Raw genomic sequence first — 57,479 nt, forward strand, 5'->3', positions numbered from 1 at the left:
CCTGCGCCCGGCTGGCGGCCCCCCCCCCCCGGGGGGGGGGGGGGGGGGGGGGGGGGGGGGGGGGGGGCGCGCCGGGCGGGGGGGGGGGGGGGGGGGGGCCCCCGGGGGCCCCCCCCCCCGCCCCCCACCGCCCCGGCCGGTGAGGGCTCAGCCCGCAGCGGTGAACGAGGCCGCGAGCCGGGGGACGTAGTCGGCGAGCGCGGGGGCCCAGCAGCCGTAGTTGTGCCCCCCGTTGCAGGTGGGCGACAGGCTCGACCCGTTGCCGTAGTCGACCAGGCGGGTGGGGATCCCGAGCCTGTCCAGACGGGTCTGGACGGTGTGGGTGGCGATCGCGGTGAAGTGGTCGATCGGCCCCTGGTCGCCGGTGTAGAGGGTGACCGCCGTCCCGGACAGTTTGGCCAGGTTGGCGGACGCCGCGGGGTTGACCTCGTTCCAGACGTGGTCGGCGTTGAAGACCGGGTACGGCGAGCCGAAGATCGCGTCGCTGTCCACGTACGTCCCGTAACCGGTGCACTGACCCGTGCCGGAGGTGCTCACGGCGCACCACGCGCCCGGGAGGTTGAGCTCCGTGGCCACGACCGTCCCGCGGATCTCCGCCATGCCGAGGTCGATGCCGCCGGACAGGGAGGCGACGTGGCCGAACAGGTCGGGGCGCAACTCGGCGTAGTGCAGCGCGCCGTAGCCGCCCATCGACAGGCCGACCACGGCCCGGTGGGACCTGTCGGCGAGGGTGCGCAGGTTCGCGTCGATGAAGGGGACGACCTGCCGGGTGTGGAAGGTCTGCCAGTTGGCCGCGCCGAGGGCGGTGTTCTGCATCAGCCAGTCGGCGTACCAGCCCTTGAGGCCGCCGTCGGGGACGACGGTGATCATCGAGTCCGAGTGCAGCGCGGGGGCGGCCGCGGCGTCGTCCACGGTGCCCGCCCCGCCGTGCAGGAAGTAGGCCACCGGCCACCGCCGGCCCGGGTCCTCGGCGTAGCCCCGGGGGAGGAGGACGCGGATCCTGTGGGTGCCGGACAGCTGGGCGGTGGCCACGGTGAGCGTGAAGTCGGTGCTCGAATGCACCTCGGGGGCGCCGATCCGGGTCAGGCCGAACCCGTCGGTGAAGGGCGGCGGGGCGGTGTCGTCCGCGTGGGCGGGCGCGGCGGTGAGCAGCGCGGTGACGGCCATCGCGGCGGCTGCGACGGTCGCCTTCACACGGCGGCGCCAGGAGGGCGGGAGCGAGGTCATCAGCGGTCCTCTCGGGTGGGAGCGGGCACGGTGCGGGAGGGATCAGGGGCGGGGAGGGGAGGGGCAGGCGCTACAGCGCGCAGTAGGCGTCGACCGTCGCCTTGCCGGTGTCCTGCTGACCCTTCGTCCCGGCCAGCATGTGGAACTCGTTGTTGGCGCGCGCGACCTGCCTGGCGCCGTCGTCGCTGGTGTACCAGTCGCTGAAGTAGCCCAGCACGGCGCCGTTGTGGCTCCAGGCCCACTGTCCGCACGGCAGCTGCACGTGGAGGATGCCCAGGCCGTAGCCCACCGTGCCGTCGGCCGTCACCGGGACGGTGGTCTTGAGCTCGGCCTGCTGCGCGGGAGCCAGCAGCCGCCCGGTCACCAGGGCCCGGGAGAAGGCGGTCAGGTCGTCGAGGGTCGACACGATCGCCCCGGCGGGCCCGAACGCCTGGACGTTCGACGCGGTGACGTCCCTGATGCCGATGCTGATCACCGGGTACTCGTACCCGTGCAGGTGGTTGCCGGAGAGCGACGGGTCGGCGGTGGGGAAGCCGGTGTCGTGCAGGCCGAGCGGTTCGATGATGCGGTGCTGGACCTCGGTGGCCGTGTCGTTGCCGGTGACGGCCTTGATCACCATGCCCGCCAGGACGTAGTTGGTGTTGGAGTAGCTCCACTTCTGCCCCGGCGCGCCGGTGGGCTTGCGCTGCGCGAGGCCGAGGTCGACCAGGGACTGCGCCGGCCAGGCCTGGTCGGGCCGGGCGTTCAGTGCGTAGGTCAGCGAGAACCCCGCGTCCTTGGCGTAGTCCGGCAGGTCGGAGGTGTGGTTGAGGAGCTGGCGGATGGTGATCCGCGAGCCGTCGTAGCCGTTCGCGTTCACGGCTCCGGGCAGCCACCTGGCGACGCTGTCGTCGAGCGACAGGCGCTGCTCTCCCTCCAGTTGGAGGAGCACGGTGGCGGTGAACGCCTTGGTGTTGCTGCCGATGCGGAACTTCGCCGTCGGGTCGGCGGGCACCCGGGTGGACAGGTTGCCGACGCCCGCGTGCACGTACTGGGTGGTGTCGCCCTGGCGGACCAGGCCGATCACACCGGGGTACCCGTCGGCGACGCCCTGCTGCGCGCCGGCCTGGAGGATGCCGGCGGCGGTCGGGGTGTCGGCGCTCGCCGGGCCGGCGCCGGCCAGGGCGGCGAGTGTCAGCGCCGCACCGGCGGCGATCAGACGTAGGGGCTTCATCGGACTCCTTGGGCTGAGGGTGGTCCACGGCGGCGCGCTGCGCCCGCGATGTGCCGCGGTTGCCGGGGGCGCCGCGGAGGCCTCGGGAACCTCCGCCACGCCGGCGCCGCGCCGACCGGGTCCCTCCGATGTTGCTGGCCGGGCGGCCCCGCCGGACAGGCCACGGCACCGGCCACATATGACCGGCCGGCCCTGCCGCCCGCGGGGGCTGCCGTGGTCAGGGCGCTGCAACAGGTCCGGTCGGCGCGGGGTCGGCGGGCGGTCCAGCAGGCGGGGCCGAGGGCCCCGGCGGGAAGGTGGCCGGGGCGAAGCCGGTGTGCCGATGACGGAACGTGTGGCCGAGGTGGTGCTGCAACCGCACGTGCCGGAACTGGTAGACCGCGCCGGTCTGCCGAAGCACCCCGCGGCCGTACGCGTCCTCCAGGAACGCCGCCGGCCGCCAGGGCAGTCGGCCGGTCAGCGGCAGCAGGACGTGGGACAGCAGGACCCACTGCCCCCACGCGGTGAAGGCGAGGAGGTAGGCGGCCGTCCCGCCGACCCCGCCGACCGCGCCGATGAAGAGGCCGTCCGCCAGCCCCCAGCTCAGCGGCCCCAGCAGGTCCTGGAACAGGTCGACCACCAGGCGTCCGCAGAAGGCGATGGCGAGGGTGAGCGCGGGTGCCAGGACGAGGAACTGCCGCCCGACCGTCGCGCGGTTCGAGGACAGCAGGCCGGCCGGGGTCGCCGCGGAGGACACGTCGACGGGCGCCTCCAACGCGGCCGAGAGGCCGAAGACCAGCCCGGCGGCCGATCCGAAGGTCAGCCCGAAGCACACCATGTTGATCAGGGTGCCCTCGATCACGTCCGCATCGGTGAGCGGGGGCCCGGCGTAGAGCGAGCGCTCCAGCGCGAGGGCGCACGCGTACCCGACCCCCATGACGGACCCTCCGAACAGGCCGTTCCCGAACCGGGTGACGAAGGTGCGGACGGGCCGGCGGCCGAGGCTGCCGCGCGTGCCGGGAAGCCGAAGCCGAAACCGCAGCCGTACGCGGGCCGGCTCGAACGCCCTCCCGCCGCCGAGCGTGAGCAGGATCGCGTAGACGGACCCGAAGGCGAGACCGGCGACCGGGCCCACGAGGCTCCCCTGGAGGAGGATCTCGCCGATCCCCAGCGGGGTGCCGAGCAGCGGGCTGACGAGCAGGCAGGCGAGCCAGTCGGACAGGGCGACGCTCAAGGAGGTCGCCGCCACCACGGCCGTGATGCGGGTGGAGCGCGGCAGCGAATCGCCCAGCTGCCACCAGGCGAGGTCCTGCCTGTCGTGCTCGAACCGCGCCAGGTGGTGGGCGAGATGGCCGAGCCAGTGCTGTGCCCGCTCCGGCTCCCAGCCCGGCGACCGGAGCTGGTGGCCCGGGGTGTCCCGCTCGGGCGCGCGGTGCCGGTAGACCGCGGGGACGAAACCCGACAGCAGGTGCTCCTCCAGGGCCCTCGCCGTGGGGAACCGGGCGGTGTCGAGCAGTTCGGCGGGATCGCGGCCGGGCGTCTCGCTGTAGATGGTGCGCGCCAGGATGACCACGAGCGGGGTGGTGAGCGCGGTGGCGAGGTTCACCGCGGCCGGGGTCTCCCCGGCCCGCAGCTCCTCGAGGACGGCCTCCCACCCGCCACCTGTGGACTCGCCGCCGGTGCCGCCGGTGCCGCCGGTGATCGTGCGGGCGGTCCGTGGCAGGTAGTCGACCAGGTCGTCCGGGGTGAGATCGGTGAGCTCGATGCCGGCGGCCCACAGCAGCGGGGCGTGCGCCTCCCGTACCGCCTCGGCGAACTCGCCGCGCCGACTGGTGAGCACGAGCGGCAGCGAGCTGGCGTTGAGCACGTCGAGGGCCTCCCGCCGCAGACCCTCCGCGATCTCGTCGAACCCGTCGAGCACCGGGAGGATCAGATCGGCGTCGACCAGCGCGGCGGCCAGCGTCGAACCACGGGGGCCCCGGCGGGCCAGATGCGGGTGGTCGCGCAGCAGCCGTCCGATCAGCCAGTCCCGCAGCGCGGTGGTCGTCGGGTCCCAGGATCCGAGGCCGAGGACGACCGGCACCCGGCCGGCGACCGCCGGGGCCGCCTCCAGGTGGTCCAGGAGGAACCTGATCGCGAGGATCGACTTGCCGGAGCCGGCCTGCCCGAGGATCACCAGCCGCCCGGAGCCGATCCGCCGGTAGACCTCCGCGACGCTCCGCAGGTCACCGCTGAGGTCCAGCGGGCGGGGCACGGCACCCGGCCCGAGCCGCTGGATGTTCTCCGAACGGTCCGTGAGGCCCGCGGGCGCGGGCCGCCAGCGGACCGGCAGCGGAAACGGATCGTGGACGCGGCGCTGCGCCTCCTCGCGCCGCCAGCGACGCCTGACCTCCGCCGCCAACTCCTGTGCGGCGTCGGCCAGCACGGCGGGCACCGCGGGGACGGTGGGGACGGTGGGGACGGCGGGTGCGGCGAGTTCGGCAGGTAGGGCGGGTACGGGTGGCGCGGCGGCCGTTGCGAGGTGCCCGTCGGCGGTGGCGGGGCGCTCGTCGGCCGTCCCCTCCCGCGAGGTCGCGAGGGCGAGCGCCAGGCCCCGGCGCTCCTCCTGGCTGATGCCGAGGGCGTCGGCCAGCAGGTTCACCGTGCCCAGCCGGTGGTCGGTGGATCTTCCGCTCTCCAGTCGGCGAATCGTGCGAACGCTCACTCCGGACCGTTCGGCCACCTGCTCCTGCGTCAGGCCCGCCTGACCGCGCAGCCGGCGCAACAGCATGCCGAGCTGTTCTGCCACCGAGGTACCTCTCTACTCGCCGGTAGGGTTCGGCGGCGAGCCTACCTGTGACGCCCGGTCAGGTATGGCCGGTGGCTTGGCCTGTCGGCTGAGCATGACCAACGCCACAATCACTGCTCTTACGGACCCGTCGCACGGCAGGACACGAGGAGACGACGTGGCATTCCGCTACTGGTGTGGTGAGTGCGGGTTCAGGACGCCGTGGCTCGGCAGGTCCGAGGGGGAGCGGCAGCAGATCGACCACTACACGAAGTGGCACCCCGGCACCCCGCCCGGCGGCGACGTCGAGGTCGGGCGCAGCCGGGACGCCGGCCTCGGCTGCGGCTGCCTGCCGCTGGCCGTGATCGCGCTGCTGCTGCTGGTCGTCGCGGTGGCGTTCCACCGCTGAGCCGGAGACGCCGACGCCCCCGACGGTTGCCGGGGGCGCCTCGCCTGGGTGGCGCGACGTGAGCCGTCGGGTCGGCGCGACGTCGACCCGTCGGGTCAGCTCGCAGTCGCCGTCGCCGTCGCCGTCGCCGTCGTCCCCGTCGCCGCCGGCACGGTCACCGGCGACGAGCCGCCGGGTACCAGCAGCTGTGGCGCCCCGCCACCGTCCGCCGGGACGGTCCAGATGTCGCTGCCCTTCCCGTCCCGGCCGGGCAGCGCGTAGCCGACCGTCTCCCCGTCGAGCCAGGCCGCCTGGTCGTCCACGCTGCGCGCCTCGGCCAGCGGGTGCTCGCGCAGGCCGGCCAGCTCCAGGACGTAGAGCCGCCAGGGCGCGGCCGGGTCGGCCGAGACCTTCTTCTTGAAGGCGATCCGGGTGCCGTCCGGCGAGAGCGAGGGGCACTCGACGTTCTCCCGCAGTGTCCGGGCCGACCACGCCCGGAGGTCGCCCTCGACCAGGTGGGTCTGGCCACCGGTCGAGACGGTGGCGTAGAAGCGGTTGTCGTCGGCGGCGAAGTTGACGCCCCAGTAGTTGACGTCGGCGGCGTGGTATCGGGTGTCGCCGACGGTCAGCGGGATCGACTCGATCGACTTGACCAGGTAGCCGGTACGCAGGTCCAGGATCGACGTCCGGGTGGAGAAGCCGCTGGCCGCGTACGAGTCGCCCACCGCGAACGTCGTCCAGGAGAGCAGCTGCCCGGAGGCCGACACCCGGGCCCGGTTCGGGATGCCGGGTACCGTCACCGTCTGGAGCTCGGTGAACCGCCGGTCGTAGACCACCGCCTGGGTACGGGCCGGGATGCCGGGAAGGGCCCGCAGGCACAGCGCCCGCTCGCCGGCCGCGTAGAACCGGTCGCAGGACGGCCCGTCCGGTGCCCCCTGGCTGCGGGCGACCCGCCCGGTGGCGGTGTCCCGGTAGTAGAGTCCGGGCGCGTTCAGGGTGAACGAGCTCTCCGCTGCGACGAGTTGGTGCTGGCCGCCGCGCTGCCTGGCGTGCAGCACGTACCCGAGCGAACCGCCCAGCAGGACCAGGACGGCGATGACCAGCACCGTCGAACGCACCTTCATGAGACCTCCCGTCCCGGCAGGATCCGCCATGCGGCGGCGAGTGCGGCGGCCAGCGCGAGTGCGGCCGCCGCCAGGGCCGGGCGCGGACCCCAGCACGTCCAGGCCGCACCGAACCCGGCCGCTCCGACCAGCCGGGCCAGTGCCTGGCCGGTCTGCAGCACGGCGAGCCCGCCGGCCCGGCCGTCCGGCGGCAGCACCGGTCCGGCGAGCGCCATCAGCACGCCGTCCGTGGCGGCGTAGAAGACTCCCAGCAGCACCAGGGTGAGCACGGCGCTCGGCCACCCCGTCGGAGCCGCCAGGGTGAGGTAGGCCGCGAGCAGCGCACCGTGCCCGCAGAGGAACGGGATGCGCCGTCCGGTCCGGTCCGCGATCCGGCCCACCGGTACGGCCAGCAGCAGGTAGCACGCGGCCGCGCCGAGCGGCAGCAGCGGGAAGAGTGCGGGCGACAGGTCCAGGCCGCGTTGGAGCAGCAGGTAGAGGAAGGAGTCGCCGATCGTCGCGGCGCCCAGCAGCGCGGCGGCCGTGACCACCCGCCGGAACACCGGGTCGGCGAGGGCCTTGGTCTTCCTCCGCGGCGGCACCGTCTTGGCCGACACGGGCGTCTTGGCCGGCACCGTCTTGGCCGACACGGGCGCCCCGCCTTGCACCGGCGCCCCGGCCGGGACGAACAGCACCAGGACCAGCACGCCGAGCAGCCCGGTGGCGAAGCTGACCACGAACACCGCGTCGTAGGCGTCCGCCGTCGCCCACAGCACCGCGAACGCGACCAGCGGTCCGATCAGCGCCCCCGTGGTGTCCATCGCCCGGTGCACGCCGAACGCCCGGCCGAGTGCCTCCGGCGGTGCGCTGAGCGTGATCAGGGCATCCCGCGGCGCCGTCCGCACCCCCTTGCCGAGCCGGTCGGCGGCCAGCGCGGCGGCGATCCCGCCGGCCGCCCCGCCGGCCAGCAGCAGCCCGAGCCGGGAGAGCGCCGAGAGCAGGTAGCCGACCCCGGCGACCGTCCGGTGCCGGCCGCCGCCCCGGTCGGCGAGCCGGCCGCCGAGCAGCCGGACCAGCGCCGTGGCGCCGTTGAACAGGCCGTCGAGGAAACCGAACTGGAGTGGTGAGAGGCCGAGCCCCAGCACCAGGTAGAGCGGCAGCACGGCGGTGACCATCTCCGAGGAGACGTCGGTGACCAGGCTGACCGCGCCGAGCGCGATGACCGTGCCGGGGACGCGGCGCCCCCCCCCCGGGGGGGGGGGGGGGGGGGGCCGCCCCCCGGCCGGGGGGGGGGGGGGGGCGCCCGCCGGGGGGGGGGCGGGGGGGGGGGGGGGGGTGAGCGGCCCGCCCGGGGCCCCCCACCGCGGGGGCGCGGGGGGGGCCCGGGGGCCCCGGGCCGGGCGGGTGGCCGGGGCGGGGGCCGCCCCCCCCGGGCCGGGGGGGGGGGGGCGCCGCGTCCGGACGGCGGCCGGTGGTGGCCAGGTACATCATCAGTGGCAGCTGTACTTCGGGCTGGTGTCCTTGACCTGGCCGTCCGTTCCGACGTAGGTCCAGCCGTACCCGGAGTCGGTGAAGTCCAGCTTCAGCACGCCGTAGTCACCGCTGATCCGCTTCTGGCTGTTCGGCTGGACCTGCTCGATCGGGTAGGGCTCGGCGCCACCCATCCCGCCGACGATCTCGACGATCCCGTCCGCGGTGGCCTTCCCGTCCGAGTCCTGCGGGGCGAACCGCTCGTAGTGGTGGTCGTGCCCGTTCAGCACCAGGTCGGCCTTGGCGCCGTAGAGGATCTTCCACACCGGCCGGGAGACCGGGTCGTTGCCGTGCCCGCCCGAGGAGTACAGCGGGTGGTGCCAGTAGGCGGCGACGCACTTCTTCGCGTTGGCCGCCAGATCGGCCTTCAGCCAGTCGATCTGGGCACTCTGGTCGAAGGCGTTGGAGTCCAGCGCGACGAAGTGCCAGTTGCCCTCGTCGAAGCTGTACCAGCTCTTGCCCTGCGGGTAGGCGATGCTGCCGAAGTACGACTTGTACCCGGCGAGCGACCCGGCCGGGTCGTAGGTCTCGTGGTTGCCCGGCACCGGATGGGTCTTCGCCTTGAACGCACCCCAGGTCTTGTCGTAGTAGTTCCGGAAGTCCGCCAGCCGGGCGTCGTCGTACTGGTTGTCACCCATCGTCAGGTAGAACTTCGGGTTGATCTGCTGGGCCAGCGCGGCGGTCTTCGGGTGCGCGCAGCCGCTGTCGGAGGCGGTGCACTGGGCGGCGATGTCACCCGCCGCCACCACGGTGAACGCCCCGCCCGGCGGCGGGCCGCCGTCCAGGACCCCGTACACCTCCATCTCGAACAGCGAATACCCGTAGGACGTCCCGCGGGCCGTCCCGTACATCCGGACGTAGCGGCCCTTGCCGGCCAGCCCCGCCCAGTCGTCCGTCCCGCCGTTCCCGGCCTTCTCCTCCGCCACCGCCGTCCAGGTCACCCCGTCCGCGGACACCTCCAGCCGGTACGCCTTCGCGTACGCGGCCTCCCAACTGAGCTTCACCCGCGAGATGGTGGCGTTCGTCCCGAGGTCCACCCGCAGCCACTGCGGATCCTTCCCCTCGGCACTCGCCCACCGCGTGGTGGTGCTTCCGTCGAACGCCTTCCCCGCCGCGTACGACGACCCCTCCGTGGACGAGGCCGTCGCGGCCTTCCCCTGCGAGATCAGCGGATCGACCGCCGCCCCCGCCTGCCCGGGCCACCCGAGCAACAGGCCGCCGAGCAACGCGAGCACAGCGGCGAACACTCCGACACGAACAGGCCTTGCTGAGACTCCCAGACGCATCCCTGGACTCCCTGACCTTGAGAATGGCGAGAGCTGGACACCGGCGCACGCCAAACGTGAACCCACCGGACAAGCGGTGACCGCACCACCGCGGCGGCCGGGTCAGAGCTCTCACTGAGCGCGTCACGCCCCATCAGAACCGGGCGCCGCGCCGAGCCGCCAGCGGACAGAGTAGTAGAAAGTAAAGTTTCCTATCAATAGATGAGCGCCATCGAACTCCCTTCCGCCCACCGGCCCGTGGATCCAGTCCGTCACTTCTCATCACGACGCCAGTGGAAGCCCCCGGGGGAGCTCCACCGGGTCGGCGGCGCAGTCTCGGCCGTCGTCATGGAAATCGACGGAGAGCGACTCTGTGAGGCATCCCGCGGTGGGCCCACTCGCCGGAGGTCAGGTCGCGGTACTGGCGGATTCGCCCGTCGGCGGGGGAGTGGGTCGGCAACGCTCAGGCCGCCCGACTTCAGCCCACGCCCGCCGCTACAGCAGGCGCTTGATGTCGCCGCGGGCCCGGTAGAAGCCGCCGTCGCCGGACTCCCGGACCTCCGCGACCAGGTAGCGGGCGCCCGCCACCCGGATGTCCTTCGGGAACTGCACCCGGCGCTCGGGGTCGAAGCCGGGCGCCACGACCCGCACCCGCAGCCGGCTGCCGTCCTGCACGCACTCGACCTCGATCCCGGTCGCGCCCGCCGACCCGGCGGCCACCGTCTCCACCTCGGCGCCCGCCACCGCCGCCGTCCAGCCCTTCCCGTCCACCTCGGCGGCCTGCGGCAGCTGCCCCTGCTCCGCCGCCAGGACCGCCTGCTCGCTCGCGTCGAGGCAGGCCAGCGACCCGTCCGTGGTCACGATGTAGAGTCGGCCGTCGCGGTACTGCATGCTGTACGCCGAGCCGCAGCCCGTGCCGAGCTTCCACAGCCGGGTGCCGTCCGCCGCGAAGCAGTACACCGACGAGTGGTTGTCGCCGGCGAAGACGTACCGGCCGTCGGGCGAGGACGCGCAGGAGAACACCGACGCGTCACAGCGGTAACTGGCGGCCTCGGAGCCGTCCGACTTGCGCAGGCGGTGCACCCAGCCGCGCGAGGTGCCGGCGAACACCTCGTCACGCTCCTGCCAGCCGAAGAGCACCGAGCCGGTGGTCGGCACCTGCCAGACCGGCTCGCCGCCGCGCGCGTTGTAGCGGGCGACGCCCTTCGAGTGGCCGTGGTAGACGGCGTCGGTGTCGCAGCGGACCATCCAGCCGTCTGTCCCGGTGGCGCTGCGCCGCCACTGGAACTCGTCCTCGTGGTCGACCGTGGTGATGCCGCCGCGCGCGTCGGCCACCCCGAGCACGCCGTCGTGGATGTCCAGCCAGTAGATGTCGACGTCCTCGGCGATCTCGTACGCCACCCGGGGCACCTTCCCGCCCAGGTCGTAGACCTTGCCGTCGTCGCAGCCCGCGTAGATCCACCAGTCGTCGGCGACGATGCACTTCACACCGTCGGGCAGCCCGTAGCGGCCGGTGACCTGGCCGTCGTGGGTGAGCGTGTAGACGTCCCCGCGCTCGTTGCCCACCCAGGCGTGCTCCTCGCCGACGAAGATCCCGAACGCCGCCGCGCCGGAGCGGAACCGCCACAGCACCGGGGCCTGGCGGGCGGTCGAGCCGCTGCTGACGATCGCCCGGCGGGTCACCGCGCGCGGCTGCCGGACCCCGGCCACCGCCGGGGCGTAGCCCTTGCGGACCTTCTCGCCCAGCTTCTTCGCCGCGGCCGAGGCCGCCTTCTCCGGCGTCGGGTACGAGGTCGTGCGCGCCTGGCCCGGCTCCCCGATCCGGCCGTAACGGATGGTCACGGCCAGGCCGGAGACCTTCACCTCGTAGAACTTGTGGGCGCTGCCCGCATCCTCGGAGAGCTCCAGGTACGTGACCTGCTCTTCGACGGCAATCGGCATGGCGGGGCCCCTTTCGGGCGGCGGGTGCGGGCGTGCCGGGCGGTGCCCGGCGACATGACCCAAACTAGGCCCTGCCACTGACACCGCGTGTGTCAGCGGCAGGGCTCACCGCCCAGCCCTCCGGCGCCCCTTACGCTCCGCTGCCCGCTGCCCGCTGCCCGCTGCCCGCTGCCCGCTTACGCGCAGGCGCTCCCCCTACGCGCCGGTGCCCGGGCCGTCGCCCCGGGTGCCGGGGTCGACGCCGTGCTCCTCGACGAAGTGCTTGAAGCGGCGCAGGTCACCTCTCACCATTCGTTCGAGCACACCCAGCTTGTCGGCGGCCTTCTCGGCGAAGCCGGTGGGCTGGAAGTCCATGGTCATACTGACGCGCGTGTGGGTCGCATCGATCGGCTCCAGGGAGACCATGCCGGTGTGCTTCACGTCCTCGGTGGTGGTGCGCCAGGAGACGCGTTCGTCGGGGATCCGTTCGGTGAACTCGGTCTCGAACTCACGGGACAGGCCGGCGATCTTCGTCTTCCAGTGGGCGTGCAGGTCGTCCAGCTGCCTGACCTCCTCCACGCCCTCCATGAACTCCGGGAAGCGCTCGAAGCTCGTCCACTGGTCATAGACGACGCGGACCGGAACGTCCACGTCGATCGACTCCTGCACCTTGCTCATCGCTACACCCACCTCCACGCCGTCCGGACACGATGCCGACGTCTGCCGACCTCTGCCGGTGGACGACCTCCCGAGGCGGAGACTCCGCCGACGGCACCACCATGAATGTCCGTCCTCCGGTGGACGACGGCAACCCGCCGCGCCGTCGGCCGGAGGGTGGCGGGTGGCGCTCAGCCGATCGGCTGAGCGCCGGCCCCTGCCCCGTTCCTCGGCCGATGGTGTGCGCTGCTCCTCGGCCGTACCAGGGAGGCCTGCGAAGGGCGTCCGTCCCGGTCGGGAGGGGGCGGCTGGAAATTCGGTTGCGTTGATCTTGGGAGTGGCTAGACTTCCATCGTTCTCGCCGCGGTGCAGCCGTGGCCGTGCCGCTGCGTTCCGTGCTGTGGCGTGAGGACCGACGTGGAGAAGCAGAGGAGGTGTGTACCGGTGGTTGCCGCCGTCTCGCGGCGCGCTCTCGTGTGCGCGCCATACGCCTCTTCCTCTCGTCTTTCGCCCACCGGCTGACGACGCCTTGTAACCGGCGCACGGTGGGCTGTTCCCCAGGAGCCACCACAGTGCGTGAGCGCTTTTCCGACAGCGATTCCTTTTCCCGCGTCCGTCCCAAGGGCGCCCCTCGTCGCGGCCGCCGGTCCGAGCGGTTCGACGACCACGAGCCCGAGCTCGTGTACCGCGATGCCTTCGGGTCCGGGTTCGCCGGCTTCGACGGCTATGACAGCGCGGACTACACCGACAACACTGACGAGGCCGGCAACGCCGGCAGCTTCGACTACGACACCCACGACGAGCGGCACGCCGCAGATGAGTCGGTTCCGGTCGCCGACGGCCCGGCCGAGGGCGACCGCTGGTCGACCTGGGACCAGTCCACGCCCACCGAGAAGGGGCCCGAGCCGCGCCCTGCCTGGGTGGTGACCGAGCTCGCGGCCGTCGACACCGAACTCGGCCTGGTGAAGACCGGCAAGGAGGCCGACGTCTTCCTGCTGGAACGCGGAGTGCCCGGTACCGGTCGGCGCACGCTGATGGCGGCCAAGCGCTACCGCGACGCCCAGCACCGGATGTTCCACCGCGACTCCGGCTACCTGGAGGGCCGCCGCCACAAGGAGTCGCGGGTCGCCAGGGCGATGGCCAAGCGCACCGCGTTCGGCAAGGAGGCCATCGCCGGACAGTGGGCCGCAGCCGAGTTCACGGCCCTGTGCCGACTCTGGTCGGCCGGCGTCGCCGTCCCGTACCCGGTGCAGATCACGGGCACCGAGATCCTGATGGAGTTCGTCGGCGACGAGAACGGCACCGCCGCACCGCGGCTCGCGCAGCTGCGCGCCGAGGAGGCGGACGTCGAGGATCTGTGGGACCAACTCGGCCGCAGTCTGTCGGTGCTGGCCGGTGACGGTTATGCCCACGGGGACCTGTCCGCGTACAACATCCTGGTCCACGACGGGCGGTTGGTGATCATCGATGTGCCGCAGATCGTGGACATCGTCGCCAATCCGCGCGGGAGTTCGTTCCTGGAACGGGATGTGCGCAACGTCGGAGCCTGGTTCGTGTCCCGGGGCCTGCCGGAGCAGCGCGTCGGCGAGCTGGTCGAGGCTCTGCGGTTCGATGCACGGCTCGGGTGAGCCGGGCCGTCGGGCAGGCGGTGGCGCAGGGCGTCGGGCAGGCCGTCGCGCAGGGCGTCGGACAGCGGGGAGCGGGGGAACGTACGATCAGCCAATGTCTGACATGACGGAAACCAAGCCAGGCTGGCTCGCCCCCGAGGAACTTGAGACCACGAGGGCCCGGATACCGATCCTGTACGTCGAGGCCGTCCCGGTGCGCGTCGACGCCGCGGGCGAGGTCACCCAGATCGGGCTCCTGCTGCGGATCGGGCCGGACGGGACGGTCAGCCGCACGCTGGTCTCCGGCCGGGTGCTGTACCACGAGCGGATCCGCGACGCGCTGCTGAGGCACCTGGAGAAGGACCTCGGCCCGGTGGCGCTGCCGCGGATCCCGGCCTCGCTGCAGCCGTTCACCGTCGCCGAGTACTTCCCGACCCTGGGCATCACCGAGTTCCACGACCCTCGGCAGCACGCGGTGTCCCTGGCCTACATCATCCCGGTGGCCGGCGACTGCAGGCCGCGCCAGGATGCGCTCGACCTCGTCTGGTTCAGCCCGGAGGAGGCCGCGTCGCCGCTGGTGCAGCAGGACATGCCCGGCGGGCAGGGGGCCCTGCTCAAGCGGGCGCTCGCCCATGTCGGCTGCCTGGCCTGAACCCCGGTCGTACGCCGTCGGCGTGACCGGACCTGGTCATCCAGGTCCGGTCACGGCGACGGCCCGGGCCGCGTCGGGGATCAGCGCAGTCCGGCGAAGAGGTCGTTCTCGGGCACGGCCGCGCCGGTGGTGTCCTGGACCCGCAGGAAGGTCTCCACGCCCATCAGCTCGGTGAACCTCTCCTTGCCCATCTTCAGGAAGAAGATGTTCTCGCCCTGGCTGGCGTGCGCGGCCAGCGCGTCGAACTTCTGACCGCCGAACTCGGTGGTGTCCACCCAGGTGGTGATCTCCTCGTCGGGGAGCCCTATCTCGGCCATCGCGGCGGCCTCCTCCGGGCTCGGCTCCTGCCAGTCCGCGCCGGACTCGCGCAGGACCTCGCCGAACCGCTTCATCATCGAGCGCGGCGCGGTGGTCCAGTACACCTTCGGCGTGATCCCGGCCATCTCCAGGGCCGCCATCGTGATGCGGTTCGCCTGGATGTGGTCGGGGTGGCCGTAGAAGCCGTTCTCGTCGTACGTCACGACCACATCGGGCTGGTAGCGCCGGAACAGCTCGGCGAGGCGGGTGGCGCCCTCCTCGACGGGCGTCCGCCAGAAGGATCCGGGCGCGTCGTTGGTCGCCCAGCCCATCATTCCGGAGTCGGCGTACTCCAACATCTCCAGGTGGCCGACGTTCAGCACCTCGCAGCTCGCCTCCAGCTCCTGACGCCGCATCGCCGCGACGGCCGCCGGATCGTGCCCGGGCTCGCCGGGCTTGACACCCCCCGGTCCGTCACCGCAACCGCCGTCGGTACACGTGACGAGGACCGTGCGAACGCCCTCCGCCGCGTAGCGCGCGAGGACACCCCCCGTTCCGGTGGCCTCGTCGTCGGGGTGGGCGTGTACCGCCATCATCGTCAAGGGTCGGTCAACCATGAAAACCATCCTCCACTCTGAAACGTGCTCAGTCCGAGTCTGCGGCATGCGGGCACGTGGTCGCCGCCGATATCGGGGTGGCCGGGTGTCCAAAGAGACCTGGGGAGGTCCGGGGAGGCTTTCGGGGCGCCGGAGCTGACGAGGTGTCGACGTCGTGGGCCGGGTGTGAAACGGTCGAAAACATTCTGAAGCGGACGCCCGGAGGCGGTTCCGGCGCCACCCGACGGCGACCGGTCAGCCGTCGATCCGGTGGGTGGCCCAGAACGGAGTCAGGTCCTCCGCGGTGGCGCTCTGTGCGGCGGCCTTGAAGGCGGGGGTGCTGCTCACGCGGTACCAGTGTTCGCGGGTGTAGCCGCGGAGCAGCCGGGCCATCGCCTCGGCGCCGATCAGCCGCCGCAGGTCGTGCAGCGCGCATGCGCCGTAGTCGTAGACGACGTCCTCGTACCGTGCCGGGTTCCCGTCCCAGTACGCCATGCCGTTGGTGATCCGTTCCCGGGGCGACGACCATGCGACGGTGCTCCAGCAGCCCGCCCCGTCCCGGCCGAGGGCGAGGTCGGTGGCGTACTCGGCGAACGACTCGTCCAGCCAGGGCTGGTGGTACTGGTCGTCGCCGACGATGCCGTACCACCACTGGTGAGCGACCTCGTGGACGAGCGCGGTGGTCTTCACCCGGTCCAGGACGAAGCCCGGGTACTCCATGCCGCTGAACCAGAGGTCGTTGTCCAGGACGACGTCCAGCTCCGGGTACGGGTACGCGCCGAGCGCGCGGCTGTGCGCGTCCAGCGCGGACTCGGCGGTGGCCAGTATCGACCGCGCGTCCGCCGCCGCGACGCCGGCCGTCGAGTGGACGTTGACCTTGACCCCGTCGGCGGAGACTCCGGAGACGGGGTCGAACGGCCCTGCGGCCCAGGCGAAGTCGCGTACGTGTCGGGCGGTCGCCGTGGTGACGGTCCGTCCGGCGGAGCCCGGGGCGTCGGAGGAGCTTCCGGTGGCGGGTACCCCCAGGGCGGACGGATGGTCGAGCACGACGGTGAAGTCGGCGGCCAGGCTGTAGAAGGACTCCCCGGTGTCGGTGAACGGGTCGAGGTGCCAGCCGACGGCGTCCCGCACCGCGAGCACCGGCAGGGCGTTGCCGAAGTGGCTGTACGCCCCGTGCCGCCCGAACCGGTCGGCGCCGTCCGCGCGTTCGGGGGCCCGGATGATGAGGTCGAAGCCGATGGTGTGGCGTCCGCCGGGGCCGAGCGGGGCCGGAAGGGCGATCCGCAGCGCGGTGCACCCGACCGAGAGGCCGTCCTCGGTGGCGCCGACCAGGTGCGTCACGGTGACGGACGGCGCCGAGCAGCCTCCGTGGGCGTTGCCCCACAGCCGCAGGTAGACCTCGTGGAGCGGCTCCGCCGAGACGTTCCCGAAGCTCACGCGTTCGTGCCCGGACCAGTCGGCGCCCGCGTTACTTCCCGCGTTGCCTCCCGCGTGGTCTCCCGAGGACCCGCTGGTCAGCTCGACCGTGTAGGCGGCCGCGTCCGGCGTCCGGGCCGGCTCGGCGCGCCGATCGTGCCCTGCCGGAGCGGCGCCCGTGGCGGTGGCGACCAGCGCGAAGCAGGTGAGGAGGGCTGCCAGGAGTCGGGCGGACCTGCTCATTCGTGGTCCTCGGGGGTGGGTGGAGGGGCTGTGGGCAGGCGGCCGGGCCCCGGTGCGGCCGGAGCCCGGGCGCTCACGGCTCACCGGCGGTCGGGCCGCTCACCGACGGCCGGCGCCCTCCCGCTGCCGCAGCACCGCCAGGTCCACCGCCCGGTCGACGGCCGGCAGACAGGCGGCGATGTCGGTGTGGACCACGCACTCCACCGACGCCACCGTGTGCAGGCCCTGGACCAGGAAGGTGTACTCCCTGCCGCGTTCCAGCAGCAGGACGATCGGCTTGTCGAAGGCGCTGGCCCAGCCGATCTCGATGTGGGTCCCCGGGGAGGCCGGATAACCAGGCAGGGCGACGAAGACGTCGGCCTTGCGGATCTCGTCCTGGTCGAGCCGGGTGCACTGTTCCGGCCGCATCAGCTCCGCTCCCCACGCCTCGCGGCGGTGGGCGTTGTGCACGGAGAGGCCCTGCGCCTCGAAGTGCTTGATCAGGACGTCGAACGGGGCCCGGGCGTCATCCGGCATCTCCCCGGTCTCCGGGTCCAGGAGCTGGATGAACGGGCCGGCGAGGAACACCGAGCGAATGCCCAGGTCAGGGCGCGAGTCGCGGGAGTCGTAGGAGTCGCGCGAGTCACGGGAGTCATGGAAGTCGCGGGAGTCATGGGGCAGCGTGATGGCCATGGGGATACCTCCGGAGCAGCGCCGGTGAGCGGTGTCGGGTGAGCGGCGTCGGGCGATCGGCGTCGGGCGATCGGTGTCGGGCGATCGGTGTCGGGTGAGCCGACCGGCGGGCGGTCATGGGCTGAGGGCGGCGTGCCGGGTCAGTCCTTGAGGAAGCACTGGATGAAGGCGTCGCCGGTGGTGCCGCCGTGGGTGTACTCGGTGGTGTCGTACGCGACGAACCGGTGACGCTCGACCCGGATCTGGCGGAAGTGCTGGAGGTACTGCCAGCGCAGCTCCGGCTTGGTGCTGAAGAACGGGATGAACACGCCGCCGGGCCGCAGCACCCGGACGACCTCCGGCATGGTCCTGGCCCACAGCTCGGCGTCCGTCCAGACCTCCATGTCGAGGGCCGGGTCGAAGAACATCCCGTCGATGCTCTCGGACGGCAGCTCGAAGACCCGTTTGAAGAAGTCGCCGCGCTCGACGGTCAGGTTGTCGGGCACCTGCGGGTGCCGGTCCCGGAAGAGGTCCTCGACCTCGTCGAAGAGCTCCAGCACGGTGTGGCTGCGGGTCGCCGGGTTGTTGGCGATGCGCAGCGCGGACAGGCCGAGCCCGAGCCCCACCTCGTAGAAGTCCTGGCCGTACTCGCAGAGCATGTCGGCGCTGGCCCACATCAGGTCCCGCTCCCAGGCCTGCATGGCCTGCTCGCCGCCGATGCTGAGGGTCACCTCGCCGTTCTGCTCGATCAGTTCGATCGCCGGCTTGTCCTTGGTCTTGTCCGTGGCCTTGTCCCTGGCCTTGGGCGTGGTGCGCGGCTCCGCGACGCTCTGGCTTTCCATGGTTCTCCCTACGGATGCGGGTGCGGGTGCGGGTGCGGGTGCGGTCGGTGCGGTGGGTGCGGTGGGTGTGGTCGGTAGGTGTGGTCGGGGGTCAGGCGGGGTGCCCGGGTCAGCTGCGTCGGGGGACCACCCCGAAGTGGCGCCGGGCCGTCGAGACGGCGAGATCCTGGACCGCGAAGACCGTGAAGTAGTAGGCCTGCGGCGCCGTGTCGGGGGCGAACCGCACCCGGAAGGCGACGTCCTCGGCCTGGCCGCCGGTGAACCGGACCCGGGTGGTGGCCGGCTCCACGGTGGTGTCCTCGCGCAGGTAGCTCGGGACGAAGAGGCCCAGCCGGACGGGGCCGGGCCTGGCGGGGGTGACCGTGGCCCGGACCTCCAGCACCCCGCCCTGCTCGACCTCGTCCGGCGCGTGGGCGAGCAGGGCGGGGGCGTCGGGGATCCGGAAGGTGACATCGCCGCACCGCATGCAGACGGCGCAGGTGGTGTCCAGGACGTGCGGGAGCAGGCCCCGCCGGGTGAACTCCTGTGCGGGGCGCCCGCAGTGGCAGGTGACCTCGCGGACCTGCCGGTCCAGGCTGCTGCGGTCGCCGAAGTGCGCCGGGTAGTTCATGAGCTCGGTCTCGGGGTTGGCCGCGACCTGCTCGGTGATCACGTGGTCGAGGGACTGCAGGTCCGCCGTGAGCGAGGCGTCGATCTGCTCGGGCGACTGGTCGGCGAGATGGGTGGGCCTGGCCACCCAGAGGTCGACCTTCCGGGCCAGTTTGGTCAGCCGGGGCCGCAGCGGGTGGTTGTGCGGGAGCAGGCCCGAGGCGAGGTAGGCGGTGAGCCGGCCGCCCACGGTGAGCAGCAGCGGGTCGGGGCGGTGGTCCGTCGGGGCCGGCGGGGCGGGCGTGTCCTCCGGTGTCCCCGGCAGTCCGAAGCGCATGAACGCCGGGTAGGGGTGCGAGCCCGCCAGACTGGCGTTGAGGGTGTCGACGGAGTCGGCGCCGGTGAGTGCGCCGTGCATCCAGGCGACGTTCTCCGGCCGGTCGGAGTCGTGCACCGACACGGCCGAGACCACCGTGCGGGCCGGACCGTCGAGCGCGTTCAGCAGCAGCTGGTACTTCGGGTCGTACAGGGCGAGGTCCGCGAGCGGGCCGCTGTTGCACGCGCTGAGCACCAGCTCCACGGCCTCCACCCGGTTGAGGGGGACGAGCTTGTCCTCCGGCTTGTAGCAGGGCAGTCCGTACGCGCACCGCGGGCCGAGCAGCCCGGGGCTGGCCGGGACCGAGCCGTTGAGGCCGCAGATGGTGAACTCGCCGAGGTTGACGCTGTCGTCCTTGCCGTGGCCCTGGAAGGCCACCCGCCGCCAGCGGGTGCCCAGGATCTCCGCCTGGATGTCCGAACGCTCGAAGTCGCGGTCGTCGAAGACCTGGACGCCGGGCAGCCGGGGCGGCCGGTCGGTGTCGGTGAAGAGGCCCAGTGCGTCGATGTCGAGGGCGGGCTCCGCGTACTGCTTGGCGACGTTCCAGACGACCGAGGCGCCGTCCCGGCCGCTCAGCAGGGTGAGTCCGTGGCGCGGGCCGCGGTAGGTCGCCATCAGCAGGGCTCGGACGGGGTCGAGGGTGAGCCGGTCGTAGCAGCCGACGACCAGCAGCGAACCGCTGTGCCGGGCCTGGAACGCCGCAACGTCCGTCAGCTCCTCCTCGCCCACCCAGGTACGGGCGAGCGGGCGGGCCAGCTCGGCGAGTCCTTCGGGCAGGTCTGCCTCGCCGAGGAGGATTCCGACGTCCAGCGGGCTGGGCCGTCGCAGGCCGCCGTACAGCCGGCCGGCGAGCTCGACGCTCCTCTCCAGGTCGGCGCGGTCCTCGGTCGGGACCGGTACGGCCAGCGGCTCCGGGGAGTCCAGGAACTCCCGGACGGCCTGCGGTAACGCCTGTCGGGTGACCGGCCGGAACAGCGGGGCCGGTCCGGACGGCCGCTCGGGCCGCTGGTCGGTGAGGGCGGCATTCATCGTGGACCACCTTGTGTCGTCCGCACCGGGAGGGCGCGCGGGAAGGGCGAGTGGGGGAGAAGGAGGGGAAGGGCGAGCGGGCGCTGGGGGCCTCGGGTTTCGGGTGCGGCCGTCACACGGCACACTCCACCGACGGCGCCGACTGCCGGGTCAGCAGACCCCGGCAGCCGAAGGCCAGCGCGGCGGCGGCCAGGGCGGCTCCGGTCGCCACCGCGAACACCGTCCGCGGCCCGAACGGGTCCATCAGCAGCCCGCCGACCTGTTGGCCGAGGGCGTCGCCCAGGACGGTGGCCAGCGAAGCCCAGGTGAACGCCTCCGCCATGGACCGCCCGTCGGCGATACCGCTCACCAGGGTCATCTCACTGGCGGAGACCAGGGCGATGGGCGCGCTGCCCACCGCGAGTGCCAGTGCCAGGCCCAGTTGGGAGCCGGCGAGCAGTGTCAGGCCCGTCCCGATGGCGTAGGCCAGCAGCAGACGGGGGAAGCGCACATGGGGGGCCACCTGGGACTGGGACCGCCCCAGCCACAGGGCGCCCAGCGCACTGCCGACCCCCCAGCAGGCGTACACCACGCCCGCGCCGCCCGGAGCCCCGTGCCGGGCGACGAAGGCCGGGATCGCCAGGGTCAGCAGACCGATGGGCACCGCGGAGACGGCCATGATGCCGGTCAGCGCCAGCAGGGCCGGCTCCCGAAGCGGGCCCAGCAGGTGGCGCCGGCCCTGCGGAGCGGCCACCGCGGTGCCTTCGATGCCTCCGGTGCCTTCGGTGCTGTCGGCGGCCGTTGCGGCGATTCCCTCGGTGGTGCCGGTCGGCAGCCGGGTGTGTGCGAGTCCGAGCGTGCCCAGGCCGCCCACCACCGCGACCGCCGTCAGCGCCAGACCGGCCGAGCCGACCAGCATCAGCGCCGCCAGCATCAGTGGTGCACCGATCACCAGGACCTCGGTGAGCAGCGCCTCCCACAGGTAGGCCGTCTCGCGCTCCTCCTCCTGGAGCGGCAGCCGTGCCCAGAGCGAGCGCATACAGGCGTTGGCGGGCGGCAGTACCACCCCGGCGACGACCGCCGCCGCGGGTTGCGCCCACCCGCCCGGGTGGGTCGCCCACACCAGGACGGCGAGTGCCACCGGGTAGGCGACGGCGGTGGCGGTCAGCACCGCCGAGCGCCCGTTGCGGTCGAGGCGGCGGGCGATCAGCGGGCTGCCGAGGGCCATCCCCAGTGTGTACAGCGCGGCGACCAGGCCGGCCTGGGCATAACTGCCGCCCTGCTCACGGACCGTCAGCACGATGGCCAGCGACATCAGGTAGACCGGCAGCCTGGAGACGACGCTCCACCAGGCCGCCCCGGCCACCCGGGGGCGTGTGAGCAGGTCGAGGAAGCGACGGGGCAGGCCGCTGGTCACGTGGTCGGTCTCCGTTCCGTGGCCGCCCGGAGGCGGCGGAGTCGGGTGCCGCGCCGTCGCTCGCATGGGCGGCGCGGGCGGCGCGGGTGGCGCGGGTGGGGGTCAGGTGGGGACGACATCGGCCTCCTGCGCCGACACCACCTCGGCGGGCGTCGCCTCGCCCGGCACCACCTCGCCCGGCACCACCTCGATCGTGAACCGGTCGAGCACCGCGCGCATACGGGCCTCCACCTCGGCGAGCGACCCTCCCACCACATGGGCGTACCCCGAGGCGTTGTGCGAGGCCCGACGGGCCGTCACCAAATCACCGGTACCGACCTTGAGGACGGCGTCGACGACCCCGGGCATCCCCAGGATCTCCTCCCTGGACGTGATCCGCCGGACCTCCCCTGACCCGGGCAGCGGCAGCAGCAGGTCGCCCGCACAGCGGCGCTCGCGGTAGTCGAGCTCCGGGCGCCGACCGAGGTAGACCGCCAGGGTGGCGCCGAACACGTCGAAGCCGTACGCGTGGCCGTGGTTGGCGGGAATCTCGCAGCCCGCGAGCCGCACGCCGATCTCACCCGCGTACACCTCCCCGCCGATCAGGAAGAACTCCATGTGCGCGTAACCGTGGTCCACGCCCATCCCGGTGACGATGCGCTGGACCAGGGCCCGCAGGTCGACCGGCGGGCCCTCGCCGGTGCCGACGCTGATGTTGGCGTTCATCGCGCCGTCGACGATGTCCAGCGGGCGGCAGGGCATCGCGCTCGGCCAGGCGTCCAGGACCTCTCCGTCGAGGATGAGCGCACACACCTCCCACTCGGTACCTCCGAGGTGCTCCTCGACCATCCAGTCCCGCGCGCCGAGGTCGATCCCGCCGGGACCGATCCCGGCGAGGTCGTCCGGCCCGGTGAGCCGGTGGGTGTCCACGCAGGCGAAGGAGTCCACCGGTTTGAGCACCACCGGCCAGCCGTGCCGGTCGGCGAACCGCCCGATCCCGTCGGCCGACCGCACCCGCGCGAACTCCGCCGTCCGCAGGCCCAGGTCCCGGAAGCACGCCTTCATGGCGGCCTTGTCCCGGACCAGGGTCACCTGCCGCTCGGTCAGATGCGGCAGGCCGGCGAGCGCCGCGAACCGCTGGGCCGCGGCCTGCCGGGGCTCCGAGGGATTGCAGAACCGGGTCGGCGGCACCGGCAGCCCGGCCGCCCACTCCCGGTACCGCCTCGCCTCCTCCTCCGCCGCCACGCCCTCGCGCACCCAGAAGGCGGGCAGGTGCGCGGTCTCCAGGAGGTAGTCCTCCGGCAGGTCCAGACGTGTCTCGGCGAACCGCAGCAGGACCAGCCGGTCGGCCAACTCCCGGACAGCGTAGCGGGTGAAGGACGACGGCCGGTCGTCCACCATCAACAGCACCTCGGCGTCGGTCACACCGCCTCCAGCACCTGGCGGACGGTCTTGGCCGCGAGGGCCTGCTCCTCCTCGGGCAGCTCCGGGGAGAGCGGCACGCACAGGGTGCGGTCCAGCAGGTCCCTGGTCCGGGCGAAGCCGTCGCGGCTGAGCGCGAGCGGGCCCTCGGGGGCGTGGTTCCACGGAAAGCCGTCGCGGTAGAGCGAACGACGGCCGGTGAGCACCGGATGGTCCGGCAGCAGGTACTTCCCGAGCGTCCAGTTGGCGATGCCGGCCGCGGTGAGCGCGGCCACCGCGGAGTCCCGCAACTCCTTGCTCTCGCAGCGGAACCTCAGGCTGACCTTGACATCACCGACGGCCCGGGGCCGGACCTCCAGATCGGGCCGGTCGGGCAGCTCGGCCATGGCGATGGCGTACATCCGCTCCAGACCGGCGAGCAGTTCGTCGAGGTGCCGGAACTGCTGGCACTGGACGGCCGCGACCTGCTCGCTGGTCACGAAGTTCTCCCCGAAGTGGGCGTCCTGGTTCCACGTCGGGTAGTGGCCCGGCACCCGCGCCGAGCCGTGGTCGTGGTAGCGGCGCATGGTCGCCCAGGCCTCGTCACCGTTGGTGACCACCAGCCCGCCCTCGCCCGAGGTGAGGACCTTGTTGTGGTGGAAGCTGAACGTCCCGGCGTAGCCGGCCGTCCCCACGTACCGGCCGTCGGGGAAGCGCGCGCCGAGGGACTGCGCGCAGTCCTCGACGAGATACGGCACACCCGTCGGCAGCGGCGCCACCGTGCCCTCCATGTGGGCCGTGATCACCCGCTGCGCGTCGGGCGGCACCAGCGTCGGATCCATGGAGAGCGAGTCGTCGGCGTCGACCAGCACCGGGACCAGGCCGCAGGACAGCACCGCGCCGGCCACCGCGACGAACGTCACCGCCGGGATGTGGACCAGGTCGCCGATGGCGGGGCGGGTGGAGATCAGCGCCAGCCGCAGCGCCTCAGTGCAGTTGTGCACGGCCAGGGCGTGCCCGGCACCCAGCCGTTCGGCCACCGTCCGCTCCAGAAGGGAGGCCATGCTCTCGGTCTCGGTCTGGTACCGGAACAGGACCTGGTGCTCGATCACCTTCCGCAGCTCCGACATGTCGGACCAGTCGAGGTAGTTCGCTCCGTAGGGCAGGAAGCGCTGCCCGAGCCGCTTGTCGAGTGAGCTCATGGTGTGTCGGACTCCGTGATCGGCTGCGCCTCACCGCCGACGACCATCTCCTGGCCTCGGTAGTTGCGGAGCAGCAGGCCGTCGGGGGTGGGGGTGAAGGAGGGCTGGGCGATCGGGATCTTGCCGATCTTCGTGGTCAGCACGTACTGGGGGACGCCGAACCCGGTGATGTGGCCCTGCAGGCCGGCCATGATCTCCCAGCCCTTCTCCACGGACGTCATGAAGTGCGAGACCCCGGTGACGTTGTCGCAGTGGTAGAGGTAGTACGGCCGGACCCGGATCCGCAGCAGCTCGGTCATCAGGGTGCGCATGGTGGCGACGTCGTCGTTGATCCCGCGCAGCAGCACCGTCTGGTTCCCGACCGGGATCCCGTGCCGCAGCAGGCGGTCGACGGCCGCCGCGGCATCCGGGGTGATCTCCTTCGGGTGGTTGAAATGGGTGTTCAACCAGACCGGGTGGTAGCGGGCGAGCATCGAGCAGAGGTCTTCGGTGATCCGCTGCGGCAGCAGCACGGGGAACCTGCTGCCGATCCGGATGATCTCCACGCTGGGGATCGCCCGGAGCCCGGCGATAATCTCCTCCAGCTTGCCGTCCTGGTAGGAGAGCGGGTCACCGCCGGTCAGCAGGACGTCCCGGATCTCGGGGTGTTCGGCGATGTAGCGCAGGTCCTCGTCGTAGGAGCCGCCCTCGTCGTCGCGGAAGTAGGTGCCCTCGACGTCGGTCGTGTGGAACTTGCGGGTGCAGTGGCGGCAGTAGACCGGGCACGCCTCGGTGATCAGCATGATCACCCGGTCCGGGTACTTGTGCACCACCCGGTTGGTCTTGCGGTAGTAGGTGTCCCCGACCGGGTCGACCTCGGCGCCGGGGAACTCCATCAGCTCGCCGAGGGCCGGCACCGCCTGCTGCCGGACCGGACACCCGGGGTCGTCCGGATCCATCAGCGACGCGTAGTACGGAGTGACGCTCCAGCGGTACTTGCCCGCCACCCCCGCGATGGCCTGCTCCTCGTCGGTGCTGAGGTTGATCCACTGCCGGGCCTTCTCGACGGTGGTGATGCGTCGGCGCATGTGCCAGCGCCAGTCGTCCCAGTCGGTCTCCGGGACCCTGGGGCGGATCAGTTCGGGGCGGGTGGCAGCCGTGGGTTCACGAAGGGTGTCGGACATGGCGGCTCCAGCACGACGGGGACGAGGTGGGCGAGGGGGGTGCGGAAACGGCGCGGCCGAATCGGCGGGCCGACTCATCGGACCGACTCAACGGACTGACGAGTCGGGGCAGAGCCGGTAGCGCGGCGTCCGCAGGGATCACAGCGGGGCGAGTGCGAGTTGGCGCAGCGTGCGGGCGACCCGCTGCGCGCCCCGCAGGTCGTCCAGGGCCGGATCGAGGAGGTGCCACGGTCCGGCGGCCGCGGCGGCTGCGGAGAGGGCCCACAGGCCCGGGTCGTCGGGATCGTCGGCCGAGGGCAGCGGCAGGACCGCGGAGACCTGTCCGGCCAAGTCCCGTTGGGTGGCCCCGAGTGGTGGCAGTAGGGCCAGCGGCGCGCGCCGCGCCTGGGCGAGGGCGAGCGCCCCGAGCACCGGCGAGGCCAGGAACACGGCCGCCTCGGCATGGATCGCGTCCGTGTCGACGTCGGCGGCCCGGTGCACCCGGACGCCCGGCTGCTCCAGGAGAGCGCCCAGCGCGGACCGCAGGAGCGCGAGCCCGGTGTCGGCGACCACCGTGCAGCTCCCGGTGCGGTGCAGCGCGGCACCGACCAACTCCCGCAGCGCGCCGGTGGCGAAGGCCTCCGTCTCCGGGTCGGGTACGGACCACAGGGACAGCAGCAGGAGGGTGCCCGAACGGGACCTGCTCCTGCCGGTGCGCTGCGGTGCGAGGACCCCGGTGGGCCGTGTGCCGCGCGGGAGGGGAGCGGACTGCGGCAGCCACCCGGGCCGGTGGATCCGCCCGAGTGCACGCCCCGGTGGCGCCTCGGCGTCGGCCGGGCCCGGATGGCCCGAGTCCAGGTGCACCACCGGCACGCCCAGGTCAAGCAGCCGCTCGGTGGCCGGCCCGTCGTCACAGACCAGCGCTGCGACCGGTGGCGGGTCGAGGTCGGACCGGCCGGTCGGACGGAGGCCGCCGAGGTGGGCGCCGACCCGGCGCAGCGCGAGCACCGAGTCCAACTGGTCCTCGCGGGCGCTCAGCAGCACTCGCGGGCGGTGCGCGGCACGGCCGTCCGGTGCGGCCGACGACTCCTGGGCGGAGGTCAGTAGTGCCATGGTCCCACCGCCCCGAGCCTGGCCACGTCGTCGCTGTATCCGGCGGCGGTGGTGGAGCACCCGCTGCACACCTCGGGGCCGCGCTCGCGGAAGTGGTCGGCATGGGCCCGGAAGACCGGGGTGTCCAGTCGGATCACCCCCTGCTCCCGCAGTGGTGCACCACCGGGCCCGTCGTCGCCCTCCCGGTGCGGGATGCAGCTGCATGCGAACATCCGCCCGTACTTGCCGTCGACGTAGATGACGTCGTCGGCGACGTGGCACAGCGGTTCGGCGGCGCGCGGCGTGATGGACCGGGTGAAGTACCGCTCCTGCTCCTGCGGGGTGTCGCCGTAGAAGCGCTTGCCCATCGGGACCAGCAGGTCGGCCGGGTCGGCCTCGTAGACCGGATCGCAGACACTGCGGACGTGATCGGCGTCGGGATAGGTGATGGTGCGGTCGAGCTTGAGCGCGGACAGCTCCCACTGCCGGACCCCCGCTTCGGTCAGGACCTGCTGCAGCCGTGGCATCTCGATGTAGTTGTGCGGTCCGACCACGGTGTTGACCCTGGGCAGGACGCCGAGCGCGGCGGCGTCGCGCAGGCCCTGCAGCCCGCTGTCGAACATGCCGGGGGAGCGCCGGTAGACGTCGTGGGTGGCACCCGAGGAGCCGTCCAGGCTGACGATCACCTGGGCCAGGCCGGCCGCGGCCAGCGGGGCGGCCATCCTGGGCAGCAGTGAGCCGTTGGTGATCAGGGACATCCTCATCCCGCCGGCCGTCCCCGAACGCACCAGCTCCACCACGTCCGGGTGCATCAGCGGCTCGCCGCCGGTGAACCGGATGTACCTCACACCGGCGTCCCTGGCCTTGGGCACCAGGTCGTCGAAGTCCTCCCGGGAGAAGCGGAACGTGTCACGGGAGAGGGCGAACTCGCACATGAAGCAGTCGGCGTTGCAGGCTTCCAGGATCCTGATGAAGAGGTAGCGCTCACGTGTGGACACGGGTGGACGACCTTCCAGACGACTCGCCGGACGGGTAGGACGGGGTAGTACGGGTAGGACGCGGGCGGGCGGGTCAGGACAGCGGATCCGTGGGGCCGAGGACCTCAAGCAGGGCATCGGCCACCTGGGCCGCGCCGTCGGTGCCGACCGCGGTGGTCAGCGCGCCCCAGTCGTCGACCCGGGTGGACCGGCGCAGGGCCTCCAGGACGTCGTTGCGCAGGGCGTGGCCGACGGCCTGGCGGTCAAGCCCCTGGGCCGCCGCCCCGATCGCGCCGTAGATCAGCTCCAAGGCGCGGTCCTCGCCCTCGGCGCGAAGCGCCAGCGCCTCGTCCTCGGCGAACACGGCCTTGGGCCAGGGCACCCGCAGCCGGGCGCCGAGCGCCTGACTGTGGAAGCGGCCGTTGAAGATCTGGCTGAGGTTCTGCGGGGGCAGGCAGACGGTGGGGACCGCCAGCCCGCCAGCCTCCAGCAGGGTGGTCAGACCGGGCGAGGTGAGCAGGACGTCGCAGTCGGCCAACTGCTCCAGGAACGCGCGGTGCCCGAGTGGGCCGGTGGTCGTCCTGGGCGGTGCGATCGACGCGTCGATGAGCCGACCCGCGAGGTCGCCGGGCAGGTTGCCGGCGATGTGCACCTCCTCGACCCCGTAGGCGGAGAGGGCCTCCAGAGCGGCCGGGACGACCAGGCGCGGGTAGTGCGACGGATCGCCGAGCCTCGGCGCCTGCAGACCGCCCAGGCTGACCAGCGCCCTGCGGTAGGGGCGCCTGGCGCTCCGCCCGACGCCACGCTCCGACCCCGAGGACCCCGACCCCGACGACCCCGACCCCGAGGACTTCGGCCCCGACGACCCCGAAGCGCGGGGCCGGGCGATGACCGCCTCGACCCAGCGCAACCCCTGGGCGTCGGCCAGGACGTCCAGGCACTCGGGTGGCAGCTCGACGCTCCGCTGAGCGCAGTACACCGTCGCATCCAGCGGCAGCGCCGCCCGGTCGCCCTCGGACCAGAGGAAGGGCAGGCTGTCGACGAACACCGTGGGCACGCCGGCGGCCAGCAACGCCGTCGCTGCCGCGCCGTCCAGGACGACCACGGCGGCCTGCACCCCCTGCGACCGAACGAGCTCCCGGACCGCGGGGGCCAGCAGGCCGGGATCGTCCGGCAGGTCGTACCAGTCGTCCACGGTGTGCTCTGCGAGCAGCGGGCGGCCCAGCCCCGACGCCAGCCCGACGAACCGCAGGCGAGGCGCGGACCGCTCCCGCAACGCGGAGAGCACCGCGCTGAGCTTCCCCGAGCTGCCCCAGCCGAATTCCGCCCCGACGAGGGCGACGGTGACGAGGCCTGACCGCGGGACGAAGTCCGCGGAGTGCGTGGTGACATCGGACGGCATCGGTTGTCTCTCGCATTCCGTGGTGGGGTGGCAGGCTCGGGATCAACGGGGGATCAAGGGGAGTACCGCGCACACATCCGTGAACGCGCACACATCCGTGAAACGCAGGCGCAGAACTGCACTCCGGTGAGAGCTTCCAGCCCCGCCCCGAAGCTTCCTTCGGGTGCAACCGTTCCGTATGCGTTGGAATCGGTGCAAGGGATTTTGACGTGCATTCAGCCCAGCGAGTGAATAGCTCGATCACGCGACTAACTATGATCTGATGAAAGTGAATTGATGGTTGGTCACCCGAGTGGAGCGCCATGGGATGGGCCGCCGAAATCGAATCGCCCACCGAGCGCTCGGCGGCTACGATTCGCTTCCATGGGCTACCTCGAAGCCACCGGCCTCGGTCACGTTCTCGCCGACGGTCGCGAGCTTTTCCACGACGTCTCCTTCCGGGTGCCGGGAGGCGAAACGGTCGCGCTCATCGGCGACAACGGCGCGGGCAAGACGACTCTGCTGCGCACCCTCGCCGGTGAGATCCCGACCCAGCAGGGATCGTTCCGCTCCCAGGGCGCCTTCGCCGTCATGCCGCAGTTCATCGGCAGCCTGCGCGACGACCGCACCGTCCGGGACCTCCTGCTCACCGTCGCCCCGCCGCCGCTGCGGGCCGCCGCCGCGGCCCTCGACGCGGCCGAGCTCGCCATGATGGAGGCCGACGACGAGCCCACCCAACTCCGCTACGCCCAGGCACTGGTGGACTGGGGCGAGGTCGGCGGGTACGACTACGAGGTGCTCTGGGACACCGTGACGGTCGCCGCGCTCGGCGTCCCGTTCCAGGCCGCGCAGTACCGGGAGGTGGCGACGCTGTCCGGCGGCGAGCAGAAGCGGCTCGTCCTGGAGGCCCTGCTCCGGGGCCCGGCCGAACTGCTGCTGCTGGACGAACCGGACAACTACCTGGACGTCCCGGGAAAGCGCTGGCTGGAGGAGCAGCTCGCGCAGACCCGGCAGGGCGTGCTGCTGATCACCCACGACCGCGAGGTGCTGAGCCGCACGGCCGGCCAGGTCGTGACGCTGGAAGGCGGCACGGCCTGGACCCACGGCGGTGGATTCGCCACCTGGGGCGAAGCCCGTGAGGCCCGCTGGCAGCGCGCGGCGGAGCTGCGGCAGCGCTGGAGCGAGAAGCACGAGCAGCTCAAGGAGCTGGTCAGGACGCTGCGCCAACAGTCCTCCATCAGTGACGAGATGGCCTCGCGGTACCACGCGGCCCAGACCAGGCTGGCGAAGTTCGAGGCGGTCGGGCCGCCGCCCGCGCCGCCGCGCCGACAGCGGGTCGCGCCGGACCTGCGCGGCGGTCGGACGGGCGTCCGGGCGATCACCTGCCGCGAGCTGGAGCTCACCGGGCTGATGCGGCCGTTCGACCTGGAGGTGTTCTTCGGCGACCGGGTCTGCGTGCTCGGCTCGAACGGATCCGGTAAGAGCCACTTCCTGCGCCTGTTGGACGAAGCCGGCGGGGACGCGGCCGTGACCGTGGCGCACACCGGTGAGTGCAGGCTGGGCGCTCGCGTCCGGCCCGGGCTGTTCGCCCAGACGCACCGCCACCCGGAGTGGGCCGGCCGGACCCCGGCCGACATCCTCGGCGGCGGCGAGGGCGACCGGGAGGGGCTGGACCTGGAGCGCGCCATGTCGGCCCTGAGTCGCTACGGACTGGCCGGCGCCGGGCGCCAGAACTTCGAGACCCTGTCGGGCGGGCAGCAGGCGCGCTTCCAGATCCTGCTGCTGGAGCTCGCCGGGGCGACCCTGCTGCTGCTGGACGAACCGACCGACAACCTCGACCTCATCTCGGCCGAGGCCCTGGAACAGGCCCTGGCCGCCTTCACCGGAACGGTGGTGGCGGTCACCCACGACCGGTGGTTCGCCCGGGTGTTCAGCCGGTTCCTGGTCTTCCGGGCGGACGGCCGGGTGGTGGAGGCGGACGAGCCGGTGTGGGACGAGGGCCGGGTCAGCCGGGTCCGCAGCTGAGCCGGGCGCCCGCGTCCGCCGCCGGGCGGGTCGGCTGATGCGCCCGCGTCCGCCGCCGGGCGGGTCGGCTGATGCGCCCGCGTCCGCCGCCGGGCGGGTCAGCCGAGGAGGCCGAGCCGCTCCCCGCCCCGGTCGTGCAGTCGCCGGAGGAAGGCGAGCACCCCGGCGGAGCCGCCGGCCCAGGTGGCGCTCGGCCTGGTCAGGCCAGCGTCCGGGAAGACCGGGCGCGACGAGGTGCCGCCGCTGCGGCTCAGGATGATCGCGGCGATGGTCTCGGCGGCGCCCCAGAACTCCTCGGATCCGGAGGCCTTGGCGACGTCCACCATCAGGTCGCCGACCCCGGACAGCCCGCAGCACTGGTTGACCAGGGGCATCCGCGGTGCCAGCACGGCGCAGGTGCGTGCGGTCTGCTGGGCGAGGAGGAGGTACCCGGGTTCGCCGAGGCGGTCGGCGGCCCGGACGAGCACTGCCCCGATTCCGGCCAGGCCCCGGCACCACGAGCCGTAGCGGCGGGTCGCCCCCGGGCCGGTCGCCGCCGCGATGATGCCCGGAGTGATGGCGGCGAGGTGCGCGGCCGCCTGCCCGGCCCGGAGGACGGCGGCGGGATCCCCGGTCGCGTCGGCGTACTCCAGCAGGAAGTACGCGACACCCGCCTCGCCGTGCGCCAGGCCTTGGCCCAGGGCGGCGCTGCCGGTCGTGTCGGCTCCCGCGGGCGTCAGCCGGGCCCGTCCGGACGCCAGCATCCGCGCGCACTCGGCGGCGACGGCGAGGTGCCGGTCGGCGAGGAGTCGGTCGGCAAGGTGTCGGTCGGCGAGGAGCTGGTCGGCGAGGGGGACGTTGCCGCCCGCGGAGGCGCGGCGGGCGAGCAGCAGTCGGCCGATGCCGATTCCGGCGACGCCCTCGATCAGGTCCGCCTCCGGCAGGCCGCCGTCCGGTCCCCGGGTCGGCAGGGCCGGGTGGCCTTCCGCCCCTCCCGCGCCCGCGGCCTCTCCCGCGCCCGCCGCGTCCGCATTCACGCTCACGTCGCCGGCGTCCGGGACCACCGCCGCCTCGGCGAGGAAGAGGTCGACGCCGGTACGCCCCGCGTAGAAGCCGGGTGAGAGGCTCCTGGACTGGCCGGCCGTCCACTGCGCCAGGGCGTCGACGGCCTCGCGCACCTCGGGCCGGTGCAGATGGCGAAGGAGTTCCAGGCCGAGCCCCGAGCTGCCGCCGTAGACGTCGACCGGCGTCGGGATGGTCTCGCGTGCGGAGAGCACCGGGTCCGCGATCCTGCGGGCCTCGTCGACGCAGAACGCGGTGGTGTGCTCGATGATCTCCGCGAGCAGGCCGTCGTCGAAGCGGGGCCGACCGGGCCCCCGCGATACCCGCGATACCCGCGATACCCGTGATGACCTGGACACCGCAGACGGTTCGGGCCCTTCGGGCGAGCCGGTGCGCAGCCGGTCGGCGCCGGCGGTCCGCACGGCCGGATCGAGGCTCAACAGCTCGGTGATCGTCGCCCGGATCAGCCGGTGGTCGTCGCCGGGCAGGGCCCATGCCAGGCCGGCGAGGGTGCGGTCCCGGTTGACGGCGGCGTCGGCGTCGACGACCACGGGATCCATGCCGGTGGCGGCGAAGCAGAGGGTCGCGCCCAGGGAGTAGTAGTCGTCGGCGGGCTCGGCCGGTCCGGCCGTGCGTCGCACCGGGCCGCTGTAGCCGGGGGTCGAGCCGTCCGGACCGGCGCCGTCCAGCGCGCTGATCCCGAAGTCGATCACATGGCAGCGGCCCGTGGCGTCGAGCACCACGTTGTCGGGCTTGAGATCGCGCACGACCACGCCCCAGAGGTGGATGCCGTCCAGGATGCGCAGGAGCCGGGCGGCCAGATCGGCGAGGGCGCGCGACGACCGGGCCTCGCCGTCCTGGTACGGGCCGTTCTCCTGGACGTCCCGCCGCAGGTTCCGGTCACCGCAGTCGGTCATCACCAGGTACTCGTCCGAGCGGTGCCGGAAGTAGTCGAGCGCGCGGGGCACCCCTGCGACGGTGTCGAGCGCGGCCAGGACCGTCCGCTCGTTGCGCAGCCGGTCGCGGGTGTCCGCACCGGACTCCTCCTCGGCCACGAAGGCCCGCGCCTGCTTGACGACCACCGCCAGCCCGGTGTCCGTGTCGACCGCGCGGTAGAGGTTGCCCTGCGGTTTGCGCGCGATGCCGCCGGTGATCCGGTAGCGTTCGCCGCCGAATCCGGTGGAGGAGCGCGGCCGGGCGCGCTGCCCGGGCCGGTTCTCGAAGGGGTCCTCGGCCCAGGGCGGGCACCGGTACGCGCCGCCGGCCAGGCCGTCGAAGACCCGGCCGTCCGGGCCGGTCATCACCGACTCGAGCCGTCCGCTCCGGCCGGTCCGGTAGTCGCCCGTGAACGGCCCGTATCGGTAGTAGACGGGGGAGTTCGGATCGACCCGTCGATCGCTGACGATCTGCGGGCCCTCCCGGCCGCGCAGTACGGCGACGAGTTCGTCGGCGATCCGGACGGCGGTGCCGGGTGCCGGGTAGACCGTGATGGCCTTCCCGACGGCGCCCGCACTCGACGCGCCGGAGTTGATCGCGCGCAGGGTCTCCGGACTCCTGGCCCACTTCGCGTGGCAGACGTGGCGCGAGAGCACCGGCAGGACGAGGCCGGTCACGGTGCCGAGGTCGCCGGGCCGGGCCGAGACGTGCAGCTTCCAACCGTGTTCCACCGCCGGCATCCGCGGATCGTTCAGGTACGACCACGTGTCATCGGACCACCCGCTGAGGCCGGCGATGGAATCGGTCACCGCTTAGGAGTTGAAGTCGCAGGCGAAACGGGTGGTGGCGGTCACCCACGGGTCGGCGAGACACGCCGTGGCGTCATGGTCGTTGCGGTCGTCGTCCTCGAACACGATGGCCTCGTCGTCGACCACCAGCGGACCCGCGTCGCGGATCTCTTCGATCATGAGTACGGGCATGTGACGCCTCCAGGTCTTGTTGTGCGTCCGGCGACGGCGCGGGTTGCGGCCGCCGCTGACCGCCAGGCCCGATGGGGCCCGGAGTCCTGACCCCCGAAGGTAGGGAGGAATGATCGACCTGACAAGGGGTCAGAACGCGCGAGTTTTCACAACCCGGACACATCTGTGGAGGGCCCGGGTCGGCGGCGGGCGCGTCTCCCGCTGATCGTTTCGGTGGGAGATCCGGAGTTTCCGAAGGCCGCTGCTGCCGGCGCCCCGGGGAGCGGGCGGACGGCCGCCCGAGGAGGGCGCCGCGGGAGGGCCGCTGGTTCGGGCACTGATTCTGGCCAAGTTCGGCAAAGTGTGCCGTAGCTGTGATCGTTCTGTGTAGCTTCGAGCGACCCGGAAGGCGCCAGTGAGTCCCGTCCGGTCGATCTTGCCCTGCAAGATCGACCGGGCAGGGCCTCGCCCCTGGTCGGGCGCTCCACGTCCTGGCGGCCGTACCGGAGTCTCCCTCGCCCTCTTCGCAGACGGGAATCGTGATGACCACCCCGAGCACCGGAACATCTGCCACCACGCCGGCGACCACCCCGGCGAGTACGTCGCCCAAGATCGAGGTGGACAGGTCGGCACTCGACGGCCCGACGCCGAAGGACCTCCTTCCGACCACCGGCAACTACCCGACGGAGATCGTCCGGTACCGCTCGGTGGTGCTCACCGACATCCCCGGAGCGAAGCCCTCGCGGAAGCTGACCGGCGCCATCGACCTCGGTGAGGAGCACCTGCCGTTCTACGACCGCCCGGCCGAGGGCATGATCGTCACGACCGAGCAGAGCTGGTCGGCCCAGGGCGTCACGCTCGGCCGGCTGCTGCACAGCCTCGCGCTCGCGCCCGGCGAGAGCACCAAGGTCGCGGTCGTCGACTGGCAGCGCACCACCAAGGCCACCGGCACCGAGACCACTGCCGAGTCCGACACGCTGTCCGGCACCACCGACCAGAGCCGCTCGATCAGCGAGGTCGCGAACGCGATCGCCCGCGAGGAGCAGTCCGGCAACTCCCAGATGTCCCAGTCGAGCAGGTCGTCCAGCTCCGGCGGCAGCATCGGTGTCGCGATCTTCGGCATGGGCGGCGGCGGCAACTGGGGCGAGTCGTCGAACTCGGGATTCGCGACCGCCGTGTCGCGCTCCACCGGCGTGAAGTCCGTCGCGGCCGAGGCGACCCAGCGGATCAGCGCGCGGACCCAGCAGCTGGCGACCGCGGCCCGCAGCCGGAACATGACGGTCGTGCGCGAGACGTCGCAGGCCGAGAAGGACCAGGTCCTCACCCGGGTCGTCACCAACTACAACCACATGCACGCGATGTCGGTGCAGTACTACGAGGTCGTCCAGGTCTACAACGTGACGACCAGGCCGACCAAGCTGGAACGCTGCCTGTTCATCCCGCTGCAGGAGCTCACCTTCACCTACTCCAGCCTGCAGCGGTACAAGGAGGTGCTCGCGTCGGTGGCGCCCGCCGAGTGGGCGGCGAGGATTCGGGCGGCCAACCCGTTCGACACCACCGTACGCAAGCTCGACCAGTGCACGGCGCCGGAGTCGCCGACGACCCAGGAGTTCGACGGGGTGGACCTGTCGGACATCGCCGGCGGGCCCATGGGCGTGTACGGGGTGCGCAGGTACGACAGCAGCCCGGTCCGGTTCGATCCGGTGGCCCGGCAGTGGAACCCGCTGCCGACCACCGGGCTGGACGGCGGCCTGAACCGCATCATGCCGGGCAAGGGCACGGTCTGGGGGCTCAGGGCCGACAAGACGGTCGTGCAGTTCGACGGGACGGCCTGGCGAAGTGACTCGCAGGGCTTCAAGGGGCTGAGCCTCGCCTGCGGCACGGACGGCACGCTCTACGTCGTCGGCGGGGACAGCACGCTCTGGCAGCGCCCCCAGAACGGCCCGTGGCAGCCCCTGAACGTCGAGGCCGACGACGTCGCCGTCGTCGGCAAGGACAAGGTCTGGTACTGCCGACAGGGGCGGACCTACGTGCGCACTGCCACCGGCTGGCAGGACCTGAGTCCGCAAGCCTTGACCGTGCAGCGCCTGTCCACCAATGCGGACGGCATGCTCTGGGCCTTCACCTCCGACGGCAGGAGCGTCACGCTGATGCCCGGCGGAACGACCTGGAACACTCCCAGCGACAGCGCTCCCACGCCGAACGCCGTAGTGAGGATCGCCTCGTCCGTCAGCGGGGAGTACTGGGTACTCCGCAACAGCGGGGCGATGCTCCGGATCCTCAACTCCGTGCGGGAGGCGCCGGTGGCCTTCGACGTCCCGCCGAAGGCCGACTCCCCCTACGCGTCCAAGATCGACGTCTGGTACGACGACGCCGGAATCCGCAGCATCCAGGTGGTCTTCCCGGGCCAGACCTTCCGCTGTGGCGACACCGGCGGCTCCGGCGTGCAGCAGCGCGCCACCTACACGTTCGGCGGCGCCGACAAGCTGATCTCCGTTGACGCCTGGTCCGGCACGGCCGCCCGCGGCAGCCTCGCCGGGCTGCGCCTGACGATGACCTCGGGCGTGGCGAACTTCGGGATCGCCGCGACCACCACCTCCGCGCCCGACCTGACCGAGGACGCCGGCGGCGCCTCGGCCGTCTGTGGGCTGTTCGGTTCGACGGTGAAGTCCGGCAGCCGCACCTACGTCGCGTCGCTCGGTTTCTACGTGCGCGGCGGGAACGTCTCGCAGGTGGTACTGGACCACCTGAACGACAACCGCCGCCACTACAGCCAGGCCGTCTGGGCCAACGCCGACGAGCTGACGCTCAGCCGCATCCTCGCCAACTACTCGTACACGCCGGCGGGCTCGAGCGCCGCGCCGGTCCTGCTCGGCACCCTGCTGGACCCGAGGCCGATCGCCGCCACCGGCAACTACCTGGGCTTCCGGTGGAACTTCAGCAACGAACAGGAACGCGACGACTGGACCAAGGCCCGCAAGGCCGGCGACAACACGTTCGGGGCGCCGGTGACCAACACGATCGCCATCGCCACCAAGGGCGTCTTCGCCGAGGCCGTCCTCGGCCGGGCCAACTCGGCCGAGAAGATCGACCTCACCCGGTTCTGGAACTGGAAGGACTCGCCCATCCAGATCACGCCGGCCGACATCGCGCCGGTGTCCACCGCATCGCGCGCGCAGAACCTCGACACCACGGTGGCCGCCCTGGGTGCCACCCAGGCGAGGTTCACGCCGTTGGCGGCCATGCCCGACCCGACCGCCCTGCAAGCGGTGCAGGCCATGACCACCGCGAACCTGTTCCGCGACATGAGCGGCATCACCAACATGAGCCAGGTGCTCACCAAGGGCATCGAAGCCGCCGCCGCCAACGACAAGGACGCCGGCGACCGCGCCCAGGCGGCCCTGAAGACCGCCACCGAACACCTGCAGAAGATGACCCAGATCGCGGTCGACGCCGCCGGCAAGGCGGCGCCGCTCGTCACCGGCGGCGCCGGCAACCTGAGCGCCCTCGGCAACCTGAGCGCCCTCGGCGGCCTGCTGAACCAGGGCGGCAAGTCCGGTTCGGACACCAAGTCCGGTTCGGACACGAAGGCCGGTTCGGACACCAAGCCCGATGAGTCGTAACGGCGGGCGCGCAGCAAGCGCCTGACCACCGCACGTCGGCGGGTCCGGGCCGCCACCCGGGCCCGCCGACCTCCACCTGGGCCTGCTCCAACCCGCCTGCGGCACCATCCGCCTGCGCCGACCCGGAACCTCGTTCCGAAACGATCGATCAGGGCGTCGGGATGCCGGCCGGGCGCAGCGGCCCGCCGAACCGGACCGGCACACCCGGCGAGTACAGCACGCTGACCGGCGCCCTGACGGGCTTCGGCAACCCGGCGGCGACCACCAGGCTCTCGTCGCACTCGGTCAGCTCGGCGCGGTGCAGCGGCCAGCGCGGATGGGTGTTCGGAAGGTACATCTGCCGGCCGAAGAACTCGCTGTGCATCCCCCAGCGGGCGGTCAGGAAGTGCTCCAGCCCGGTCGGCTCCTGTATCTGCTCGCCGATCCGTACGGAGATCCGGCTGTGCGCGCCGCGCGGCCCGGGCCAGCGCCGGGCGCTGGTGTAGGTGACGGTGTCGTCCTGTCGGTCGATGCTCATCCGCGCCCAGACGTACGGCAGCCGGAACCCCAGGCGGGCCGTCGCCACCGGCACGAGGCGGGACGCCTCGAGCGAGCGGAACACCACGCCGCGCCGACCGTGCTCGTCCACCGAGTAGAGCCGCACGTTGGTCTCCGGGAACGTCCCGAGATACGGCACCCCCGGCAGCCGGAACCACCCCACCCGGTGCATCCGGAACGCCACCAGCCCCACGTACGTCACGCCGTCGAGGGTGTCCGGGCGGGTGCCGGGCGGGAGCAGCGGCGCCACGTCCGCCGGGTCCGCCGCCCAGTGCAGGAAGGTGAGATCGAGCCACGACTGGGTGAGCAGCGAACCGCGCACGGACCGTGCCGGATCGGCCGTGACGGGTTCTGGAGCGGTTACGGGGGCAAGCAGGGACATCCGTCGAGCATAAGAGCTCGCGCCGGCGATCGGGAGCGAGCGACCCGTCGATTGCTGTTCCCACAGGTCGGAGGGGTGTCGCCGGCCCCGTGCGGTTGGTCGCGGTCGCCGGCGCCGGCCTCCCCTCGGGCGGCTGGCCGGATCTAGCCGGGCGGCTCCGATGGGCTGCGCCGTCACGCCCGGTGACCGGATCCGGGTCGCGGCGGACCACCCCGGCGGCCGGTCCAAGATCGCCAAACAGTAGGCTCCGTCCGCAACACGACGCGAAGGGGAGCTCTGTGGCGCGGGTTGCAGTGATCGGTGGAGGAATCAGCGGGCTGGCGACGGCGCTCATGCTCGGTCGGCGGGGCCACCCGGTCACCCTGTTCGAACAGGACACGCGGCAGGCCGGAGAGGACCTGGACCAGGACTTCTTCGACTGGCGCAGGCCCAAGGTCCCGCAGGCCGTCCAGCCCCACTCGTTCCTCGCACCGGTCCGCAGCGTGCTGCTCACCGAGGCCCCCGATGTCCACGCGGACCTGCTGGCGCGCGGAGCCACCGAGTACCACGACTTCGACTGGTTCGGCGAGCATCCGCCGCACCGGGCCGGCGACGAGGAGCTGGTGACCCTGCGCACCCGCCGCATCGTGCTGGAGGCCGCCCTGACGGCGGCCGTGCGGCGGGAACGCACCGTCGACGTGCGGCGCGGCTGCCGGGTACGCGGCCTCACCTTCGGGGAGGGCCGCCCGGCCCGGGTCACCGGCGTGCAGGCGGGTGCGGACCTGCACCGGGCGGACCTCGTCGTCGATGCGTCCGGTCGTCGCTCGCCCGTTCCCGCCTGGCTGGTCGAGGCCGGCTGCCGCCCGCCCGTGGTCGAGAGCCACCGTGCCGGGATCGCCTATCTGTGCCGCTGGTACCGGCTGCGGGCCGACGGCCCGGGTGGCCCCGGGCGGGTGCAGAACGGCTCGGCCGCACCGTTCGCGCTGGCCGGCGTCTTCCCCTCCGACAACGGCATCTTCGCGGTGAACCTGGTGGTCTCCACCGCTGATCCGACCCGCGGGGCGCTCACCGACCCCGCCGTGTTCGAGGCTGTCGCCCGCCGCTTCCCCGCCGCCGCGGCCTGGCTGGACCTGGCCCCCGAACCGCAGTCGGCCGTCCTGGCGATGGCCGGCCTGGACAACCGCTGGACCTCCCTCGCCGACGGTGACGGTCCGGTCGTCACCGGCCTGGTCAACGCCGGGGACAGCCTCATCCACACCAACCCCACCCTGGGCCACGGCGTGGCCCTCGGCATGCGCGCCGCACAGCACCTCGCCACCCACGTCGACCGGATCGCCGAGGACCCGACCGGCTACCACGCCTGGACGGCGCAGGACCTCCGCCCGTTGTTCGACGCGCAGGTCGCGGCCGACCGCGCCAACGAGCGGAACCTCGCCGAGAGCGCACCCCCCTCGGATCGGCGGGCCGCCGCCCGGGCCGCCTGTGCCTTCGACGACCCCGTCGTCATGAGGGCCCGGGCCCAGGTGCGCCATCTCGTGCTACCGGCCGACGAGGCGTACGGCAGCGACGAGGTCGAGGGGCACGTCACCGCCTGGCTGGCCGCCCGCCCGGACTACTCGCCCCGGCCCGACGGCCCGACCCGCGACCAGTGGGACGCGCTCGTCGCGGGCTGAGCGCCCGCCTGCCGGCGCGCCGGACGTCCGCGGAGGGCCCGAGAGGTGTTTGCAAAGTCCCGACACGACTTTGCAAACACCTCTCCGGGGTCCTAGCCACCCGGCGTCGGCCCGGGTCCGCCCTCCCGTCCGGAGGAGGCGGGCGCGGACGAGGGGGCCGGGGCCGGGGTGTGCGGCAGGAGGGTGGCGGCGGCGAGGCCGACGAGTCCGACGGCTGCCAGGGTGACCATCGCGGCGGCGTAGGCGTGGCTGGTGAGGCCGGCGACCAGGATGGTGCCGGCGATGGCGGTGCCGAGGGAGGAGCCGAGGTTCGAGACGCTGCGGGACAGGCCCGAGATCTCACCCTGCCGCTCCTCGGTGAAGCTCGACTGGACGATGTTGACGGAGGGCGTGAGCATCACGCCGAGGCCGAGGCCGATCAGGAGCAGCCCGGGGGCGAAGGCCCAGGCGCCGGGGGAGCCGTGCACCACGAGGATCAGGACGACGATGCCGGTGATCGTGCCGATGAACCCGGTCAGGATGAGGGTGCGCTGGGCGTGCCGCCTGGCGAGGCGTTCGGCGGCCAGGGAGGACACCAGGATCCCGAGGGTGGCCGCGGTGAAGATCACGCCGGTCTGGATCGCGTCGTAGCCGCGGACGACCTGTAGGTAGGACGCGACGGTGAAGGACACGCCCATCAGGAGCAGCCACTGGGTGTTCTGGGTGACGAGCCCGAGGTTGGAGGTGCGGCTGCGGAACAGGCTGGTGGAGAGCAGCGGCTCCTTGCCCGCCCGCTCCCTGGCGCGGACCCACCGGAAGAACCCGGCCAGGAAGAGCGCACCGAGGACGAGCAGGGCGAGCATCAGCCAGCCGTTGTCGTCGGCGGCCAGGATGCCGGTGACGACGAGGACGAGTCCGACGGCGGACAGGACGGTGCCGACGGTGTCGAAGGGGCGGGTCGGATCCGGCGGGAGAGGGTCCTCGATCCGGCGGATGAGGACGATGATCACGACGATCACCAGGGCCTGGAACACGAACGCCGCCCGCCAGCTGAGCGCGGACGTGATGAGCCCGCCGATCAGCGGACCGGCCGCCGCGCCGACGCCCCCGAGCGCCATGATCGTCCCGAACGCGCGGGCCCGCGAGGCCGTCTCCGTGAAGAGCAGCGTGGTGAGGATGTAGACGGGCGGGATGAGCAGGGCCGTCCCGACGCCTTCGAGGATCGAGTTGCCCAGGATGAGGACGCCCAGGCCCGGAGCGGCGGCGCTCAGCAGCGCGCCGAGGCCGTACACCAGGAGGCCGGCGAGCAGGCACCGCTTGCGGCCGTAGCGGTCGGTCAGCTTGCCGCCGGGGATCATCAGGGCGGCCATCACCAGCAGGAAGATCGTGATCGCGACCTGCACGCCCTGCACGGTGGTGCCGAGGTCCTCGCTGATGTCGTTGATCATCACGTTCATGTTGGAGCCGGCGAAGCTGCAGATGAACTGGGCGAGGGCGAGCGGGGCGAGGATCCGCCGTGCGGCGGCGGGTGATCCTGGGGCCGCGGTGACGTCGCTCATCGGTTCCACCGCCTTCTGCCCGGCCGGGCTGATTCCCGGTCCTGCTGCTGCCACGTCGGGCTGTTGCCCCGTCGGGCCGCAGTCCGGCCGGGCGGATTCTGTCGGGCGGATTCGGTTGCCGCAGGCCCGGTCCGCGGTGCCGTCGGCCCCGGGTGGATCGGCCGGTGCTGCTCCGGGCGCCGCAGACCGCGGCCGGGCGGCCGGGATCAGCTCGCGGCGTCGATCTCCGCCTCGATCTCCGCGTCGGCGACGGCGATCGCGATACCGAGGGCCGCGGCGATGTTGCCGGCGGCCGTCATGACGCGGGCGGTGCCAACGATGGGGGCGATCGCCACCAGGACGTCCTGGAGCTGGGCGGCGGTCAGACCCGATCGCAGCGCGGGATCGACGTGGGCCAGGTACGAGATCGGGGGCGCGTCGCAGGCCGCGAGCGCGGCGATCCGGGTGAGGATGAGCGTGTCCGGGGGCAGGCCGCACCGCTCGATCGAGTCGACGGTCATCGCGGCGAGGGTGTCCAGGACGGGGGTTTCCGATGTGGTGGACATGGTGGAGGGCCTCCTGGTGCTTCGGCACCGGCGCCGGGGAGCCGCTGGAGGAGCAGGCGGAGGGACACCGGTGCGCTTTCCCTGTCCACGGTAGGAGCAATCGGGGGCGGACGCGCGAGCGAGCCCCGGGCGCGAGCCGCCCGGGCGGGCCCGGTGGCGGTTCGGCGGCCATCCGGTGCCATCCGGCGGACCGGTCCGCCGGCGGCCGGGCCCGCCTCACCGGAAAACCCCGCCCGCGCCGCTTATCTTCGGCGGATGAACAGTCCAGCCGTCCCGCCCCGGGGAGGGGACCGCGGCGCACCGCCCGCGGCGGAGCGCACGGACTACGCGGGCGCGGTCTACGGCTCGCTGCTCGCCGCCTCGGTGGTGGCGACGGCGGGCGCCGTCGGCGACTATCCGCGCCTCCAGCTCGCCGTCCTGCTGATCGTCACCGGCCTGGTGTTCTGGGGCGCCCATGTGTACGCGCGGCTCGCCGGTGAGCGGCTGGTCGGCCAACCGATCAGCCGGCGGGTGGTCCGGGCCGTCGCGCGGCACGAGTGGTCCATCGCGGAGGCGGCGCTGCTGCCCACGGCGGCGGTCCTGATCAGCCCGGTCCTGGGGCTGGGCCTGTCCGGGACGGCGTGGCTGGCGCTGAGCGTCGCCGTGGCCCAGCAGGTCGCCTGGGCGGTCGGGGGAGCGGTCCGGGCCGGCGCGACCCGCGGCCAGGCGGCGGTCGAGGGGCTGGCCAACCTACTCCTCGGCCTGGTCATCGTGGCCGCCAAGGCGGCGCTCGGGCACTGACAGGCCCGGCTCCCTCCCCGGGCCGGCCGGGCCCGAGGCGCCGCCCCGGTGCGGGTCAGTCCTGTCCGCACTCGGTCCACGGTCGGAGTTTCTCCGGGTTGCGGACCGCCCAGATGCGGGTGATGCGGCCGTCGGCGAGGCTGAACGCCGCCACGGTCACGGTGACGCCGGCGTGCTGGGCGACCAGGCCGGGCCGGCCGTTGACCGTCCGCTCCAGAAGCGTCAGCCCGGGGGCCTTTCCGGCGATGTGGATCAGGTACTGGGCGATGCGCTCACTGCCCTCGACCGGGCGGAGGACGGCGCCGACCAGCCCGCCGCCGTCGGCGGTCATCGTGGCATCGGGGTCGAGGAGGTCGACGAGGGCCTTCACGTCCCCGGCCTCCCACGCCTGCTTGAAGTGCCGTACCAGAGCGGCCTGTCCGGCCGGCGGGGCCGACAGGGCCTGCGCGTCGCGGACCCGCCGACGGGCGGAGGAGGCCAGCTGCCGGCACGCCGCCGGAGTGCGGCCGACGATCTCGGCGACCTCGGCGAAGGGGTACCGGAAGACGTCGTGCAGGACGAACGCCACCCGCTCGGCAGGCGTCATCGACTCCAGCACGACGAGGAACGCCATGCTCACCGACTCGTCCAGGGTGACCCGGTCGGCGGGGTCGACCGGCACCGTCCGGCCGCCGCCCACCAGGCCGCTGGACCACTCCCTGCGGTCGGGCAGCGGCTCGGGTATCCACGCGCCGACGTAGCGCTCGCGGCGGACCCGCGCCGAGCCGAGCAGGTCCAGGCAGATGCGGCCGGCCACCGTCGTCAGCCAGGCACCGGGCGACTCGACGGCCGCCTGCTGCTGTCGCGACATCGCGTACCAGCGGGTGTAGGTCTCCTGTACGGCGTCCTCGGCCTCGGCCAGCGAACCGAGCAGCCGGTAGGCCAGATTGACCAGTTGCCGCCGCTCTCCGACGATCGCGCTCAGATCCGGTTCGGACCGGTCGTGGCCTGCCACGGACGGGGTGTTCATGGTGCGACCGCTCCTGGTTGCTCTTGTCCGCTTCCGCTCTCGACCAGCCGACGAGACACCCCGGCGGACTCTGGGTCGGCGCTTCGCCTCACATTTCGAGGGCCTGCGTCGTCGGACTACCGAGACACTATCGATCACTGCCGCGAGGCAGAAGAGGGGACCGCGCCATGGCCACACAGACGACGGCGATTCCGAGCAGGCCCACGTTCCTGCAGGTGGCGGTAGCCCTGCAGACCCTGGCCATCTTCTTCCAGGCGACCACCGCCGGGCTGCTGCTGTCCTCCTCCTACGGAGAGGTGCTGCACAGCGTGGGAGCGCGCGTGATGTACGCCGCGTCGATGGTGTACCTGCTCGCCGCGGTCCTGGCGTGGCGGCCGGGCGGCGGGTCGCCCCGCTCCATCCTGTACGCGTCCGGCTTCCTCGTACTCGCCTCGATCCAGGTCGTGCTCGGCGTCACCCACCGGCCGGCGCTCCACGTCCCGCTGGGCGTTCTGATGTTCGGTCTGAGTGTGCTGGCACTGGGCCGGCTGCTGTCCGCCCGCGTGCAGGAGCGCTCCGGCGCACGGAGGTAGCCTCCAGGCGAAGGAAGCGGGGCGGGCACCCGCGGGTGCCCGCCCGGTGGGCCTGGCCGAGGCGACGGGTCCGATCAGCCGACGGCCATGCCCAGGCCGTAGACCGTCACCGTGTAGGGGCCGATGTCCTGGGCCTCGCCTCCGAGCAGCAGGTCGCCGGGGGTGGCCACGCCGTGCGCGCGGGCCGTCGCCACGAGCATCTCGGCCGGACCGCGGCCGGACGACTCGCCGGGGCCGCCCACGTCGCGGCGCCACGGCATGTCCTGCGTCGGCATGTGCTCTACCGGCTTGACCGCGGTGTCCCGGCTGTCTCAGGGGCCGGGCCGGGAGCCTTGTCCTGAGGGTGAGGGCGGCCCGATCGGTCAGGAGGTCGTGCTCTCCTGCGGGTTCGCGGCGAGGTAGGCCCACGCCTTGGCGCCCGTCCGCAGGACGACCGCGGTTCGGGCGTAGTCGTCGACCTCGTAGTCGTCCGCGGCGGCGAGCTCGGCGTCGGTGATGGCGAAGACGCTGCCCTCCACCGCGTCGCCGTCCTGGGTGGAGGCGACGACCAGGGGGTGGCGGTCGGTGCCGCTGGCCGCGATCACCTCGGGGTCGGTGATCGTGACATGGGTGAGGCGGAAGCCGGGGAGCGCGTCGGGACGCCCCTCCAGAAGCCGGCCGAACCGGGCGAGCTGGACCTCGGGAAGCTGCAGCGTCCCGTAGGAGAACAGCTGGTGGACCGCCTGCTCGGCCATCGTGAAAACCCCTCTGCAGAACCCCGGTTGTGCGTGTTGATCCCCAACCTAGCGAACGCGGTGCGCGCGTGATGTTCGGGGGTGCCCGGGCGGAGGGCCCCGCCGGCTCACGGAGAGGTGACGGCCTGCTCCAGCAGGCCGCGAAGGACGCGCTGCTCCTCCGGGGTGAGGCCGGACAGCGGGGAGCCCAGGGCGAGGAGTTCGAGGAGGCGCTCGCGCAGGGCGGCCCCCTCGGGGGTGAGGACGAGGTGCTTGGCGCGGCGGTCGGTCGGGTGCGGGTGGCGCTCGACCAGTCGCTGCTTCTCCAGCCGGTCGACGACGAAGGTGGTGTTGGAGGGCTCGCAGCTCATGCGCTCGGAGAGCTCCCGCATGGTCATCGGCCCGCTCATCTCCCGCAGCGCGGTCGCCTGGGGTGCGGTGAGGCCCAGGGAGGCGGCGCGTTCCCGGACGTGCTCGGCGATCCGCTGGGCGAGCCCGTTCACCAGGCCGCACAGCTGTCGCTCGGCGATGACCTGCGGCTCGGGGGGCGTCGTCATGCCATCACCCTAACAAATCCGTCAAGGCGAAATAATTGCAGCTTGAATGATTCGAGCTTGATGCTTATGGTTGGCGTCGTCGCCGAGGAACCCGGCGACGACCGGACGACGACTCACAGGAGAGAACCCATGGCTGACTTGACGGCTGCTCAGGACGGACGACTGCGCCGCCCGGCGGGAATCCGCTCGATACGGCTGGGTGACACGAAGGTGTCGTACGTCCCGGACGGCGACGTCCGGCTCCGGCCGCTGCAGCTGCTCCAGGACACCACCGACGAGGTCTGGGCTACCCACCCGGAGTACCTGGACGCCACGGGCCACCTCGTGGGGAGCGTCGGCGGTCTGCTGGTGGAGCACGGCGGCCGCGCGCTGCTGATCGACGCGGGCTTCGGCCCGCAGAGGCTAGCGGCCGAGGAGGGCCCCCTCGGGGTGATCCACGGCGGTGCGCTGCTGCGGAGCCTGGCCGAACTCGGCCGCCGCCCCGAGGACATCGAGGCCGTGGCCTTCACCCACCTGCACTCCGACCACCTCGGCTGGGCCTGCGATCCCGCCCCCGGGAGCGACCGGCCCGCGTTCGCCCACGCCGACTACCTGGTCTCCGAGCCGGAGTGGGACCGCCGCGACATCCTGCTGGAGCAGGGCATGACCGCGCAGGTCGAGGCCCTCGCACCGCGGGTGCGCACGGTCACGGACGGGCAGGAGGTCTTCCCCGGTGTGCACGTGCGGATCACCCCCGGCCACACCGTCGGGCACGCCGAGTACGTCGTCTCCGGGGGCGGACGGCGGCTGATCGCCTTCGGGGACGCCGTGCACTCGCCGATCCAGATCGACCACCCCGAGTGGTCCTCGGCCTTCGACCACGACCTGGTCCGGACCGCCGAGCACCGCCGCCGCCTCGTCGCCGAGCTGGCGGAGCCCGGCACGATCGGGTTCGGCGTCCACTTCGCCGACGTGGTGTTCGGACAGGTCCGGCCGGACGGCGACGGCGACGGCCCGGCCTGGCAGCCGCTGGACGCCTGACCCGTCGGGCCCGCCCGGCACGGCACCGCTCCCGGGCTTCCTCAGCTCATCAGGTCGGGCGCGAAGTAGTCGCGCAGCCGGGCGATCCTGCCGTCGCGGACGCGGAAGATCTGCACCAGCGAGACGGTCTCCCCGTCCCCGTCGCCGTCGAAGACCGTGTCGATCTCGGCGATGAACACGTCGGGGTCGGAGGTGGTGTGCAGCACGTATGCGGACTTCTCGGCGTTCGGCGTGCGGCTGCCCTCCGCCTGGCGCTCGTAGTGCGCCGCCATCACCGCACGGATCTCCTCCCGGCCCACCAGCCGCCTGGGGAAGGCGGCGCCGGCGGGCAGGAGCGGCAGCTCGATGACGCCGTCCTCGGTGAAGTTCTCGGCAAGCGCATCGGCGTTCCGGGTGAAGGGACCGGCGTAGACGTAACTCTGGAAGATCTCCTGCGGCGTTCGGGACACGGCGGCCTCCCTTGACTCGGACACGGAAGCCCACACAATCACGGCGAGGCCAACGCGAGGGCGGATTCGGGACAACGACGTCCCCGGCACCCGGCCGTGGCCTCGCGACGGCCGGGGAAGGTGGGCAGGATGGGAGGGACGGGGGCCGCCCGCGGTCGATGCGAGGTGCAGACAGCCGATGCCCGAGCCCGCCCCGCCGCCTGCGCCGCCACCCCGCGGCCCGGTCGAGGCGCTGCGGCTGGCCGCCGGCGGGCTGCGCGGCGGGGCCGGGACGGCGGCCGTCACCGGACGGCGGGCCCTGAGGGTCACGCTGGCCGCGTCCACCGGCTTCCTCGTCTGCCTCTACGGCCTCGACCAGCAGGTCGCCGCGCTCTACGCGCTGTTCTCCTCGGTCGCGATGGCGGCGCTGTCCCGGATCCCCGGTACCGGTCGGCAGCGGGCCGCGGTGCTGGCCCGGGTGCTGCCGGCCGCCTGGCTGCTGGTGGCCGTCGGCACGGCCCTCGCCGTCCGGACGTGGACGGCCGTCGCGGGCATGCTGGTGGTCGGCTTCGTCCTGGCCTTCGCCGCCGTGGCCGGACCGCGCCTCGGTGGCGCCGCGCCCGGTCTGCAGCTGATGTACATCCTCCCGTGCTTCCCCCCGTACGCGCCGGACGACCTGTCGGCCCGGCTGGCCGGGACGGCCGTCGGGTTCGTGCTGCTCATCGCCGCCGAGGCGCTGCTGCTGCCCGACCCGCGGGCCCGGCCGTACCGGCTGCTCACCGCGGACGCCGCCGCCACCGCAGCCCGCACGGCGGCCGAGCTGGCCCGCACCCCGGGGCCGGTGCCCGATGCGCTGGAGGGGGCGGCCGCCGAGGCCGGCGAGTCGCTGCGCGCCCGCAAGGTCCCCGCGGCGGAGCGCCCGGCCGGCCCGGGTCTGCGGGACCGCGCGCAGGCCCACGCCGGCTGGGCGGCTCGGGCCCTGCTGGCGAGGCTGACGGCCGCGCCACGGCGGCCGGCCGGCGACGGACCGGTACCGGTGGCCGAGGCCCGGATGCTGACGGAGATCGGCGACAGCGCCGGGCGGACGGCACATCTGCTGGCCACCGGCGAGGAGCCGGCCCCGCAGCGCCTGGAGGGACTGCTCCGGGAGTTCCGCAGCGCGCCGACCGACCTGGCCGGGCAGGCCGGGGCCGCCGCCGTGACCGCCGAGCTGCGCCGCCGCGCGGCGGTCGCGGAGGCCGGCGAGGCGGCGGTGGTGCTGTCGACGGCGGCCCGCCTCGCCGTGGGGGGCCGGGACGCGGTCAGGGCCGGGTGGGTCCGGGGGACGGCGTTCGACTACGCGGGGCTGAGCAGAAGCCGGCTGTACTGGCGGCGGATCGTCGGCCATGTCAGCCCCCGGTCGGTGTACTTCCAGAACGCGCTGCGGATCAGTCTGGCCCTGGCGGTGGCCCGGGCGGTCGCGGGCGCGGTCTCGCTCCCGCACGGGTTCTGGGCGATGCTGGCCGCGCTCAGCCTGACCCGGACCACGGTCGTGCAGACCGGGCAGACCGTCCGCCGCGCGCTCACCGGGACTCTGGTCGGGGCCTTCGCCGCGGCGGCCCTGCTGGAGGCGGTCGGCCACCACGGCGTGGTGTACGCGGTGCTGCTGCCGCCGCTGATGGCGCTCACCTTCTCCCTCGGGCCGCTGCTCGGGGTCGGCTGGGCGCAGGCGCTGTTCACGGTGGTGGTGGCCACGATCTTCGCCCAGCTCGCCCCGGCCGACTGGCAGCTCGCGGAGATCCGTCTGCTCGACGTCCTCACCGGCAGCCTGATCGGCCTGGCGTGCGGCCTGTTCGCCTGGCCCCACGGCGCGCGGACGGTGTTGCGACGGGACGCGGCGATGCTGCTCGACGCCGTCGCGGGGACGGTGTCGGCCACCACCGAGGCCCTCGCGTGGCCCGCGGCCTCCGGGCCGTACGGCGAACCGCGCCCACCCGGGGCGGCGGCCCCGGCCGCGGCGCTGGTCCGTGCGCTGCCGGTCGTGGAGTCGGCGTACGCGCAGTTCCAGGAGGAGCCGCAACCGGCGACCGACCTGCCCGGGGAGGACTGGCAGGCGGCGCTGATCGCGGGCCACCATGCCAGACGCGGCAGCGCCCGGCTGCTGGACCGGCCGCCGCCCCGGCTGGACCCGGTCGAGCGGGAGTGGCTGCTGCGGTCCGGCGCGCAGCTCGCCGGGGCGTACGCGGCGGTGGCGGCGCAGCTGGCGGATGTCCGCGGGCCACTGCCGGGGGCGGTCGCGCGGTTCGGCCCGCCGGAGCCGCCGCCCGGGCGCCGGCCGGTCCTGTACGACGTGGCGGCCTGGCTCGAAGGCCTGGCCCACGACCTCACGCGGCTGGACCCCGTCCCGGCCCCCGAACCGGGCGGGTCGCCGCCCACGACGTGAGCGTTCGGCCGATCCGCCGGACGGATGACATCCCATCACCGGTTCGCGGCGTTGCGCCGCGCCGTGGCACGGCCCGGGCAGGGTCGACGGGTGGACCGGGGAACCCCCGGCGGGCCCGGTCGGACGACGGGGGCGGCGCGAGCGGACCCGGCCCGGTCACCAGGTGCGAGGCCCCGGGTACCGGGAGGCCCGAAGGACGGAAGGACGGAACGGATGGCAAGCCAGCGGCCCGATCGCACCCCGGAGGGCGCCGAGCCCGTCGCGGCCAGCCAGTCGCTGACCCTGGCGGCCATGCTGTTCGCGGTCTCGATGACCTTCATCGACCAGACGATCGTCTCGATCGCCGCGCCCGACATCATCCGCGAACTGGGCCTGTCGGCCGTCGGCATGCAGTGGGTGGTCAACGCCTACCTGCTGTCGCTCGCCGCGTTCTTCGCCCTCGGCGGGCGGCTGGCCGACGTCCTCGGCCACAAGCGGATGATGCTGATCGGGACGCTCACCTTCGTGATCTCCTCCGCCCTGTGCGGCGCGGTGCCGTCCGGCGGCGTCGCCGAGACCTGGCTGATCTGCTTCCGGGCGGTGCAGGGCCTCGGCGCGGCGCTGATGTTCCCGGCGGCGCTCGCGGTGGTGGTGGAGGTGTTCCCGGTGGAGCGGCGCGGCCGGGCACTGGCGCTGTTCTTCGGGGTGGCCGGCGGCCTGACGGCACTCGGCCCGATCCTCGGCGGCTGGCTGACCACGTGGACCTGGCGGGCGATCTTCTGGGTCAACGTGCCGGTGGCGGTCGTCGCGGTCGTGCTGACCGTGCTGGCCGGCATCCGCAACACCCCGCGCCGTGAGCCGGTCGACTGGACGGGTGCCGTCCTGGTGGCCGTCGGCATGGGGCTGAGCGTGCTCGGCCTCCAGCAGGCGGCGGCCTGGGGCTGGGGCAGCTGGGCGACCTGGCTGTGCATCATCGGCGGGCTGGCGGTCCTCGCGGTGTTCGTCCGGGTGGAGCTGCGCACCGAGCACCCGCTGATCAAGATGCGGGTCTTCGCCGACCGCGCCTTCGCCGTGGACAACGCCGTGCTGTTCTTCGCCATGATCGCCTTCGTCCCGGTGTTCTTCTTCGCCTCCGTCTACGCCCAGGTGGCGTTGGACCAGTCGCCCAACGAGGCGGGCCTCTACCTCCTGGTCTTCTTCGCGGGATTCGCCCCCGGCTCGCAGATCGGCGGACGCATGCTGGACCGCCGCGGCGCCCGGCCGCCGATGGTGCTGGGCACGGCGCTGTCCGCGGTCGGCTTCGCGCTCTGGGCCTCGAAGATCACCGACCTGTCGCTCAACGCCCAGTGGCCGTACATCGTGATGGCGGGCGCGGGGATCGGGCTGCTGCTGACGCCCGCCTCGACGGACGCCGTCAACCGCGCGATCAACGCCTCCTACGGTGAGGTCACCGGGATCACCCAGACCGTGCGCAACTACTCCGCGAGCCTGGGCCTTGCCGTGCTGGGCACCGTGCTGCTGCACAACACCACCAGGAACGTGCAGAACACCCTGATCGCCAACGGCGTCCCCGAGGACGCCGCGCCCGGCGTCGCCGACACCGTCACCCGGAGCATCACCGGCCACGGCTCGGGCGGGCAGGCCCCCACCGGCATCGGATCCGCCCTGGTGGACGCGATCCGGCAGGACTTCGCGGAGGCGAACGGGCCCGTGCTGTACGGGATGGCGGCGGCCCTCGCGGTCGCCTTCCTGTGCGCGCTGCGGCACCCCGGGACGCGGGTCACCGCGGAGGCCGCCCCGGCCGCGGACACCGCCACCCGCTGATCCCGCCCGGTGCGCCGCCCCCCCCGCCGGGGGACGGCGCACCGAACGGGATCAGGAGGTGGAGCGGCGGAGCAGGTAGGTGTCCATGATCCAGCCCTTGCGGTCGCGGGCCCGGTCGCGGAGCTCGCGGATCCGGGGGGCGGTCTCGGCGAGCGGCCCGGCGACGAGGATCTCGTCGGGGGTGCCGAGGTAGGCGCCGTAGAGGATCTCCACGCCGTCGGGGTCGATCCCGGCGAATGCGGCCTGGCCGTCGAGCATCACCACCACGTCGTCGACCCCCTCGGGGAGGCCTTCGGCGAGCCGGCGGCCGGTGGTGATCTGCAGCGGGCGGCCGACCCGGGTCAGGGTGGTGCGGTGACGGGCGGCGAGTGCGGAGACGCTGCTGATCCCGGGGACGACCTCGTACCCGAAGGTCGTGTCGCCGCGAGCCAGCACCTCGTCCACCACGGCGATCACGCTGTCGTAGAGGCTCGGGTCGCCCCAGACCAGGAAGGCGCCGGTCTCGTCCGGGCCGAGGTGCTCGGCGATCAGCTGCTCGACCAGGTCGGCCCGGCGGTGGCGCCAGTCGTCCACGGCCGCCGTGTACGCGGGGGTGGTGCGGTCCCGCTCGGCGTCCGGGACGCCGACCACACGGTGGCCGGGGCGGCCGTGCTCGGTCAGGATCCGTCGGCGGAGCCGGATCATGTCCTGGCGCTCCTCGTTCTTGTCGAGGATGAAGAAGACGTCGGTGCGGGCGAGCGCCTTGGCCGCCTGCAGGGTCAGGTGGTCGGGATCGCCGGCCCCGATGCCGATGACGAGGATGTGCTGCATGGCAGTGATTGTGCCGTCTGTCCGGATCCCGTGTCGCAGCGCCCCGCAGCCGGGCCGTCAGCCGGGCCGCCCGGCCCGGTACGGGTGGAAGCCGCGCCCGGTCTTGCGGCCGAGCAGCCCGGCCTCGACCATCCGGGACAGCAGCGGCGGCGGTGCGTAGAGCGGCTCCCGGTACTCCCCGTAGAGGGACTGCGCGATCGCCAGCACGGTGTCCAGGCCGACCAGGTCGGCGAGTTGCAGCGGTCCCATCGGGTGGGCGCAGCCGTGGACCATGCCGGCGTCGATGTCGGCGGCCGTCGCGTGGCCGGCCTCGGCGATGCCGGGGCCCATCTGCCCGGCGCCGACCACGGCCACCCGACGGATCGCGCTCATGCCACTGTTCTCCTTGCTCTGGGGTACCGGCTCGGGCTCGGGCTCGGCTCGGGCGGGTTCAGGCCGCGGTGCGGACGCGGACCAGGTGGCGGGGCCGGGTACGGGCGGGCGTGGAGCGGCGGTGAACGGCCCGGATGCTCACAGTCGACGGCGGGCGGCGTGCGGCAGTGTTAACCACTGATGATCGGCCCGCGTGACGCGGCGGTAACCCGGGCTTCCTAGGCTTCCGAAGGTGGGGTCCCCCCCACGGCCACCCCGGTAACCCTGCAGGGCCCGCGGGCGGCGACGAGGACTTCTACCGAGCGGGAGCCCCTGTGACGGCGTCGGGCCCGAAAGCCACCAGTACCGTGAAGACGGTCTGCTCGTACTGCGGTGTCGGCTGCGGGATGCTCCTCGACGTCACGACGGACGGTGCCACCGGGCGGCGCGCCGTGGCCAAGTCGTCCGGGGACCGGACGCACCCGGCCAACCAGGGCCGGCTCTGCACCAAGGGCGCCACCACCGCCGACATGCTCGCCGCCGCCGGCCGGCTGGACACCGCCCTGGTCCGGGCGGAGCGCGGCGCGGAGCCGGTCGCGACGGACGTGGACGAGGCCATCGCCTCGACCGCGCGGCGGCTGCGGGGCATCCTGGACGAGCACGGCCCGGACGCACTGGCCTTCTACGTCTCGGGCCAGCTGAGCCTGGAGGCGCAGTACCTGGTCAACAAGCTCGCCAAGGGCTACGTCGGCACCGCCTGGATCGAGTCCAACTCCCGGCTGTGCATGGCCGGCGCCGGGACGGGCTACAAGCTCTCGCTGGGCGCCGACGGCCCGCCCGGCTCGTACCAGGACTTCGAGCACGCGGACGTCTTCCTGGTCATCGGCGCCAACATGGCGGACTGTCACCCGATCCTCTTCCTGCGCCTGATGGACCGGGTCAAGGCCGGCGCCAAGCTCATCGTCGTCGACCCGCGCCGCACCGCGACCGCCGACAAGGCCGACCTCTTCCTCCAGGTCAGACCGGGAACGGACCTGGCCCTGCTGAACGGCCTGCTGCACCTGCTGGTGGAGAACGGGCACACCGACCCGGACTTCATCCGCGAGTTCACCGAGGGCTGGGAGGCGATGCCCGACCTGCTCGCCGACTACCCGCCCGCGCGGGTCGCCGAGATCACCGGCATCCCGGAGGCCGACCTCCGGCAGGCGGCCCGGCTCATCGGGGAGGCCGGGGAGTGGATGAGCTGCTGGACCATGGGCCTCAACCAGTCCGTCCACGGCACCTGGAACACCAACGCGCTGGTCAACCTGCACCTGGCGACGGGCGCCATCTGCCGCCCCGGCAGCGGCCCGCTCTCCCTCACCGGCCAGCCGAACGCCATGGGCGGGCGCGAGATGGGGTACATGGGACCGGGTCTGCCCGGCCAGCGCTCGGCGCTCGATCCGGCCGACCGGGCGTTCACCGAGGAGCTGTGGGGCCTCGCCCCGGGCACGCTGCGCCCGGAGGGCGGCACGGGCACCATCGACATGTTCGCGCGGATGGCGGAGGGCGCGATCAAGGCCTGCTGGGTCATCTGCACCAACCCGGTCGCGACGGTCGCCAACCGCAAGACCGTCATCGCCGGCCTGGAGGCCGCCGAACTGGTCATCACCCAGGACGTCTTCGCCGCCACCGAGACCAACGCGTACGCCGACGTGGTGCTGCCCGCCGCGATGTGGGCCGAGGCCGAGGGCGTGATGATCAACTCCGAGCGCAACCTCACCCTCGCCCAACCGGCCGCGGACCCGGCCGGCCAGGCCCTTCCGGACTGGCAGATCATCGCGCGGGTCGCCCGCGCGATGGGCTTCACCGAGGGCTTCGACCACCGCGACGCCGAGGAGGTGTTCGAGGAGATCAAGCGGGCGTGGAACCCGAGGACCGGCTACGACCTGCGGGGCGTGACCTACGAGCGGCTGCGGCAGACCCCGGTGCAGTGGCCCAGCGCCTCCGCGGACGGGCCCGACCGCAACCCGATCCGCTACCTCAACGACGGCGTCAGCCAGACCCTGCTGGAGCGGCCCGACGGCACCCGCCCCCGGCTGGCCTTCCCCACCGCGAGCGGCCGCGCCTCGTTCTTCCCCCGCCCGCACCTGCCCGCCGCCGAACTGCCCGACGACGAGTTCCCGTTCGTGCTCAACACCGGCCGCCTGCAGCACCAGTGGCACACCCTCACCAAGACCGGGAAGGTCGCCAAGCTCACCAGGCTCAACCCCGGGCCCTTCGTCGAGATCCACCCGCAGGACGCCGAGGCGCAGGGCATCAGCGCGGGGGACCACCTGGAGATCGCCTCCCGGCGGGGCCGGGCGGTGCTCCCGGCGGTCGTCACCGACCGGGTGCGGCCGGGGAACTGCTTCGCGCCGTTCCACTGGAACGACCTCTTCGGCGAGTACCTCAGCATCAACGCCGTCACCAACGACGCCGTGGACCCGATCTCCCTCCAGCCGGGGTTCAAGGTCTGCGCGGTCTCGCTGCGCGCGGTGCCGGCTCCGGAGCGCGCGGAGGGCGTCGCCGCGCCCGGGGCGGCCACGGCCGGGTCCGCTGCGCCCGGGTCCGCTGTGCCCGGGGCCGCTGCGCCCGCCGGGTCGGCGCAGCTGTCGCAGCTGGCGGCCATCCCGCGGCAGGGCGCGGAACTCGTCGCCCTGGGCGGCCTGTTCGGTCTCGGAGACATCGCCCCGCCTGCCTTCGCCACCGGGGAGCGGCAGTTCCTGGCCGGGTTCCTGGCCGGGCTGGACGCCTCCCCGCCGCAGCCGGCCACCGTGCCGGTGCTGCCGGCCCACGCGCCCATCGACCCGGACCGGGCCCGGTGGGTCAACGGGGTGCTGGCCGGCCGGTACTCCCGCATCGGCTCCGAGGCCGCGGAGCGCCGCCGTGCCGAGCAGCCCTCGCCGGGCACGGCGGAGGGGCCGGGCCGGGAGGTGCTCGTCCTGTGGGCCTCGCAGACCGGCACCGCGGAGGAGGCCGCCACCGCCGCCGTCGGCCGGCTGACCGAGGCCGGCTGGCAGCCGAGGCTCCTGGGCATGGACGAGGCCGGCCCGGCCGCCCTGGCCGCGGGCGTCCCGGTGCTGTTCGTCACCAGCACCTTCGGCGACGGCGAGGCGCCGGACAACGGCGCCGCCTTCTGGGCGGCCCTGTGCGCCGAGGGGCACGCCCCGGCCGGCGGCCTGCGCTACTCCGTGCTGGCCCTCGGCGACTCCGGCTTCGACGACTTCTGCGGCCACGGCCGCCGCCTGGACCAGCGCCTCGGCGAGCTGGGCGGCACCCGGCTCGCCCCCCGCACCGACTGCGAACCGGACTTCGCCGAGGCCGCCGGGAGGTGGCTCGACGAGGTCCTCAAGGGCCTGGCCGGGCAGCCGCAGCCCAAGCCGCAGCAGCCCGAGCACGCGGAGCGCAGGACGGCGCCCGCACCGCGAGGATCCGCCGGCACCCGGACGGCCCCGGCGGACGGCTCCACCTACTCGAGGACCTCCCCGTTCGCCACGCTGCTGGTCGGCAACCGGCTGCTCAGCCTGCCGGGCTCCGCCAAGGAAGTCCGGCAGTACGCCTTCGACACCCGCGGCGGCGACCACGGCGACCTCGGCTACGAGGCCGGTGACGCGCTCGGCGTCTGGCCCGCCAACGACGCGGAGCTCGTCGCGGAGTGGCTCGCCGTCACCGGCCTCGACCCCCGGGAGCCCGTGCAGCTGGCCGACGCGGCGGACATCCCGCTGGGCGAGGCGCTGCGGACCAGACTGGAGATCGCCCGGATCACCCCCGACCTGCTGCGCTTCGTGGCCGAGCGCACCGGGGACGGCGGCCTCAGACGGCTGCTCCGGGCGGACAACAAGGGCGAGCTGGCGAAGTGGAGTTGGGGCCGCCAGGCGGTCGACATCGTCGGCGGGCACCCCGTGCGGGCGACCGCCCAGGAGTGGACCGGCGTCCTGAAGCGCCTGCAGCCCCGGCTGTACTCGATATCGTCCAGCCCGCTGGTCCACCCCGACGAGGTGCGCCTGACGGTGTCCGTCGTCCGCTACAGCAACGACCTGGGCAGGAGCCGCAAGGGCGTGTGCTCCAGCTACCTCGCCGACGCCGCCGACGACGGCCCCGTCCCGGTGTTCGTCCAGCGCTCGGCGCACTTCCGCCCGCCCACCGACCCCGCCGCACCGATGATCATGGTGGGCCCGGGTACCGGGGTGGCGCCGTTCATCGGCTTCCTGGAGGAGCGGCAGGCCCGCGGCCACCGGGGCCCGAACTGGCTGTTCTTCGGCGAGCAGCGCGAGGCGACCGACTTCTACTACCGCGAGGAGCTCGCGGCGTTCCAGGCCGCGGGCCACCTGGACCGGCTCGACCTCGCCTTCTCGCGCGACCAGCGGGCCAAGGTCTACGTGCAGGACCGGATGCGCGAACACGGCCCCCGGCTGTGGGACTGGCTGCAGAACGGCGCCCACGTGTACGTCTGCGGGGACGCGGGCCGGATGGCCAAGGACGTCGACCGGGCGCTGCGCGACATCGTCTGCGCGCACGGTGGTCTGGACGAGGACGAGGCCGCCGCCTACGTCGGGCGGCTCGCGACGGACAAGCGCTACGTCCGCGACGTCTACTGAGCCGCAACCTCTCGACACCCCGCATATGCGAGGCTACTAAGGGTTATCTCCTGGCAGATGCGAGCTCACTCGCCCGATCGCCCGTTGGTTGATCATCCAGTGAGCAGCCGGGCCGCTGGTGTGCGGAACCACTCGTTTCGGCTGCCGGGCGTTGCTTCAATCGCCGTAGTCGAACGGTCGGGGACGGTGGAGCGGCGTGGATCTGAACACGGTGGCGGAGATGTGCGACGCACGCCGTCGC

General features: G+C 73.1%; 44 protein-coding genes and 1 pseudogene (1 of these 45 running past the window's edge). 13 read left to right on the top strand and 32 right to left on the bottom strand.

What is annotated here, in order from left to right:
* Positions 1-147: 147 nt before the first annotated feature.
* The 3 genes from ACGFZP_RS16720 to ACGFZP_RS16730 all read right to left on the bottom strand — a co-directional run bounded on the left by ACGFZP_RS16720 (position 148) and on the right by ACGFZP_RS16730 (position 5,207).
* Positions 148-1,227, bottom strand: a complete 1,080-nt coding sequence (locus tag ACGFZP_RS16720) for an alpha/beta hydrolase (RefSeq protein WP_392933051.1) — start codon at positions 1,225-1,227, stop codon at positions 148-150.
* Between the two features lie 70 nt (positions 1,228-1,297).
* Entirely contained in the window at positions 1,298-2,440 is a 1,143-nt protein-coding gene (locus ACGFZP_RS16725) for a serine hydrolase domain-containing protein (protein WP_392933054.1), read from the bottom strand.
* A 217-nt stretch (positions 2,441-2,657) separates the two neighbouring features.
* Positions 2,658-5,207 (bottom strand): helix-turn-helix domain-containing protein, encoded by a 2,550-nt coding sequence (locus tag ACGFZP_RS16730; RefSeq protein WP_392933056.1) that lies wholly within the window; start codon positions 5,205-5,207, stop codon positions 2,658-2,660.
* Positions 5,208-5,364: 157 nt separating this feature from the next.
* On the opposite strand from ACGFZP_RS16730, the gene ACGFZP_RS16735 reads away from it, so the two are divergent.
* Positions 5,365-5,595, top strand: coding sequence for a hypothetical protein (locus tag ACGFZP_RS16735; protein ID WP_392933058.1), 231 nt, complete (start codon positions 5,365-5,367; stop codon positions 5,593-5,595).
* Positions 5,596-5,690: 95 nt separating this feature from the next.
* On the opposite strand, the gene ACGFZP_RS16740 is transcribed toward ACGFZP_RS16735, so the two are convergent.
* The 5 genes from ACGFZP_RS16740 to ACGFZP_RS16760 form a co-directional block, all read right to left on the bottom strand.
* The gene (locus ACGFZP_RS16740) at positions 5,691-6,698 is read right to left on the bottom strand and encodes a TolB family protein (RefSeq protein WP_392933060.1); all 1,008 of its coding nucleotides are present in this window, start codon (positions 6,696-6,698) and stop codon (positions 5,691-5,693) included.
* Complete coding sequence (locus tag ACGFZP_RS16745) at positions 6,695-7,897, bottom strand: MFS transporter (RefSeq protein WP_392933497.1); 1,203 nt, start codon at positions 7,895-7,897, stop codon at positions 6,695-6,697. The genes ACGFZP_RS16740 and ACGFZP_RS16745 overlap by 4 nt, the downstream gene beginning before the upstream one ends.
* Before the next feature lie 270 nt (positions 7,898-8,167).
* The gene (locus ACGFZP_RS16750; RefSeq protein WP_392933062.1) at positions 8,168-9,454 is read right to left on the bottom strand and encodes a discoidin domain-containing protein; all 1,287 of its coding nucleotides are present in this window, start codon (positions 9,452-9,454) and stop codon (positions 8,168-8,170) included.
* A 513-nt stretch (positions 9,455-9,967) separates the two neighbouring features.
* The gene (locus tag ACGFZP_RS16755) at positions 9,968-11,413 is read right to left on the bottom strand and encodes a WGR domain-containing protein (protein ID WP_392933065.1); all 1,446 of its coding nucleotides are present in this window, start codon (positions 11,411-11,413) and stop codon (positions 9,968-9,970) included.
* Positions 11,414-11,608: 195 nt separating this feature from the next.
* Complete coding sequence (locus tag ACGFZP_RS16760) at positions 11,609-12,070, bottom strand: SRPBCC family protein (protein ID WP_392933067.1); 462 nt, start codon at positions 12,068-12,070, stop codon at positions 11,609-11,611.
* A 659-nt stretch (positions 12,071-12,729) separates the two neighbouring features.
* Here ACGFZP_RS16760 and ACGFZP_RS16765 point away from each other — a divergent pair.
* Together ACGFZP_RS16765 and ACGFZP_RS16770 are read left to right on the top strand one after the other, a co-directional pair.
* Complete coding sequence (locus ACGFZP_RS16765) at positions 12,730-13,677, top strand: serine protein kinase RIO (protein WP_392933070.1); 948 nt, start codon at positions 12,730-12,732, stop codon at positions 13,675-13,677.
* Between the two features lie 103 nt (positions 13,678-13,780).
* Positions 13,781-14,308 (top strand): NUDIX hydrolase family protein, encoded by a 528-nt coding sequence (locus ACGFZP_RS16770; protein WP_387947587.1) that lies wholly within the window; start codon positions 13,781-13,783, stop codon positions 14,306-14,308.
* 80 nt (positions 14,309-14,388) lie between these two features.
* Here the strand turns inward: ACGFZP_RS16770 and ACGFZP_RS16775 are convergent, their stop codons facing one another.
* From ACGFZP_RS16775 to ACGFZP_RS16830, 12 genes are all read right to left on the bottom strand, one after another.
* A complete protein-coding gene (locus ACGFZP_RS16775) occupies positions 14,389-15,222 on the bottom strand; it encodes a PIG-L family deacetylase (protein WP_392933073.1) in 834 nt (277 codons plus the stop codon).
* A 234-nt stretch (positions 15,223-15,456) separates the two neighbouring features.
* Positions 15,457-16,860 carry a M1 family metallopeptidase gene (locus ACGFZP_RS16780; protein WP_392933076.1) on the bottom strand — a complete coding sequence of 468 codons (1,404 nt, stop codon included), beginning with the start codon at positions 16,858-16,860 and terminating at the stop codon, positions 15,457-15,459.
* Positions 16,861-16,959: 99 nt separating this feature from the next.
* On the bottom strand, positions 16,960-17,532 hold the full coding sequence (locus tag ACGFZP_RS16785; protein WP_392933079.1) for a nucleoside 2-deoxyribosyltransferase: 573 nt from the start codon (positions 17,530-17,532) through the stop codon (positions 16,960-16,962).
* A gap of 140 nt (positions 17,533-17,672) precedes the next feature.
* Positions 17,673-18,353: a class I SAM-dependent methyltransferase gene (locus ACGFZP_RS16790; protein WP_392933081.1), complete on the bottom strand. Its 681-nt coding sequence runs from the start codon at positions 18,351-18,353 to the stop codon at positions 17,673-17,675.
* Between the two features lie 109 nt (positions 18,354-18,462).
* A complete protein-coding gene (locus ACGFZP_RS16795) occupies positions 18,463-20,346 on the bottom strand; it encodes a hypothetical protein (protein WP_392933084.1) in 1,884 nt (627 codons plus the stop codon).
* A gap of 112 nt (positions 20,347-20,458) precedes the next feature.
* The gene (locus ACGFZP_RS16800) at positions 20,459-21,742 is read right to left on the bottom strand and encodes an MFS transporter (RefSeq protein ID WP_392933085.1); all 1,284 of its coding nucleotides are present in this window, start codon (positions 21,740-21,742) and stop codon (positions 20,459-20,461) included.
* A gap of 102 nt (positions 21,743-21,844) precedes the next feature.
* Positions 21,845-23,146 (bottom strand): ATP-dependent carboxylate-amine ligase, encoded by a 1,302-nt coding sequence (locus tag ACGFZP_RS16805; protein ID WP_392933087.1) that lies wholly within the window; start codon positions 23,144-23,146, stop codon positions 21,845-21,847.
* A complete protein-coding gene (locus ACGFZP_RS16810) occupies positions 23,143-24,324 on the bottom strand; it encodes a DegT/DnrJ/EryC1/StrS family aminotransferase (RefSeq protein ID WP_392933089.1) in 1,182 nt (393 codons plus the stop codon). The genes ACGFZP_RS16805 and ACGFZP_RS16810 overlap by 4 nt, the downstream gene beginning before the upstream one ends.
* The gene (blsG, locus tag ACGFZP_RS16815; protein ID WP_392933091.1) at positions 24,321-25,487 is read right to left on the bottom strand and encodes an arginine 2,3-aminomutase; all 1,167 of its coding nucleotides are present in this window, start codon (positions 25,485-25,487) and stop codon (positions 24,321-24,323) included. The genes ACGFZP_RS16810 and blsG overlap by 4 nt, the downstream gene beginning before the upstream one ends.
* A gap of 138 nt (positions 25,488-25,625) precedes the next feature.
* The gene (blsF, locus tag ACGFZP_RS16820; RefSeq protein WP_392933092.1) at positions 25,626-26,579 is read right to left on the bottom strand and encodes a CGA synthase-related protein; all 954 of its coding nucleotides are present in this window, start codon (positions 26,577-26,579) and stop codon (positions 25,626-25,628) included.
* Positions 26,567-27,556, bottom strand: coding sequence for a cytosylglucuronate decarboxylase (gene blsE / locus ACGFZP_RS16825; protein WP_392933095.1), 990 nt, complete (start codon positions 27,554-27,556; stop codon positions 26,567-26,569). Before blsE ends, blsF begins: the two co-directional genes overlap by 13 nt.
* 73 nt (positions 27,557-27,629) lie before the next feature.
* The gene (locus ACGFZP_RS16830) at positions 27,630-28,937 is read right to left on the bottom strand and encodes a hydroxymethylcytosylglucuronate/cytosylglucuronate synthase (RefSeq protein WP_392933098.1); all 1,308 of its coding nucleotides are present in this window, start codon (positions 28,935-28,937) and stop codon (positions 27,630-27,632) included.
* A gap of 363 nt (positions 28,938-29,300) precedes the next feature.
* Between ACGFZP_RS16830 and ACGFZP_RS16835 the strand changes: the two genes are divergently transcribed.
* Entirely contained in the window at positions 29,301-30,941 is a 1,641-nt protein-coding gene (locus ACGFZP_RS16835; RefSeq protein ID WP_392933100.1) for an ATP-binding cassette domain-containing protein, read from the top strand.
* Between the two features lie 98 nt (positions 30,942-31,039).
* Here the strand turns inward: ACGFZP_RS16835 and lanL are convergent, their stop codons facing one another.
* On the bottom strand, positions 31,040-33,727 hold the full coding sequence (gene lanL / locus ACGFZP_RS16840; RefSeq protein WP_392933102.1) for a class IV lanthionine synthetase LanL: 2,688 nt from the start codon (positions 33,725-33,727) through the stop codon (positions 31,040-31,042).
* A 3-nt stretch (positions 33,728-33,730) separates the two neighbouring features.
* Positions 33,731-33,898, bottom strand: a complete 168-nt coding sequence (locus tag ACGFZP_RS16845) for an SflA family class IV lanthipeptide (RefSeq protein ID WP_392933105.1) — start codon at positions 33,896-33,898, stop codon at positions 33,731-33,733.
* Between the two features lie 521 nt (positions 33,899-34,419).
* On the opposite strand from ACGFZP_RS16845, the gene ACGFZP_RS16850 reads away from it, so the two are divergent.
* Positions 34,420-37,500: a hypothetical protein gene (locus ACGFZP_RS16850; protein ID WP_392933107.1), complete on the top strand. Its 3,081-nt coding sequence runs from the start codon at positions 34,420-34,422 to the stop codon at positions 37,498-37,500.
* Between the two features lie 148 nt (positions 37,501-37,648).
* Here ACGFZP_RS16850 and ACGFZP_RS16855 read toward each other — a convergent pair whose 3' ends face one another.
* Positions 37,649-38,419, bottom strand: coding sequence for a YqjF family protein (locus tag ACGFZP_RS16855; RefSeq protein ID WP_392933109.1), 771 nt, complete (start codon positions 38,417-38,419; stop codon positions 37,649-37,651).
* 278 nt (positions 38,420-38,697) lie between these two features.
* Here ACGFZP_RS16855 and ACGFZP_RS16860 point away from each other — a divergent pair, with 278 nt between their 5' ends.
* Positions 38,698-40,071 carry an FAD-dependent oxidoreductase gene (locus ACGFZP_RS16860; protein WP_392933111.1) on the top strand — a complete coding sequence of 458 codons (1,374 nt, stop codon included), beginning with the start codon at positions 38,698-38,700 and terminating at the stop codon, positions 40,069-40,071.
* Positions 40,072-40,163: 92 nt separating this feature from the next.
* Here ACGFZP_RS16860 and ACGFZP_RS16865 read toward each other — a convergent pair whose 3' ends face one another.
* The gene (locus tag ACGFZP_RS16865) at positions 40,164-41,609 is read right to left on the bottom strand and encodes an MFS transporter (RefSeq protein ID WP_392933112.1); all 1,446 of its coding nucleotides are present in this window, start codon (positions 41,607-41,609) and stop codon (positions 40,164-40,166) included.
* A 206-nt stretch (positions 41,610-41,815) separates the two neighbouring features.
* Positions 41,816-42,154, bottom strand: coding sequence for a carboxymuconolactone decarboxylase family protein (locus ACGFZP_RS16870; RefSeq protein WP_392933114.1), 339 nt, complete (start codon positions 42,152-42,154; stop codon positions 41,816-41,818).
* Positions 42,155-42,409: 255 nt separating this feature from the next.
* Between ACGFZP_RS16870 and ACGFZP_RS16875 the strand changes: the two genes are divergently transcribed.
* The gene (locus ACGFZP_RS16875; RefSeq protein ID WP_392933117.1) at positions 42,410-42,934 is read left to right on the top strand and encodes a hypothetical protein; all 525 of its coding nucleotides are present in this window, start codon (positions 42,410-42,412) and stop codon (positions 42,932-42,934) included.
* Positions 42,935-42,989: 55 nt separating this feature from the next.
* Here the strand turns inward: ACGFZP_RS16875 and sigJ are convergent, their stop codons facing one another.
* Positions 42,990-43,943 (bottom strand): RNA polymerase sigma factor SigJ, encoded by a 954-nt coding sequence (gene sigJ, locus ACGFZP_RS16880; protein WP_392933119.1) that lies wholly within the window; start codon positions 43,941-43,943, stop codon positions 42,990-42,992.
* Positions 43,944-44,110: 167 nt separating this feature from the next.
* Here sigJ and ACGFZP_RS16885 point away from each other — a divergent pair, with 167 nt between their 5' ends.
* Entirely contained in the window at positions 44,111-44,515 is a 405-nt protein-coding gene (locus tag ACGFZP_RS16885; RefSeq protein ID WP_392933122.1) for a hypothetical protein, read from the top strand.
* Positions 44,516-44,589: 74 nt separating this feature from the next.
* On the opposite strand, the gene ACGFZP_RS16890 is transcribed toward ACGFZP_RS16885, so the two are convergent.
* The 3 genes from ACGFZP_RS16890 to ACGFZP_RS16900 all read right to left on the bottom strand — a co-directional run bounded on the left by ACGFZP_RS16890 (position 44,590) and on the right by ACGFZP_RS16900 (position 45,785).
* Positions 44,590-44,790 (bottom strand): hypothetical protein, encoded by a 201-nt coding sequence (locus ACGFZP_RS16890; RefSeq protein WP_392933123.1) that lies wholly within the window; start codon positions 44,788-44,790, stop codon positions 44,590-44,592.
* 87 nt (positions 44,791-44,877) lie between these two features.
* Positions 44,878-45,249, bottom strand: a complete 372-nt coding sequence (locus ACGFZP_RS16895) for a gamma-glutamylcyclotransferase family protein (protein WP_392933126.1) — start codon at positions 45,247-45,249, stop codon at positions 44,878-44,880.
* 107 nt (positions 45,250-45,356) lie between these two features.
* The gene (locus ACGFZP_RS16900; protein WP_392933129.1) at positions 45,357-45,785 is read right to left on the bottom strand and encodes a MarR family winged helix-turn-helix transcriptional regulator; all 429 of its coding nucleotides are present in this window, start codon (positions 45,783-45,785) and stop codon (positions 45,357-45,359) included.
* Between the two features lie 129 nt (positions 45,786-45,914).
* On the opposite strand from ACGFZP_RS16900, the gene ACGFZP_RS16905 reads away from it, so the two are divergent.
* Positions 45,915-46,805, top strand: coding sequence for an MBL fold metallo-hydrolase (locus ACGFZP_RS16905; protein WP_392933131.1), 891 nt, complete (start codon positions 45,915-45,917; stop codon positions 46,803-46,805).
* Positions 46,806-46,846: 41 nt separating this feature from the next.
* Here ACGFZP_RS16905 and ACGFZP_RS16910 read toward each other — a convergent pair whose 3' ends face one another.
* Positions 46,847-47,254 carry a nuclear transport factor 2 family protein gene (locus ACGFZP_RS16910; protein WP_392933133.1) on the bottom strand — a complete coding sequence of 136 codons (408 nt, stop codon included), beginning with the start codon at positions 47,252-47,254 and terminating at the stop codon, positions 46,847-46,849.
* Positions 47,255-47,432: 178 nt separating this feature from the next.
* Here ACGFZP_RS16910 and ACGFZP_RS16915 point away from each other — a divergent pair, with 178 nt between their 5' ends.
* Both ACGFZP_RS16915 and ACGFZP_RS16920 read left to right on the top strand, forming a co-directional pair.
* Complete coding sequence (locus ACGFZP_RS16915) at positions 47,433-49,655, top strand: FUSC family protein (protein WP_392933136.1); 2,223 nt, start codon at positions 47,433-47,435, stop codon at positions 49,653-49,655.
* Positions 49,656-49,868: 213 nt separating this feature from the next.
* Entirely contained in the window at positions 49,869-51,458 is a 1,590-nt protein-coding gene (locus ACGFZP_RS16920) for an MFS transporter (protein ID WP_392933138.1), read from the top strand.
* Positions 51,459-51,509: 51 nt separating this feature from the next.
* On the opposite strand, the gene cobF is transcribed toward ACGFZP_RS16920, so the two are convergent.
* Complete coding sequence (gene cobF, locus ACGFZP_RS16925; RefSeq protein ID WP_392933140.1) at positions 51,510-52,268, bottom strand: precorrin-6A synthase (deacetylating); 759 nt, start codon at positions 52,266-52,268, stop codon at positions 51,510-51,512.
* Between the two features lie 57 nt (positions 52,269-52,325).
* Positions 52,326-52,586: pseudogene (locus tag ACGFZP_RS16930) on the bottom strand (3-hydroxyacyl-CoA dehydrogenase family protein); the annotation flags it as partial.
* A 440-nt stretch (positions 52,587-53,026) separates the two neighbouring features.
* Between ACGFZP_RS16930 and ACGFZP_RS16935 the strand changes: the two are divergent.
* Positions 53,027-57,238 (top strand): molybdopterin-dependent oxidoreductase, encoded by a 4,212-nt coding sequence (locus ACGFZP_RS16935; protein ID WP_392933500.1) that lies wholly within the window; start codon positions 53,027-53,029, stop codon positions 57,236-57,238.
* Between the two features lie 196 nt (positions 57,239-57,434).
* On the top strand, positions 57,435-57,479 hold the start of the coding sequence (locus tag ACGFZP_RS16940; protein ID WP_392933143.1) for an FAD binding domain-containing protein. It continues 780 nt past the right edge of the window; only the first 45 of its 825 coding nucleotides appear in the window; it begins with the start codon at positions 57,435-57,437; the stop codon falls past the right edge of the window.

Origin of the sequence: Kitasatospora sp. NPDC048239, from assembly GCF_043202015.1 — a bacterium.
Lineage (GTDB): Bacteria > Actinomycetota > Actinomycetes > Streptomycetales > Streptomycetaceae > Kitasatospora.

What these genes read in the sequence shown, in the direction of transcription:
- ACGFZP_RS16720 (WP_392933051.1), bottom strand. Translation starts at nt 1,227, where the DNA reads ATGACCTCGCTCCCGCCCTCCTGGCGCCGCCGTGTGAAGGCGACCGTC.
- ACGFZP_RS16725 (WP_392933054.1), bottom strand. Translation starts at nt 2,440, where the DNA reads ATGAAGCCCCTACGTCTGATCGCCGCCGGTGCGGCGCTGACACTCGCC.
- ACGFZP_RS16740 (WP_392933060.1), bottom strand. Translation starts at nt 6,698, where the DNA reads ATGAAGGTGCGTTCGACGGTGCTGGTCATCGCCGTCCTGGTCCTGCTG.
- ACGFZP_RS16755 (WP_392933065.1), bottom strand. Translation starts at nt 11,413, where the DNA reads ATGCCGATTGCCGTCGAAGAGCAGGTCACGTACCTGGAGCTCTCCGAG.
- ACGFZP_RS16760 (WP_392933067.1), bottom strand. Translation starts at nt 12,070, where the DNA reads ATGAGCAAGGTGCAGGAGTCGATCGACGTGGACGTTCCGGTCCGCGTC.
- ACGFZP_RS16770 (WP_387947587.1), top strand. Translation starts at nt 13,781, where the DNA reads ATGACGGAAACCAAGCCAGGCTGGCTCGCCCCCGAGGAACTTGAGACC.
- ACGFZP_RS16775 (WP_392933073.1), bottom strand. Translation starts at nt 15,222, where the DNA reads ATGGTTGACCGACCCTTGACGATGATGGCGGTACACGCCCACCCCGAC.
- ACGFZP_RS16780 (WP_392933076.1), bottom strand. Translation starts at nt 16,860, where the DNA reads ATGAGCAGGTCCGCCCGACTCCTGGCAGCCCTCCTCACCTGCTTCGCG.
- ACGFZP_RS16785 (WP_392933079.1), bottom strand. Translation starts at nt 17,532, where the DNA reads ATGGCCATCACGCTGCCCCATGACTCCCGCGACTTCCATGACTCCCGT.
- ACGFZP_RS16790 (WP_392933081.1), bottom strand. Translation starts at nt 18,353, where the DNA reads ATGGAAAGCCAGAGCGTCGCGGAGCCGCGCACCACGCCCAAGGCCAGG.
- ACGFZP_RS16795 (WP_392933084.1), bottom strand. Translation starts at nt 20,346, where the DNA reads ATGAATGCCGCCCTCACCGACCAGCGGCCCGAGCGGCCGTCCGGACCG.
- ACGFZP_RS16810 (WP_392933089.1), bottom strand. Translation starts at nt 24,324, where the DNA reads ATGAGCTCACTCGACAAGCGGCTCGGGCAGCGCTTCCTGCCCTACGGA.
- blsG (WP_392933091.1), bottom strand. Translation starts at nt 25,487, where the DNA reads ATGTCCGACACCCTTCGTGAACCCACGGCTGCCACCCGCCCCGAACTG.
- blsF (WP_392933092.1), bottom strand. Translation starts at nt 26,579, where the DNA reads ATGGCACTACTGACCTCCGCCCAGGAGTCGTCGGCCGCACCGGACGGC.
- ACGFZP_RS16830 (WP_392933098.1), bottom strand. Translation starts at nt 28,937, where the DNA reads ATGCCGTCCGATGTCACCACGCACTCCGCGGACTTCGTCCCGCGGTCA.
- ACGFZP_RS16835 (WP_392933100.1), top strand. Translation starts at nt 29,301, where the DNA reads ATGGGCTACCTCGAAGCCACCGGCCTCGGTCACGTTCTCGCCGACGGT.
- ACGFZP_RS16845 (WP_392933105.1), bottom strand. Translation starts at nt 33,898, where the DNA reads ATGCCCGTACTCATGATCGAAGAGATCCGCGACGCGGGTCCGCTGGTG.
- ACGFZP_RS16850 (WP_392933107.1), top strand. Translation starts at nt 34,420, where the DNA reads ATGACCACCCCGAGCACCGGAACATCTGCCACCACGCCGGCGACCACC.
- ACGFZP_RS16855 (WP_392933109.1), bottom strand. Translation starts at nt 38,419, where the DNA reads ATGTCCCTGCTTGCCCCCGTAACCGCTCCAGAACCCGTCACGGCCGAT.
- ACGFZP_RS16865 (WP_392933112.1), bottom strand. Translation starts at nt 41,609, where the DNA reads ATGAGCGACGTCACCGCGGCCCCAGGATCACCCGCCGCCGCACGGCGG.
- ACGFZP_RS16870 (WP_392933114.1), bottom strand. Translation starts at nt 42,154, where the DNA reads ATGTCCACCACATCGGAAACCCCCGTCCTGGACACCCTCGCCGCGATG.
- ACGFZP_RS16875 (WP_392933117.1), top strand. Translation starts at nt 42,410, where the DNA reads ATGAACAGTCCAGCCGTCCCGCCCCGGGGAGGGGACCGCGGCGCACCG.
- sigJ (WP_392933119.1), bottom strand. Translation starts at nt 43,943, where the DNA reads ATGAACACCCCGTCCGTGGCAGGCCACGACCGGTCCGAACCGGATCTG.
- ACGFZP_RS16885 (WP_392933122.1), top strand. Translation starts at nt 44,111, where the DNA reads ATGGCCACACAGACGACGGCGATTCCGAGCAGGCCCACGTTCCTGCAG.
- ACGFZP_RS16890 (WP_392933123.1), bottom strand. Translation starts at nt 44,790, where the DNA reads ATGCCGACGCAGGACATGCCGTGGCGCCGCGACGTGGGCGGCCCCGGC.
- ACGFZP_RS16895 (WP_392933126.1), bottom strand. Translation starts at nt 45,249, where the DNA reads ATGGCCGAGCAGGCGGTCCACCAGCTGTTCTCCTACGGGACGCTGCAG.
- ACGFZP_RS16900 (WP_392933129.1), bottom strand. Translation starts at nt 45,785, where the DNA reads ATGACGACGCCCCCCGAGCCGCAGGTCATCGCCGAGCGACAGCTGTGC.
- ACGFZP_RS16905 (WP_392933131.1), top strand. Translation starts at nt 45,915, where the DNA reads ATGGCTGACTTGACGGCTGCTCAGGACGGACGACTGCGCCGCCCGGCG.
- ACGFZP_RS16915 (WP_392933136.1), top strand. Translation starts at nt 47,433, where the DNA reads ATGCCCGAGCCCGCCCCGCCGCCTGCGCCGCCACCCCGCGGCCCGGTC.
- ACGFZP_RS16920 (WP_392933138.1), top strand. Translation starts at nt 49,869, where the DNA reads ATGGCAAGCCAGCGGCCCGATCGCACCCCGGAGGGCGCCGAGCCCGTC.
- cobF (WP_392933140.1), bottom strand. Translation starts at nt 52,268, where the DNA reads ATGCAGCACATCCTCGTCATCGGCATCGGGGCCGGCGATCCCGACCAC.
- ACGFZP_RS16935 (WP_392933500.1), top strand. Translation starts at nt 53,027, where the DNA reads ATGCTCCTCGACGTCACGACGGACGGTGCCACCGGGCGGCGCGCCGTG.